This window comes from Pseudomonas paralactis (assembly GCF_001439735.1).
In the GTDB taxonomy this organism is placed as follows: domain Bacteria; phylum Pseudomonadota; class Gammaproteobacteria; order Pseudomonadales; family Pseudomonadaceae; genus Aquipseudomonas; species Aquipseudomonas paralactis.
This window is the reverse complement of sequence record NZ_JYLN01000011.1, coordinates 111,752-169,265: the sequence shown is the minus strand read 5'-3', so window position 1 is coordinate 169,265 and position 57,514 is coordinate 111,752. Positions and strand designations below refer to the sequence as shown.

Genomic DNA, 57,514 nt, shown 5'->3' with positions numbered 1-57,514 from the left:
GGTGGCAGCGCAAGAGGCCAACATGAAAGTCACTGACAGCCTGATCGCCCAGCAAAAAGCCGGCGTTGACCAGGCTCAGGCTCACGCCCGCAGTGTGGCCGCCGAACTGCGCCGCGCAAGCCTCGACCAGCGCCGCTACGAAGGCTTGGTGCGCGACCACGCCGCCAGCGCCCAGCGTCTGGAAACCGCCGCCGTCCGTTACAGTCAGGCCACTGCCGCGGTGGAAATCGCCAACGCGATGCAACGCCAACAGGACACCCGCTTGACCGTGGCCGTCACCCGACGCCAGTTGGCCCAAGCCTCGCTCCAGCAGCAGATAGCACGGCGCAGCCAGGCCGAGGCGCAGTTGAACCTGGCGACTCATGCCCTGGAGGACACCTTGATCCGCTCGCCCATCGACGGGGTGGTGGGGCAGCGCAAAGTGCGCACCCGTCAATACGTCGCGCCAGGTTTGCCGCTGCTGGCGGTGGTGCCCGTGCAACAGGCTTATGTGGTGGCCAACTACAAGGAAACCCAGCTGCGCGATATGCGTGTCGGCCAACCGGTGGCTATCAGCGTCGACAGCTATTCGGGGCGCAAGCTCAAAGGCCATGTGGTGAGTTTCTCGCCAGGTTCCGGGGCGGTGTTCGCACTGTTGCCGTCGGACAACGCTACCGGCAACTTCACCAAAATCGTGCAGCGCTTTCCCGTGAAGATCGTCATTGATGAGCATGACGAAGGCGGGCCTATTCTGCCGGGTATGTCGGTGATCACCACGGTGGACACCCGCCCAGCTAATCAGGGCGTTGCACATGACTGAAGCGGCTGAAAAGAGCGCGTCGTTCCGCGCCTGGGTGGCGGTGATCGGCGGGCTGTTCGGCTGTTTCATGGCCGGCATGAACGTACACGTGACCAGCGCCGCGCTGCCGGAGATCGAGGGTTCACTGGGGGCGACGTTCGAGGAAGGCTCATGGATTTCCACCGCTTACCTGGTCGCGGAGATCGTGATGATTCCGCTGACCGCATGGCTGGTGCAGGTGTTCTCCCTGCGTCGGGTGATGCTCGTCGGCTCGTTTGTATTTTTGGTGGCGTCGATTGCCTGCTCCTGGGCGCCCAACCTGGAAGTGATGATCATCATTCGGGTGATCCAGGGCGCTGCCGGCGCGGTGCTGATCCCGTTGTCATTCCAGTTGATCATCACCGAGCTGCCGCCCAGCAAGATCGCGATGGGCATGGCCTTGTTCGCGTTGTCCAACAGCGTCGCCCAGGCCGCCGGGCCGTCCATTGGCGGCTGGCTGACCGATGCCTATTCCTGGCGCTGGATCTTCTACCTGCAACTGGCTCCCGGCATTCTTTTGCTGTTGGCGGTGGCATGGTCCATCGATGCCAAGCCCATGCAGTTGAGCCTGCTCAAGCGCGGCGACTGGGGCGGGATCATCGCCATGATCGTCGGCCTGGGTGGCTTGCAGATCGTGCTGGAAGAAGGTGGCCGCAAGGACTGGTTCGGCTCCGATTTCATTGTGTGGATGTCACTGATTGCCGGCGTTGCCTTAGTGTACTTCGTGCTGTCGCAGTTGTATGGCAGCCGCGCCTTCATCAACTTGCGCCTGCTCAAGAGCTACAACTTCGGCGTGGCCAGCGCAGCGATGTTCATCTTTGGCGCGGCCACTTTCGGCCTGGTATTCCTGGTGCCCAATTACCTGTCCCAGTTGCAGGGTTACAACGCGCGGGAGATTGGCATCAGCCTGATCGCCTACGGCATGGTGCAGCTGGTACTGGCGCCGTTCATGCCGCGCCTGATGAAGTGGCTCAACCCGAAACTGATGGTCGCCAGTGGCTTTTTCATCATGGCCCTGGGGGGCTACCTCGGTGCGCACCTGGATGTCGACAGCGCCGCCAACGTGATTATTCCTTCCACTGTGGTGCGGGGCATCGGGCAGCCGCTGATCATGGTGGCGCTGTCGGTACTGGCGGTGTCTGGCCTGGCCAAAGACGAAGCCGGCTCTGCCTCGGCGTTGTTCTCCATGCTGCGTAACCTTGGCGGCGCCGTTGGCACGGCGGGCCTGACGCAGATCGTCGCCCTGCGCGAACGCTTTCATTCCGAGCGGGTAGGGGAGTCGATCACGCTGTTTTCCCCGTCCTTGCAGGAGCGCCTGCGCACCAGCATGGCTGACAGCGAGGACTTCGTATTCAATCAGTTGTTGCCCGCTCAACAGCAGGTTATCGAGGGGTTGCTCCACACCGTGCGTCGCGAGGCGTACCTGATGGCCTACAGCGATGCGTTCTATGTGTCCTGTGTCGCTTTGATCCTGTGTGGCGTGGCTGCCCTGGCATTACGGCAACCGGCAAAGAACTGAGCTCGAAACCGCCGACGCCGCGCCAATATTCCGCTATTGCCTACAGCACCACGTCGAGGTCGTCACGATTGGCAGAGGAGCGCAGTGCCACAATAGCCGCCTCGAACAATCGAGATCATCTGAACAAAGAAGGAGCTTTCTCGTGCAAGGTTTTGAACCCGATACCCTGGTGCGTAACCCGGTCGGTAACCCTGTGGTCGCCCGCGTCAGCGTGAATGGCGATGCGCGCAGCGTGTGGAGCATCGTCGGAGATTTCGCCGGTTTCGCGAAGTTTATTCCGGCGTTGTCCCATATCGAAATGACGGGCGAGGGCGTGCGTTCGGTCCGCAAGAAGCTGTTCAAGGATGGCAATGTGGTGGTTGAGCAACTCAACAGCTATGACGACCAAGCCATGACCATGACCTGGTCGCTGATTTACACCTCGCTGAACATTGGCAACCTGTGGGCGCTGATGGAAGTGGTGCCACAAGGCTCGAACCAGAGCCTGGCGACCTGGACCATCATTGGCCAGTCGTACACGGGCGGCAAGGAAGACGTACCGGCGTTCGAAGCCTTCCTGCAAGGCTTTGCCGATGACGCGATGAAGAACGTACAGGCACTCTTCAACTGATGTGTAGGAGCGAGCTTGCTCGCGAAAAACCTGAGGGCGCCGCGTACTCCAAACATGCCGGCGTCATCGTTTACGTTCTTCGCGAGCAAGCTCGCTCCTACAGTGGGGGGGCATTATCGTTAGTTGATGGCTTGATCAATCCCCGCCTGCAAGGTTTGGCTTTCACTGTGCCCGCCGGCTCGCAACAGGCCCAGGTTGAAGGCTTGATCCTTGCGCGTGGCGTAGTCGTGTTTCTGGGTCAGTTCGTCCTTGGCGCCCAGGGCCAGGTTGACCGGTGACTTCGAAACGTTCAGCCCGACATCGGCGCGGTAGTCGCTGCCGGCCAGTGTGGTTGCGGTGACCTTGGAGCCACCCAGCTCGACCTTGCCATTGGTTGCACTGATCCGCGCGCCCGTGAGCTGCGTATCACCCTTCACCAGCAGGTTGACGCCGTGGCTTGCGCGAATGCCTGACGCTTGGGTGACGCTGTCTTTGGCTACCTGGCTGACATCCAGATACAGGGTCGGGGTGTAGCTGGTGTTGCCGCTCTTGTCGCCGAACAACACGCTTTCGGCGGTATTGGCCACCTTGCTGCCGGTGGTGTCTTTGCCACTGACGGTGTAGCTGTCGCTGGTTTTTGGCCAGACCTTATCCTTGAAGCCAGACAAGCGCGTGCCCAGGGCATCGGTCTTGTCTGCCAGGTAAGCCTTGGCCTTGTCCACGCGAGTACCGAAGGCGCCACGGGGTTCCGGGTTCACGTCGTAGCTGCCACTGCGGGTGAGCTTTTCGCCCAGGCGCTCCTTGGCATTGACCACGCTGTTGACCACGCTGTCCTTGGCCGAAGCCAGGTGCCCGGTGCCTTTGTCGACGACGTTCTCCAGCTTGTCGCGATGCTTGTCGAACGCGGCTTCAGCCTTGGCTTGTACCTTGTCCTTCAGTGGGCCGCTGGCTTTGGCCAGCTTATCCACCACCCCCGGCTGGTTTTTTTCGACATCCAGCCTGGCGTCGACATTTACCTGGGTGCTGTTGACCTGATCCTTGCGGCTTTCGACGACGAGGTCGCCGCCCACCGTGCCGTGCACCTTGTCGGCGTCGATACGCGCTCCGGCCAGGTGGGTATCGCCAGCACTGTTGAGGGTGACGTCACCCGTCGTGATCACGCTGTTGTGCTGCGTGGTGCCTTGCAAGTGATCCACATCGACCTTGACCCGCCCATTGATGCCGCGCTGGGTCTTGGGTGTCTCGTGTTCACCTGCGTCGGCCAAGGTGGTTTTGCCGACGCTGCCCCCTGCCCCCAGGGTCACGCCCCAGTTGCCATGGGCCTGGGTCGATTGCGCAGACTCTTGCAGGATGCCGCCGTTTTGCGCATCGAGGCTAACGCTGGCTGCGCTGACCTGAGTGCCCTGCAAGTGGATGGCATCGGTTGCATCAGCGCCGCTGGCGAGGCTGACCTTGTCGTTGCTGTGCAGTTGCCCGACGGCCACGCTCTGATCATCTTCGGCCACCTTGCCGATGTTGAAATTGGCGCTGAGGTTACCGGTCTTGCTGCTGCTTTCGGCGCTGCTGGTCTTACCGGCGCCGAGTGTCAGGCCGCCGCCCAGGTTGCTGCCGCTGCTGACGTGGCGGTTGGTGGCGGCTTGCAGGTCCAACTTACCGCCGGCATTGAGGCTGATATCGCCGGTCTTGGCGGCGGCGCTGCCGATCTGCGTGCCTTGCAGGGTCATGTCGCCGCCGCTGCCGAGTTGGATCGGCCCGTTGCCCTGGAGCGTCGCGACGTGGGCCTGGCTGTCTTGGGTGTCCAGGCGCTGATTATCCAATTGCACACCGGCACCGAGGTTGATGTTGGTGCCATTGGCGCCGGGCGCGGTGCCCACGGTCAGTGACGCGTTACCGCGCAACGTGCTGCTGGTGTTGCTCTGGGTGTCGTTGGCCTGGTTGAGCGCCAACTCGCCGCCGGTCTTGAGGTTGACGCCTGCCTGGCCGCCGTTGAACTGGCTGCCTTCATAACTCGCATCGCCCTGGGTCTGGATGCTCACGCCCTGGGTGCCCGCGTAGCTGCCGACCACCGCCGTGCTGCCGGCTTGGCGTATATCACGGCTGCCGCCGCTGCCGCTGCCGCGTACATTCACATCCTCTCCGGTGGTGGTGTAGACCCGCACGCCGACCTTGGCGTCCACGCCTTGCTCGCTGCTGCTGTGGGTATTGGCCGCCGCCTTGGCCACATGCTCGCCCGCATTGATGGTCAGCCCGCCATCGGTGGCGCGGTATTGCGTGCCCTCATCCTGCAACTTGCCGGCGATATCGACCTGCACCGTGGCACCACTGAACTGGCTGACCACGGCGGTGCTGTCCTGTTGTGTGCGGGTGCTGTGGGTATGCCCCACTTCCACATCCAGCCCGACGTTGGGCTGTTCGAATGCGTCCAGCAAACCCGGCTGGTGGAACTTGGCCTGGGCCACGCCTTCGACGGCTTTTTCGATCGGGCGGGTAATGCCTTTGTATTCCACGTTGGCGCCGACATCGGCGCTCCAGCCGTTTTGCTTGTGGGTGCTGGTCTCGGTGGACTGGGCGGCCAGGTTGTCGATCCGGCCTGCGTTGACGCGCAACTCGGTGCCGGCCTTGGCTTGTGCGCCCTCGCTGGTGAAGGTGTTGCCAGCGTTGATGATCAGCTTGCCGGCCGCGGCTACGGTGCTGGTTTGCGCGGTGGTTTTTTCAGTGGTGTCGTGGCTGCTCTGGTGGCTGAACTGAGCGCCATTGCCTGCCCGATCAATGCCGCCGGTGTAGTAGAAACTGCCGCCGGTGGTGGTTTTGTCGACGGCTTCGCTGCGCTTGTCGTGGGCAGCCAACAGCTCGACGTTTTTGCCGCTCAGGCTCGCATCGCCTTCGGTGGCCTTGAGGTGGGATCCGGTGATGCTGACATCGCCACCGGCGCTAACCGCCACACTGGCGCCGTTGAGGCTGGACGTCTGCTGCCCGGTGGTGTCGGTCTGACGGGTTTGCTGCTGGTCTTCATAGCTCAGGCCCGCACGGTACTGGCGGCTGACACCTTCAGTTTGCTTGGCGTAGCCATCGAAGCCGCGGGTATGGGTGCTGGTGGTGTCGTGGGCAGTGTTCTGCGCCGCAACGACCTTGATATCGCCCTTGGCATCCGCTTGCAGTTCACCTGCGGCGGTCACCTGAGAGCCGCTTACGGTGATGTCCCTGGCGCTTTGCAGCTTGAGGTTGCTGTCTGAGCGCAGGTTGCTGGCAACCACGGTGCTGTCCTTGAGGTTTTTGCGGCTTTCATCCTTGGAGATGCCGAAGAATTTACTGTCGTTGCTGTAGCGGTTGTCGTGGGAGGTGTCTTGTACGCCGTCGATCACCAGCGAGCCTTTGTCGCTGATGACACTGGCCTGCTTGCCGCCTCGGGCCTGGCTGCCGCTGATGCGCACATCGTCGGCGCGAACGATCAGCTTGCCGTCGGCATTCACCTTGCTGGCGGTGTTCAAGGTCTTGCCCTGGTTGCCGTCGCCGTTCTTGCCGAAGAAGCTGCCGCCGGTAAGGTCGCCTGCGTAGGTGTTGTCGCTGCTGCTTTGGGTACGGCTGGCGCTGGCGATCTCCACCTTGCGGCCTGCCAACTGAATGTCCCCTGGGGTTTTCAGCTCGGCGCCCTGCAATTGCAGTGTCTGTTTACTGGTCAGCGCCAGCGTGTTGCCGGCCTTGAGGCTGCTGGTGATGCTGCGCTGTTCGCTGCTGGATTTGTCCCAGTTGGCTTTCCACAGGTGCTTGCGGTGGTTGCCCTGATCACGGGTCTCATGGGTTTCGGTAGCGGCGTTCACCTGAAGGTCGGCGCCGCTGTTGACGCGCAAGTTGTTGCCTGCTTCGACGTGGCTGGCTTTGATGTCGGCCTTGGCGCCGGAAGACAGCGCCGCGTCCTGTTGCGCGACGAGCGTGTTGCCGTGCTGGCGCGAATCCTTGTCGGTGGTGGTGCGGTCGTAGGTTTCGTAGGTGAACAGGAAGTTGCTGTTGTTCCACTGTTCGCGTTTTTCCTGCAGCTTGCGGCTTTCCAGGCTGCTGAGGGTGAGGTTGCGCCCGGCATCGAGTTTGACGTTGCGCCCGCTCACGTCGGTGGCGGCGAGGTTCAAGTCATTGGCGCTGTGCAAGTCGATATCGCCCTGGCGGCTCTGTACCCCGGCGCGGGTGGCGTCGAGGCTGTTGGCATGCACCTGGCCGCTGATGTCGAGGTCGCCCGCCGAACGGATTTTCACCCCGTCAGCGCCTTGCACCTGCACGCCACCCACACGCACCCCGGCCCCTTCGGCGGTGCTGATGATATTGATCCGCCCGGCCTGCATCGCCCCGAACAGGCGCGCGTCGATGCGTTGGTCCTGGGTCTTGCCGACCGGGTCGACCTGACGCACCTCGCCGCTGGCGAAATCCACCTGGTTGCGACCGACCGTGAGGTTCAATTGGTCACGAGCACTGAGGCGACCCTCGCTGTCGATGCGTGGCGCGATCAGGTTGATGGAACCCTCGCGGTTATGCAGGCCCTGGCCCTGAATCGTCAGTTGGCCATTGGCATCGCGGGTGCTCAAGGCTTGCAGCTTGCCGTCGTTGAGTTCCGGGCGGCCCACCACCAGGTTGGCATTCGGGGTGTTGATGAAACTGCCGCCATTGACCGAAATGCCGTTGGGGTTGGCCAGCACATAATCGGCAGCCTGGCCGAAAATCTCTTGGGCGCCGTTGAGGGCCGAGGCATTGCGGCTGATCACTTCGTTGAGGATCACGCTCGCCGCCTGGCCCTGGAACTGCGGGTTGGCCGCCAGTTGCCCGGCCAGTTGGGACTGGCCGGCCTGCAAGGCGTTGTTCAACACCAGGCCCTGGCGGTCGACGTTGTAGTCCAGAAACTGGTTATGGGACAGGCCGCCGGCATTCGGCGCGACGATGTTGACGATGGGTACACCGCCCTGGTCTTGCAGCTGCGGCGTGCCGCCGGGGCCTGTGACGACGGTCACGCCGCCAGCCAGTACCAGCTGTGGCAGCAGAAACAGGCTGGCAATGGCCCAGCGCAGTTTGCCCTGGGGGGAGAGGTGAAAGCTGTGTGAAGTAGTCGGCATAAATATTCTCGCTCTGTGTTGGCTGATCCGCGACGTGCGTTGTTCGTTGCAACGCTGCTGTGGTGGTCAGGTACGGCGGTTGTCTCAGGCTAAAAACAGCGGTGGTTCATATTTGCAGGCTCAGGCGTGTCAGCCAGACCTCCGGCTCCTGGCGAAAACCTGTGGGGGTGTTGAGGTTGCGTTGGTAATCGAAGTCCAGTTGCACGTTCTTCCAGCTCAGGTTGAGCCCCGCGCTGGCGCCGCTCAGGCGTTGGCTCCGAGCGCCGTATTCGTGCTTGACCCAAGCGTTGTCCAGGCCCAGGCGCGGGGTGATCTTCACTGGCAAGTTCGTGTTAAGCGGCAGGCGCAAGGTGTTGCGCCACACCGCGCCAATGGCGCCGGAGCTGCTGTTTTCGCGGTAGCCACGCACGGCCGAGTCATCGGTGATCAGCAGCTGTTCGATGGCAGGTAGTGCATCCGGGCTGTACTGCACCGACAGCTGGCTTTGCCACTGCCACGGCTGCGCTGACCATTGGCCGTTGCGCCATTGGGTGAGGTTGGCGCGGTACTTGTGGAACTGCGCCTTGGGGCGGTTTTTCTGTACCTGGTCGGCATCCCGATCGGCGCCGAACCAGGTCAGGCCCTGGGCGTAATTGACGTCCAGGTTCCACACCGCACTGTTGAGCCAGAACAGGTTCAGGCCCGCTTCGGCTACCGTCAGCGTCGGGCTCTGAATGTCCAGGCGAGCCTTTTGCAGGTAACTGTCGACGTCTTTGTACGCCAGTTGCAGGTTGGCGCTCAGTTGATGGCCCTGGTCGCGCCACAGCACGCGGTCGCTGCGCAGGCTGAGCTGATCGGTGCGGCCACTGTTGTAAAGCGTCGTACGGCTGAGCTTGAACGGTGAACGGTATTCGGCATGGCTGGCGAACAGGCTGTAGGTCCAGTAACCGTAAGGGACGGAGTAGAACAGGCTGTGGCTGCGGCTGTAGCGCGGCCCATGGTTGAGCGTGTCGCTGAAGCTCAGGTTGAGCGAATCGTTGATTTGCAACGGGCTGTCCAGGCTCAAGCTGATGGCGTTGCGATCACGCCCGGTGCCGGCGCTGCCGAGGTTATCCACCCCAAGCCCGAGCGCCCAGCGCGAGGCACTGCTGCGCGAGCGCAGGATGATGCGCGAGGCGCCCGCTGTGCTGCCGGGGGCGATGTCCGCGGTCAGGTCCACCGAGCGCAGGCGGTTGAGCTGGTCCAGCCCCTGCTCCAGGTCGCGCAGGTTCAGCGGCTTGCCGAGCATCCCGGGGAATGCCCCGCCCAGCGACACCGGCAGGCTTTGGTCGGCCAGCTCGATGGCCTCCAGGTAGCCTTCTTCGACATGAATATCCAAGGGTTGCCCGGCGGCCGGCGCACTGATCAGGTACGGCCGGCTGGCGATATAACCCGCGTCGACGTACAGCTGGGTGATCTGCGCCAGCAGGCGGTTGATCTGTGTGACGCCCATGCAAGCGGCCACGTAGGGCTCGATGTGTTTATCCAGCTCGCTGCGGGTGAACAGCGTAACGCCGGCCAGACGCGTACCGTTCAGGGGCCAGCAACGTTCATCCTGGGCAGCCTCTTTTGGCAAGGCCGGTGTGGCCGGTTGCGTGCCGAAACTGCCGCGCTGCATTTGACGCTGGCGTTGCTCCAGTTGTAATTGCTGCAAATCGCGCTGCTGTTGCTGCTGCAAGCGCAGCGCTTCCTGGCCGGGCTGCGGGCCATCGGCGGCAGCCACCGGCAGCGCCCACAGGCAGAGCAGGGCGAGGCCCAGTTTCCGGGTACAACACAGGTGTGCGGTTGAGAGCTGATGTGGCACTCGACTTCCTTAAACGTAGAAATACACGCGATGCATCCGCCCGAGCCAAACGGTGAACTCAGCGGGGCTTGCCACACTTGAGTGAGTGGTAGACGGTTTGTTACATCGTTGTAGGATTTATCACACAAAACGTAAGAAAGGTCGTGTAATTAAGTGTCTTTGTGCACATTTTTGGTGCGAGGCGAGTCGTTCAGGCCCGATATTCCTGAGTTTCGAGAAGCCTGAGTGGGGAAGGGGAAGCTTTGATTGTTGTTCAGAAGGCGCTTAATCGTCGCGGTGCGATCGAGGCACGGCAGCTTGCTTCGTTGCCAGATTAGGCTTTTGAATCCATTGGATATTCTGTAGCCTTGCGCAGCTTTAAGCTTTACCCGTGCTTGATGAACAAAAACACTTCGTCCGGCGGCGCCCGAAGGGCTCCCGAGCCGGTGGTACACTCGACTTTCGCGCTACTGCGCCTGCAGGTCTTGCGAACATGACGCACATTTCCGAACGCCTACTGGTTCAAGCCCACCTCGACGCCAAACAGCCCAAGGTGCTCAGCGCTGCTGAGGAGGCAAGCTTGCGCACTGCCATCGCCGCCGAGCTCAAGGCTCAGGACGCGGTGTTGGTCGCCCACTTCTATTGCGACCCGGTGATTCAGGCCCTGGCCGAAGAGACCGGCGGCTGTGTTTCCGACTCCCTGGAAATGGCCCGCTTCGGCGCTGCCCACCCAGCCAAGACCGTGCTGGTGGCCGGTGTGCGATTCATGGGGGAGACCGCCAAGATCCTCACCCCGGAAAAACGCATCCTGATGCCGACCCTGGAAGCGACCTGCTCCCTGGACCTGGGTTGCCCGGTGGATGAGTTTTCCGCATTTTGTGATCAACATCCCGAGCGCACCGTGGTGGTGTATGCCAACACCTCGGCCGCGGTCAAAGCCCGTGCCGATTGGGTGGTGACCTCCAGCTGCGCACTGGAAATCGTCGAGAGCCTGATGGACAACGGCGAGACCATTATCTGGGGCCCGGACAAACACCTGGGCACCTACATCCAGCGTCAGACCGGGGCCGACATGCTGCTGTGGGACGGCGCCTGCATCGTGCACGAAGAGTTCAAATCCAAGCAGCTGGAAGACATGAAGGCGCTGTACCCGGATGCGGCGATCCTGGTGCACCCGGAGTCACCGACTTCGGTGATCGAACTGGCGGACGCGGTGGGTTCCACCAGCCAACTGATCGCTGCGGCGCAGCGCTTGCCGAACAAGACCTTTATCGTTGCCACCGACCGCGGCATCTTCTACAAGATGCAGCAGCTGTGCCCGGACAAAGTCTTCGTCGAAGCGCCCACCGCCGGTAACGGCGCAGCCTGCCGCAGCTGCGCGCACTGCCCGTGGATGGCGATGAATACGCTGGAGCGTACGTTGCAATGTTTGCGTGAGGGCAGTAATGAGATCTTCGTCGAGCCGGCGGTGATTCCGCAGGCGGTGCGACCGCTCAAGCGTATGCTCGACTTCACCCAGGCTGCACGGTTGAAACTGGCCGGCAACGCCTGAACACAAATCAAAATGTGGGAGCAGGCTTGCGTGCGATAGCCATAGGTATCTACACAACTCTGTAGCGATCAACGGTAACCACGATGCGAAGCGAGCCGCTTTTGATCTTAAGCGCCCCGTCAAACCACGCTGGCCGGAATTCGACAGGGATTTGGGGGGTAAACCGGCAGGGATGCCGGTTTAGCCGCCCCGCGCCATGGATGGCGCGTGGCGGCGGCCCCCCAAATCACTGGCGGATTACGGGCACACCGAGCCTAAGCGAGGTGCCGAGTGGTGGGGCAAGAGCCCTTTGGTTACTTTGGGCTGGGCCGGCATTCCGGCTCTTTTCCAAAGTGACCCGCTGTAAAAGCGGAACCCTAAGTGGCCGTTACCGCAGGAATGGATATGTACCCCGACAAACCGCCTTCGCAGGCAAGCCAGCTCCCACATTGGATCGCGGGGCATCAGTTATATCAGGGGCGGCTGCCAGGCCGTCGCGGGAGCAAGCTCCCTCGCCACAGGTCCAGCGTCGTACCGAAATTGTGTAGATACCTATGGCTATCGCAGGCAAGCCAGCTCCCACACTTGAGTTACTTCTTTTGCTTCGGGATCCGCACCAGTTGGGTATCCGAATAGATGTCATGCCAGCTGCGTTTTTGTTTATCGAACAACGACCAGATAAACCCCAACCCCACACACAACCATGACGCAATCGATACCACAAAACGCAACAATGCCTGCCACAGGCTGATCCGCGAGCCGTCGGCGTTTTGCACGCGCACGCCCCACACCTGCATGCCCAGGGTTTGCCCGGAATGGGTCCAGAACTTGGCGAAGAACCCGAACAGCACAAACAACAGGATCGTCGACAGCAACGGGTCACCGTCCAGCGCGCCGGACTCGGTAAGGGTGCGCATCTTCGCTTCGCCGACGAAGGCGATCCACACCAGCTTGTAGATGAACGCCGTGACGATCAGCAGGGCGGTGCACAGCAGGAAATCGTAGAACATCGCTGCCAGGCGGCGGCCCAGGCCAACGGCGGGAAATTCGCCCTGGGGGCTCAACAGGGGTTTGGACATGGCAGGGCTCTCTGGAGAAAGCACGCAGTTTACGCAATGGCGCCCATAAAAAAGCCCCTGATGTCATATCAGGGGCTTTTTGTCGCAGGAAGGATCAGCCTTCTGCTTGTACTTCGTCAGCCTGCAGGCCTTTCTGGCCCTGAACTGAAACGAAGGTGACCTTCTGGCCTTCCTTCAGGCTTTTGAAGCCGTTGCCCTGAATAGCGCGGAAATGCACGAACAGATCCGGGCCGCTTTCAGGAGTGATAAAACCAAACCCTTTCTCGTCGTTGAACCACTTGACGGTACCGCTCTGACGCTCAGCCATTTTCTTCTTTCCTTTGACGCTAAAAATTAATGACAGCCTCTTTCACACGAAAGAGTACTGGGCTGGGTTGCAGGAAAGTAAGAGACGTCGAACGGGTTGTAGCAAACTACTTGAGCTACTGCCCAGGTCCAGGTTCCAAGCGACCCATGCAAACACAGTGGGCAAACTCTACGCCAACTAATATGAAAAAAACAAGCCCTACGCCAGGCCCCGGTTTTACTGGGGCGTATGACACTTTGTTGAATGCAGGGCTGCTGACTTATTCGATAGAGTAGTTCACTTGTTATAGGGGTTTTCCTATAAAAATGGCTATCGTACATGCACTGTTTTATGGCGGTTGCGTTACAGTTTAGTGCACGTTAACGCAACCGCGTTACTTATAGAAACAACCAATCAGCCGCGATAGTAACGTTGCGGTACAAATGGCATTTTACTTACACGTAGTGGCACCTTTTTCCCACGCACCAACGCAGACACTTCGGTATCCAGTGCAGTAAAGGCCGTGTCCAGATAACCCATGGCCAGCGGGCCGCCCAGGCTCGGGCCAAAACCGCCGCTGCACACGCTGCCGATTACGGTGCCCTGGGCATCGACAATTTCAGCGCCTTCACGCACCGGGGTACGCTCCTGCGGCAGCAGGCCCACGCGTTTGCGCGCCACACCGGTTTGCTGCTGGGTGAAGATGCGGTCGGCGCCAGGGAAGCCGCCGGCTCGTGCGCCATCGGCACGCCGAGCCTTGGAAATCGCCCACAACAGGCTGGCTTCGATTGGCGTGGTGTCGGTGTTCATGTCGTGGCCGTACAGGCACAGGCCGGCTTCCAGGCGCAGCGAATCGCGGGCGCCCAGGCCGATGGCCTGCACTTCGGTTTCGGCCAGCAGGCTGCGGGCCAGGCTCTCGGCATTGGCCGCCGGTACGGAGATTTCAAAACCGTCTTCACCGGTGTAGCCGGAGCGGCTGACGTAGCACTCCACGCCCAGCAAACGCAGGGTGGCAAATTGCATGAAGGTCATCTGGGTGACTTCAGGTGCCAGGCGCGCCAATACTTTCACGGCCGCCGGGCCTTGCAGGGCCAGCAGGGCGCGTTCTTCGAACAGCGGTTCGATGGTGCATTGGTCGCCGATATGTGCGCGCAGGTGCGCCAGGTCCTGGTCCTTGCAGGCGGCGTTGACCACCAGGAACAGTTCATCGTTGCCCAGGTTGGCGACCATCAGGTCGTCGAGAATGCCGCCTTGCTCGTTGGTGAACATCGCGTAGCGTTGCATACCCACCGGCAGGTCGATGATATCGACGGGCACCAGGGTTTCCAGGGCCTTGGCGGCATTCGCGCCAGTGAGGCGAATCTGGCCCATGTGGGAAACATCGAACAACCCGGCCTGTTCACGGGTATGCAGGTGTTCTTTCATCACGCCCAACGGGTACTGCACCGGCATGTCGTAGCCGGCGAAGGGCACCATGCGCGCGCCGAGTTCGAGGTGCAGGGCGTGCAAAGGGGTTTTCAACAGGGTTTCGGTGGACATATTCAGCTCCTGAAAAACGTGCCGACGCGCTTGTGGGCGTCAGCACTCGATAATGTTGACCGCCAAACCGCCACGGGCGGTTTCCTTGTATTTGCTTTTCATATCGGCGCCGGTCTGGCGCATGGTGCGGATGACCTTGTCGAGGGACACAAAATGCTGGCCGTCGCCGCGCAGGGCCATGCGCACGGCATTGATCGCCTTCACCGAGCCCATCGCATTGCGCTCGATGCAGGGCACCTGCACCAGGCCGCCAATCGGGTCGCAGGTCAGGCCGAGGTTGTGTTCCATGCCGATCTCGGCGGCGTTTTCCACTTGGGACACGCTGCCGCCCAGCACTTCACACAAGGCCCCGGCAGCCATGGAACAGGCCACGCCGACTTCGCCCTGGCAGCCGACTTCGGCGCCCGAGATCGAAGCGTTTTCCTTATAGAGGATGCCGATGGCGGCTGCGGTGAGCAAAAAGCGCACCACACCGTCTTCGTTCGCGCCGGGGATGAAGCGCATGTAGTAGTGCAGCACGGCGGGAATGATCCCAGCCGCGCCATTGGTGGGCGCAGTGACCACGCGCCCGCCATTGGCGTTTTCTTCGTTGACTGCCAGCGCATACAGGTTGACCCAATCGAGCACCGACAGCGGGTCGCGCAGCGCCGACTCCGGGTTCTTGCACAACTGCCGATGCAAGGCCGCCGCCCGGCGCTTGACCTTCAAGCCTCCGGGCAAGATACCTTCGTTGCGACAGCCGGCATCGACGCAGTCCTGCATGACCTGCCAAATCTTCAACAACCCGCTGCGGGTTTCGGCTTCCGGGCGCCAGGCACTTTCATTGGTCAGCATCACCTGGCTGATAGACAGGCCATAGGTGGCGCAATGGCCGAGCAAGTCCTTGGCGTGTTTGAACGGGAAGGTCAGGGGTGTGGCGTCTTCGACGATACGGTCGGCGCCCGCCGCGTCTTCATCCACCACAAACCCACCACCGACCGAGTAATACTCGCGGCTGCGAATCTGAATACCGGCGGCGTCAAAGGCGCGGAAGATCATGCCGTTGGGATGGTAGGCGAGGGGTTTGCGAATCATCGCCAGGTGTTCTTTCTCGTTGAACGCAATGCTGTGTTCGCCGAGCAGGTTGAGGCGTCCGTCACTGCGCATCTGCGCCAGGCGTGCAGCCACGGCTTCGGTATTGACGGTGTCCGGGTGTTCGCCTTCCAGGCCCAGCAGTACGGCCTTGTCGCTGCCGTGGCCTTTGCCGGTGGCGCCCAGCGAGCCATAGAGTTCCACCTTGATGCTGCAGGTGGCGTTGAGCAGGTTGTCACGCTTGAGCCCCTCGACGAATCGAGCGGCGGCACGCATCGGGCCGACGGTGTGGGAGCTGGAGGGGCCGATGCCAATCTTGAACAGGTCGAACACGCTAAGGGACATGGTTGTTCTCCGGTTTCTTATTATTTTCTGGGCTGGACTCGATCAATGTGGGAGCCGGGCTTGCCCGCGATAGCGGTGTGTCAGGCAACATCACTGTCGGCTGATACACCGCTATCGCAGGCAAGCCAGCTCCCACACTGGCCGCGTATCTCCCGTTAGATCAGGCGTAGCTCTCGATAGAAGGGCACGCACACACCAGGTTGCGATCACCAAACACGTTGTCGACCCGACCCACCGGCGGCCAGTACTTGCCTTCGATCAACGACGCCACCGGGTACACCGCTTGTTCACGGCTGTAAGGGTGGCTCCATTCGCCCACCAGTTCCGCTGCCGTGTGCGGCGCGTTTTTGAGTGGGTTGTCGTCTTTGTCGAGGGTGCCGTTTTCTACCGCGCGGATTTCTTCGCGGATGGCGATCATGGCGTCGCAGAAGCGGTCCAGTTCTTCCTTGGATTCACTTTCGGTCGGCTCGATCATCAAGGTGCCGGCCACCGGGAACGACATGGTCGGCGCATGGAAACCGAAGTCGATCAGGCGCTTGGCCACGTCGTCCACGCTGATGCCGCTGCTGTCTTTCAACGGGCGCAGGTCCAGGATGCATTCGTGGGCCACCAGGCCATTGCTGCCGGTGTACAGCACCGGGTAGTGCTCTTCCAGGCGACGGGAAATGTAGTTGGCATTCAGGATCGCCAACTGCGACGCACGCTTGAGGCCGGCGCCGCCCATCATGCTGATGTACATCCAGGTGATCGGCAAAATGCTCGCGCTGCCGAACGGCGCGGCGCACACCGCGCCCTCCTTGCGTTCCATGGCGGCGTGGCCGGGCAGGAACGGCGTGAGGTGCGACTTGACGCCAATCGGGCCAACGCCCGGGCCGCCACCGCCGTGGGGAATGCAGAAGGTCTTGTGCAGGTTCAGGTGGGACACGTCGCCGCCGAACTTGCCCGGTGCGCACAGGCCGACCATCGCGTTCATATTGGCGCCGTCGATGTACACCTGGCCGCCGTTGTCATGAATGATGCCGCAGATTTCGCGGATACCTTCCTCGAACACGCCGTGGGTGGACGGGTAGGTGATCATCAGCGCCGCGAGGTGCTCGCGGTGCTCGATGGCCTTGGCGCGCAGGTCTTCGATATCGACGTTGCCGCGCGCATCGCAAGCGGTCACCACCACACGCATACCGGCCATGTTGGCAGTGGCGGGGTTGGTGCCGTGGGCCGACGACGGGATCAGGCAGATGTCGCGACGTTCTTCGCCACGGCTCTGGTGATAGGCACGGATGGCCAAGAGGCCTGCGTACTCACCCTGGGAACCGGCGTTGGGTTGCAGGGAGATCGCGTCGTAACCGGTGGCCGCGCAGAGCATGGCTTCCAGTTCGGTGGTCAGTTGCAGGTAGCCGGCGCTTTGCGCGGCGGGGGCGAATGGGTGCAGGGCGCCGAACTCGGCCCAGGTTACCGGGATCATTTCGCTGGCGGCGTTGAGCTTCATGGTGCACGAGCCCAGCGGGATCATGGTGCGGTCCAGGGCCAGGTCCTTGTCGGCCAGCTTGCGCAGGTAGCGCATCAGCTCGGTTTCCGAGTGATAGCGGTTGAACACCGGGTGGCTGAGGATCGGCGACTGGCGCAGCAAGGCGCTCGGCAGGGTGCTTTCGGTTGCAGCAAAGGCTGGCAGGGTTTTGCCGTTGGCGAAGATGGCCCACAAGGCTTGGATATCGGCCTGGGTGGTGGTTTCGTCGACCGACAGGCCAACGCGCTCGCCATCCACCACACGCAGGTTGATGCGCTGGGCGCGGGCCTTGTCGTGCAGGGCTGCGGTGTGGGCGCCGGTGTGGATTGTCAGGGTGTCGAAGAAGTGTTGCTGCTCGACTTTCAAGCCCAGGGCCGTCAAGCCCTTGGCCAGGATCGCGGTCAGCTGGTGAATGCGCTGGGCGATCTGGGTCAGGCCCTTGGGGCCGTGGTACACGGCGTACATGCTGGCGATGTTGGCCAGCAGCACTTGAGCGGTGCAGATGTTGCTGGTGGCTTTCTCGCGGCGGATATGTTGCTCGCGGGTTTGCATGGCCAGGCGCAGGGCCGGCTTGCCGAAGCGGTCGACGGAAACACCGACCAGACGGCCTGGCATGTCGCGCTTGAACGCATCCTTGGTGGAGAAGTACGCCGCGTGCGGGCCACCGAAGCCCAGTGGCACGCCAAAGCGTTGTGCGCTGCCAATGGCGACGTCGGCGCCGAACTCACCGGGCGGAGTCAGCAGGGTCAGGGCCAGCAGGTCGGCGGCTACGGCGACCAGGGCGTTGGCAGCGTGGAAGCGCTCGGTCAGCTCGCGGTAATCGAATACATCGCCGTTGCTGGCCGGGTATTGCAGCAGGGCACCGAAGAACGCGCTGACGTCGGTCAGTTCACGCTCATCGCCGACCACCACATCGATGCCCAAGGGTTCGGCACGGGTGCGCAATACGTCGAGGGTTTGCGGGTGGCTGTGCACCGAAGCGAAGAATGCGTTGCTGCTCTTGTTCTTGCTCAGGCGCTTGCAGAAGGTCATGGCTTCGGCGGCGGCGGTGGCTTCGTCGAGCAGGGAGGCGTTGGCGATCGGCAGGCCGGTAAGGTCGCTGATCAGGGTCTGGAAATTGAGCAGCGCTTCCAGGCGGCCCTGGGAAATCTCGGGTTGATACGGCGTGTAAGCGGTGTACCAGGCCGGGTTTTCCAGCAGGTTGCGCAGGATCGGCGACGGCGTATGGCAGTTGTAGTAGCCCTGGCCGATGTAGGTTTTGAACAGTTGGTTCTGGCCGGCAATGGCCTTGATCTTGGCCAGGGCCTCGGCTTCACTCAAGCCGTCTTCCAGGCCGAGCACGCTGGTGCCCTTGATGCTTTCCGGAATCACGCTGGCGCTCAGCGCTTCGAGGGAATCAAAACCCAGGCTGGCGAGCATCTGCTGCTCATCTTCCTGGCGCGGGCCGATGTGGCGGGCGATGAATTCGTTGGCGGTGGTCAGATTAACGGTCATGGCGCGCTCCTCAAGCTTCAGCGTTGGCTTTGATCAGGCGGTCGTACGCATCCTTATCCAACAGCTTAGCCACTGCATCGGCGTCGGCGGGTTTAAAGCGGAAGAACCAGCCTTCGCCCATTGGGTCTTCGTTGACCAGTTCCGGGCTGCCATCGAGTTTGTCGTTCACTTCCAGCACTTCACCGTCCAGCGGCATGTAGACGCCACTGGCGGCTTTGACCGATTCCACGGTGGAGGCTTCGGCGCCTTTGTCGTAAGCCTGCAACTCCGGCAGTTGCACGAAAACCACATCACCCAGCGCATTCTGCGCAAAAGCGGTGATACCCACGGTGACGCTGCCATCGGCTTCGGCGCGCAGCCATTCGTGATCTTCAGTGAAACGCAACTCGCTCATGGAAACTCCTCAGGGCCAGAATCGTCTGGTGGACGGGATTGGAATAATGAGGAGTTGCTTAGCAATATTGCGGCCAAGGTTATTAAGTCGTTATAGATCAACAGGTTAATAAATTTCGCGAGAAGGTTGGCTGAGTACGCTGTAGCGATTTCGCTACAGTCCGGTGCGTGAAAAAAAGCCTATGTGGATCAAAGCCTTGCATGGCGCGCAAAAAACAGGGTTGTAGCGATATCGTTACGCTGTAGCGCTTTCAGTACACTGGATGTCGTTCTCAGACCAAATCTGTAATGCGGTCTCTGTGGGAGCTGGCTTGCCTGCGATAGCGGTCTACCTGTCACTAAGGAGTTGGATGACCCAACGCTATCGCAGGCAAGCCAGCTCCCACAGTTGAACCTCGTTTATTCCGTCAGGGCTTGTTGGGAATGCCGTACTTGCGCAGGCGGTGGGCGATAGCCGTGTGGGAGGTTTGCAGGCGGCTGGCGAGCTGGCGGGTTGAGGGGTAGCTGGTGTAGAGCTTTTCCAGCAGGTCGCGCTCGAAATCCTCCACCGCCTGTTCCAGGCTGTCGACTTCGCCATCGCTTTGGCGCGCCACCGACGTACCGGCGATGTCCAGGTCGCCGATGTCTACCAGGCTGCCTTCGCAGATGGCGGCGGCGCGGAAGATCACGTTTTGCAGCTGGCGCACATTGCCCGGCCAGCGGTTGCCCAGCAGCGCTGGGTAGGTGCCGGGCGCCAGGCGGCAGACCGGGCGCTGGATCTGCGCGCAGGCTTGCTGCATGAAATAGCGGGCCAGCAGCAGGATGTCCTGGCCGCGTTCGCGCAGCGGCGGCACTTCAACGTTAAGCACGTTGAGGCGGTAGAACAGGTCTTCGCGAAAGGTGCCCTCGCTGACCATTTTTTCCAGGTCGCGGTGGGTGGCGCTGAGGATGCGCACATTGACCTTCACCTCGCGGTCACCGCCCACCCGGCGAAAGCTGCCATCATTGAGAAAACGCAGCAACTTGGCTTGCAGGTACGGCGACATTTCACCGATCTCATCGAGAAACACCGTGCCCTGGTTGGCCAGTTCCATCAGCCCTGGCTTGCCACCGCGCTGGGCGCCGGTGAAGGCGCCCGGGGCGTAACCGAACAACTCGCTTTCGGCGAGGTTTTCCGGGAGTGCCGCGCAGTTCAACGCCAAAAACGGCGCACTGTGGCGCGTGCTGATGGCGTGGCAGGCGCGGGCCACCAGCTCCTTGCCGGTACCGGTTTCGCCCTGAATCAGCAGCGGTGCATCCAAGGCCGCCACCCGTTGCGCCCTCGCCTTGAGGGTGCGGATCGCCGGGGATTCACCCAGCAGCGCATCAAAACCTTCGGCATGGTCATGGTGCAGCGCCGAAAGCTGTTCGCCGATGCGATTGGGTTGGTAGAGGGTGAGCAGGGCGCCGGCGTCGGTGATCGGCGTGGCGTCCAGCAGCAGGGTCTGACCATTGACGCTGATCTCGCGCAACGGCAAGCGAAAGCCATGCTCCAGCAAGGTCTCCAGCAGCGCCGGGTCGTTGAACAGTTCGGCGATGCTTTCGCCGGCCGGTTCGCGCCCGTACAGCGCGATCAATGCCGGGTTGGCCAGCAGGATCTTGCCCGCGCTGTCCAGGGCCAGCACCGGGTCGGTCATGGCCGCCAGCAGGGCGTCGAGTTGCAAGTGGCGGCGCTGGCCCGGAAGGATGTCGACCACCTTTACCGCTTGCACGCCGTGCACGCTGAACAACGCGTCGCGCAATTCTTCAAGCACCTCGGCGCTCAGGGTGGGGGCGTCGATATAGACGTTGGGCGGCACCATCTCCACCGCATCCAGGTTGAGATTGCGCCCACCGAGCAAGGCCAGGACTTCCTGGGTGATGCCGACGCGGTCGATGAAGCTGACGTGGATACGCATGGGGCGGATCTTGATTCTGGAGTGCTGAGGGTGGCCAGTATGCCTTGGAGCCGGTGGAGATCAAAATGTGGGAGCAGGCAAGCCAGCTCCCACATTCGATTGGGGGGCAGGTTATTCCAGGTGTTCGGGTTTGACCGGGTCGCCGGATTTCATATCCAACTGCTTGCGCACATCCTCGAACATCAGATCGTAGTGCTTGTGCTGCGAGCCGACGCTGCTATGGGTTTTGGGAATGCCATGTTTTTCGACAATCTTGGTCACATTGCTGGCGAAGTTGTAGGCCTGGTCCTTGGGCAGGAAAAAGGTTTCCTTCATGGCCTTGCCCTGGATGCTGCCGTGCAGGGTGAACTGCATGCCTTTGCCTTCGCGCTCATGCGTGAAGACTTCGTAGTCCAGGCACAGGTCATAGCTGACATCGTCCTTGTTCAGCGCGTGTCGCTCGATATGCAGGTGACCGGGTTCAAAGATAGCCATAGGCGTTTCTCCTCAACTTCACAGGTAGGTGATGCCACGTTTTGCCGTGCTGATGCGGGTGCCGGCGCTGCCCTGGACGATGGCTTCGATGTCCGAGAGTGAACCGATCACGGCGGTTTTGCCAGTCTGGCGGGCGAACTCGCAGGCGGCCTGGACCTTGGGCCCCATGGAGCCGGCGGCGAAGCCGAGTTTTTCCATATCGTCGGGGTGGGCCTGGCCGATGGCCTTTTGGGTGGGCTTGCCGAAGTCGATAAAGGCGGCGTTGACGTCGGTGGCGATCACCAGCAAATCGGCCTCCAGTTGCGTGGCCAGCAAGGAGGAGCACAAGTCTTTGTCGATCACCGCTTCAATGCCGCGCAGCTTGCCGTCTTCGCCATACATCGTCGGGATGCCGCCGCCACCGGCGCAGATCACGATGGCTTTTTTCTCCAGCAGCCATTTGATCGGGCGAATTTCAAAGATGCGTTTGGGCCGCGGGCTGGCGACTACACGGCGGTATTTGTCGCCGTCGGGCGCGATGGCCCAACCTTTTTCGGCGGCGAGTTTCTCGGCTTCGGCTTTGGCATATACCGGGCCGATAGGCTTGGTGGGGTTCTGGAAGGCCGGGTCCTTGGCGTCGACTTCGACCTGGGTGAGCAGGGTGGCGAATGGCACTTCAAAATCCAGCAGGTTGCCCAGTTCCTGTTCGATGATATAGCCGATCATGCCTTCGGTTTCGGCACCCAACACATCCAGCGGGTAGGGCGAGACGCTGGTGTAGGCCGCCGCCTGCAACGACAGCAGGCCGACCTGCGGGCCGTTGCCGTGGGCGATCACCAGTTCGTTGCCGGCGTGGATTTTGGCGATCTGTTCGGTGGCGATGCGGATATTGGCGCGTTGGTTGTCTGCGGTCATGGGTTCACCACGACGCAGGAGGGCGTTGCCGCCCAGGGCTACGACGATGCGCATACAGAATGTCCTTTCAGGGAACGCATGAACACTTCGGTCAATGTGGGAGCTGGCTTGCCTGCGATGAGGGCCTGGCAGGCGACCTGCTGTTGCCAGACCCACCGCTATCGCAGGCAAGCCAGCTCCCACACTGACGGTGTTCACACCGTGGAAATTAAATGTCTGCCAACGCCGACACCAGAATCGCCTTGATGGTATGCATGCGGTTTTCCGCCTGCTCAAAGGCGATGTTGGCCGGCGACTCGAAGACTTCCTCGGTCACTTCCACACCGTTGGCCAGGTGCGGATAGCGCGCCGCGATGTCCTTGCCGACCTTGGTTTCGCTGTTGTGGAACGCCGGCAGGCAGTGCATGAATTTCACCCGAGGGTTGCCCGAGGCTTTCATCATCTTGGCGTTGACCTGGTACGGCAGCAGTTGCTCGATACGCTCGTCCCACGCTTCCACCGGCTCGCCCATGGACACCCAGATATCGGTGTGGATGAAGTCCACGCCTTTGACTGCCTCTTTCGGGTCTTCGGTGATGGTGATGCGTGCACCGCTTTCCTCGGCAAATGCCTGGCACTGCTTGATGAAGTCTTCATGGGGCCACAGCGCTTTCGGCGCGCCGATGCGCACGTCCATGCCCAGCTTGGCGCCGATCATCAGCAGCGAGTTGCCCATGTTGTAGCGGGCGTCCCCGAGGTAGGCGTAGCTGATGTCATGCAGCGGCTTGTCGCTGTGTTCGCGCATGGTCAGGGTGTCGGCGATCATTTGGGTCGGGTGGAATTCGGCGGTGAGGCCGTTGAACACCGGCACACCGGCGAACTTGGCCAGCTCTTCGACGATTTCCTGCTCAAAGCCACGGTACTCGATGGCATCGAACATCCGGCCCAGTACGCGGGCGGTGTCTTTCATGCTTTCTTTGTGGCCGATCTGCGACGACACCGGGTCGATGTAAGTGACGTGGGCACCCTGGTCATGGGCCGCGACTTCGAAGGCGCAGCGAGTGCGGGTCGAGGTTTTTTCGAAGATCAGTGCGATGTTCTTGCCTTGCAGGTGCGGACGCTCGGTGCCGGTGTATTTGGCGCGTTTGAGGTCGCGGGACAGGTCCAGCAGGTAATTCAGCTCGCGAGTGGTGTGGTGCATCAGCGACAGCAGGCTGCGGTTGCGCATATTGAAAGCCATGATGGAATCTCCTTAATAGTCGATAGGGTCGCGGATGATCGGGCAGGTCATGCAATGGCCGCCGCCACGGCCTCGGCCGAGCTCACCGGCGCTGATGGTGATCACTTCCACACCGGCCTTGCGCAGCAGGGTGTTGGTGTAGGTATTGCGGTCGTAACCGATCACCACGCCAGGTTCCACAGCCACCACGTTGTTGCCGTCATCCCATTGCTCGCGTTCGGCAGCGAAGCTGTTGCCGCCGGTCTCGACGACACGTAGCGCCTTGAGATTGAGCGCTGCGGCGACGGTTTCCAGGAAGTTGGTTTTCTCCCGTTGGATGTCGATGCCGTGTGGCTTGCTTTCGTCAGGGCGCAGGGTGAACGGCACGATCTGGTTGACCACTTCGGGGAAGACGGTGACCAGGTCGCGGTCGCAGAAGCTGAACACGGTATCCAGGTGCATTGCGGCGCGGGATTTGGGCAGGCCGGCCACAATGACTTTTTCCACGGCCTTGTTCTTGAACAGGTTGCGCGCCAGTTGGCCGATGGCCTGGTGGGACGAGCGCTCACCCATGCCGATCAACACCACGCCATTGCCAATTGGCATCACGTCGCCGCCTTCCAGCGTCGCGGCGCCATGTTCCTGGTCGGGGTCGCCGTACCAGATCTGGAAGTCCGCGTTGGTGAACTCCGGGTGGAATTTATAAATGGCGCTGGTCAGCAGGGTTTCCTGGCGTCGCGCCGGCCAGTACATCGGGTTGAGCGTCACGCCGCCGTAGATCCAGCAGGTGGTGTCGCGGGTGAATTGGGTGTTGGGCAGCGGCGGCAGAATGAAGCTGGCGTGGCCGAGGAAGTCGCGGAACATTTCGATGGTCTTGCCACCAAAGCTGCTCGGCAGGTCATCGGCCGATACGCCACCGATCAAAAACTCGCTTATCTTGCGCGGCTCCAGGCTGCGCAGCCACGAACCGACTTCATCGACCAGGCCCAGGCCCACGGTGTTGGCGGTGATCTTGCGTTGCAGAATCCAGTCCAACGCTTCAGGGATGGCGACGATGTCGGTGAGCAGGTTGTGCATTTCCAGCACATCAATATCCCGCTCGCGCATCTTGGTCACGAAGTCGAAATGGTCGCGCTTGGCCTGGGCCACCCACAGCACGTCATCGAACAGCAGCTCGTCGCAGTTGTTGGGGGTCAGCCGCTGGTGGGCCAAACCTGGGGAGCACACCATGACTTTGCGCAGTTTGCCGGCTTCGGAATGTACGCCGTACTTAACTTTTTCCGTGGTCATTACAGATCCTCCAGTGAACACACAATTACAGAGTCAGGAAGCCGTCGTAGAGCCCATAGGCCGCCACCAGGGCGCCAATGACTACTGCGGCGAAAATCAGCTTCTCGACGTTGGTGAAAATCGGTTTGCCCAGTTCACGCTTGGCCTTGGCGAACAGGATCGCGCCGGGGGCGTAGAGCAGGGCGGAGAGCAGCAGGTATTTGGTGCCGCCGGCATACAGCAGCCAGATCGCATAGATCAGGGCGATGGCGCCGATGAACAGGTCTTTCTTGCGCTCCTTGAGCGCGTTTTCGTAGGTCTCGCCGCGCACCGCCAGCAGCAGGGCGTAGGCCGCCGACCACAGGTAAGGCACCAGGATCATTGAGGTGGCGAGGTAGATCAGCGACAGGTAGGTGCTGGCGGAAAACAGCGTGATCACCAGGAATATCTGCACCATTGCGTTGGTCAGCCACAGCGCGTTGACCGGCACATGGTTGGCGTTCTCCTTGCGCAGGAACTCGGGCATGGTGTGGTCCTTGGCGGCGGCGAACATGATCTCCGCACACAGCAGCACCCACGACAGCAACGCGCCGAGCAACGAGATAATCAAGCCGACGCTGATCAGCACCGCACCCCAATGGCCCACCACATGCTCCAGCACGGCGGCCATCGACGGGTTCTGCAACTTGGCCAGTTCCGGTTGGGTCATGATCCCCAGGGACAGCACGTTCACCAGCATCAGGAACAGCAGCACGGTGATAAAGCCGATCACGGTGGCCTTGCCCACGTCACTGCGTTTTTCGGCACGGGACGAGAAGATGCTCGCGCCTTCGATGCCGATGAACACCCACACGGTGACCAGCATCATGTTGCGTACCTGGTTCATCACACTGCCCAGGTCGGGGTTTTTCACGCCCCAGATGTCAGCGGTGAAGATGTCCAGCTTGAACGCGAACAGGGCGATGAGCACGAACAGCAGCAGCGGCACCACCTTGGCGACGGTGGTCACCAGGTTGATGAACGCGGCTTCCTTGATCCCGCGCAGCACCAGAAAATGCACGGCCCACAACAGCACTGACGCCGCGATCACCGCTGTCGGGGTATTGCCCTCGCCAAAAACCGGGAAGAAGTAACCCAGGGTGCTGAATAGCAAGACGAAGTAGCCGACGTTACCCAGCCAGGCGCTGATCCAGTAACCCCAGGCAGATGAAAAACCCATGTAGTCGCCGAAACCGGCCTTGGCGTAGGCGTATACCCCGCCGTCGAGGTCGGGCTTGCGGTTGGCGAGGGTCTGGAACACGAAGGCGAGGGTCAACATGCCGATGGCGGTAATCACCCAGCCAATCAACACCGCACCGACATCGGCGCTGGCGGCCATGTTTTGCGGCAATGAAAAGATGCCGCCGCCAATCATCGAACCGACGACAAGTGCGACCAGGGCGCCTAATCGAAGTTTTCCGGGAGTTTCAGACATTGCATGACTCCAATGCAGGAGAAGAGAGACCACAGAATAATTCCGTGCGCTAATCAAACAGCTGACTCAGATCACTTCATTGGCACATTCCATTGTGAATTAACGACTTAGGGTGAGGTCTTTACGGGCGAACGAGTCCCGCAAAGGCGCTTGCTAGAGCGCTCTTTGCTTTGTGGTTAATCATTTGGTCGAGGGCATGGGTGTTGACGCTAGTTCTTATTTGCGGATGTGCAAATTTTTTGTACGTTGTTTGACGATCACTTCATAATTGACGTATTTAAATTCTAAATAAGCCTAAACTTCGTGTCTTTACATATCCTTATGTTATGACAACGTCATTAATCTGAATTACTTGTGTGCGCAGTTGTCGCCCGACCGTTTATTTCGAGGAACCTGCATGACCCAACCCGCCCAGAAACTTCGGCTCAGTGCCCTGATCGCCCTGGTGGTGGGCTCGATGATTGGCGGCGGCATCTTTTCATTGCCGCAGAACATGGCTGCCCGTGCCGAAGTGGGGGCCATATTGATCGGCTGGGCGATCACCGCCATCGGCATGTTGACCCTGGCCTTTGTGTTCCAGACGTTGGCGAACCGTAAGCCCGAGCTGGATTCCGGGGTGTATGCCTACGCCAAGGCGGGTTTCGGCGACTACATGGGTTTTTCGTCCGCTTGGGGTTACTGGATCAGTGCGTGGATGGGCAACGTCGGTTATTTCGTCTTGCTGTTCAGCACCCTCGGCTACTTTTTTCCGGCGTTCGGCCAGGGCAATACACCGCTCGCCATCGGCTGCGCGTCGCTGTTGCTGTGGGCCGTGCATTTTCTGGTGATGCGCGGGATCAAAGAGGCAGCGTTTATCAACCAAGTGACGACGGTGGCGAAGATCGTGCCGTTGCTGATGTTTATCGTGATCGCCGCCGCTGCGTTCAAGGCGGATATTTTCACTCGCGATATCTGGGGCCTGGGTAACCCACAGATGGGCAGCGTGGTCGAGCAGGTGCGCCACATGATGCTGGTCACGGTGTTTGTATTTATCGGGATCGAAGGCGCCAGTGTGTATTCGGCGCGGGCGCAGAAACGCTCGGACGTGGGGCGCGCCACGGTAATTGGTTTCGTGGGCGTGCTGGCCTTGCTGGTGCTGGTGAATGTGCTGTCCCTGGGCATCATGAGCCAGCCGGAGCTGGCGCAATTGCAGAACCCGTCCCTGGCCGGTGTGTTGGAGCATATCGTCGGGCCTTGGGGCGCGGTATTGATCAGTATCGGCCTGGCGGTTTCGCTGCTCGGCGCGTTGCTGTCCTGGGCGCTGCTGTGCGCGGAAATCCTCTATGCCACGGCCCATGACAAGACCATGCCGGCGTTCCTGAAGAAGGAAAACGCCAATCAGGTGCCGGTCAATGCCTTATGGCTGACCAATGTGATGATCCAGGCATTCCTGGTGATCACGCTGTTTTCAGCCAGCACCTACACCACCCTGATCTATCTGGCGTCCTCGATGATCCTGGTGCCTTATTTGTGGTCGGCGGCCTATGCGGTGCTGTTGAGCGCGCGCGGCGAAACCTATGCAGGCTGGCAGCGCCGGCGCATGAAAGATCTGCTGGTGGGGCTGGTTGCCCTCGGTTATGCGATCTGGCTGCTGTATGCGGGGGGCTTGAAGTACTTGCTGCTGTCGGCGTTGCTGTACGCCCCGGGTGTGATCCTGTTTGCCCTGGCCAAGCGCGAGCAGGGCCAACCCTTGTTTACCACCGTGGAAAAAGGCATTTTCAGCGGCGTGATCGCGGGCGCCGGGTTAGCCGCGTATGGGCTGTATAGCGGGGTATTGTCACTGTGAGATTGGCGTATCAACCGCCCTACGACTGGGCGGCGATGCTGGGGTTCCTATCGGCGCGGGCGATTACCGGGTTGGAAACCGTGGTCGCTGGGGTGTATCGGCGCAGTATCAGTGTGGCAGGGCGACATGGCTGGGTCAGCGTCGAACCGGGGGCGGGGGATTGGCTGGAGGTGACGGTCGACTTTCCCGAGCCTGCCGCTATGCCTGAGATCGAGCGGCGCTTGCGCAGGATGTTTGATCTGGATGCGGTGCCTGAGGTGATCAACGCGCAATTGGCGCAGGACCCCCTGATGGCGCAACTGGTTGCGGCCCGCCCTGGCCTGCGTTTGCCAGGCACCTGGGACGGGTTGGAACTGGCGATTCGTGCGGTGCTGGGCCAGCAGATCACCGTGGTGGCGGCGATTCGCCTGGCGGGCAAGCTGGTGGCGCAGTATGGCCAGACGCTTCCAAGCCCGCACGCCGGTATCACCCACCTGTTCCCGGCACCTGAAGTGTTGGCTGCGGCGGACCTGGCTACCCTGGGCATGCCCAAGGCGCGGGGCCGTACTTTGTCTGGTGTGGCTCAGGCGCTGTTGGATGATCCTCAGCTTTTCGAACCCAAGGCCAGCCTCCAGGACGGCGTTGCACGGTTGGTGGCATTGCCGGGGATTGGAGAGTGGACCGCGCAGTACATCGCCATGCGCCAGTTGCGCGAGGCGGATGCGTTCGCGCCGGGGGATATCGGGCTGATCAATGCTTTGGCAGCCTTGGAAGGTGGGCCGGTGTCGGCGCGGCAGTTACTGGCGCGGGCCGAGGCGTGGCGGCCGTTGAGGGCGTATGCGGCGCAGCATTTGTGGACGTCGTTAAACCGCGGGGATTGATGGCGACGGTGATGGCCCCATCGCGGGCAAGCCCGGCTCCCACAGTGGACCGTGTTGTTTGATCCTGTGGGAGCTGGCTTGCCTGCGATAGCGGTGCCCAGGTCACCACTGAGGTCGGTGTGACCCTAACTCCACCGCCGGCAAATCCCACTGCAACGGCGTGCCACTGATGCTCAGTGGCGCCAGTAGCCGATGGGCCTGGCCCCAGGCTGTCTGCTCCACGACCAGGCCTTGGTCATTGATGTCTTCCTCACGCAATGCCGCTTGCTGTGGCACTTGCCCGGCTTCCACCAGCAACTTCGCCGTGCGCGCCAACGACAAGCGCGCCGAACCGCCGCGTCCGGAGTTCAGGCGCTCGGCCAACGCCCGGATCGCACTGGCGGCCATCAAGTAGCCGGTGGCGTGATCCAGCGCCTGCACCGGCAGCGGCAGCGGTTTATCCGTCTGTTTCCAGGCCATGCCGGCCTCGGCAATCCCGCTGCTCATCTGCACCAGGCTGTCAAAGCCACGACGATTACGCCATGGGCCGCTCCAGCCGTAGGCGTTGAGGCTGACGTCGATCAGGCCGGGGGCGATGTGCTGCCGTTCGCCAAGGGTATAACCCAGTTGTTCCAGGGCATCGGCGCGGTAGCCGTGGAACAGGATGTCGGCGTCCTTGAGCAACGCTTCAAACACCTGCCTGTCGTCGAGGTTTGTTAGATCCAGGCGGGCGCAGCGTTTGCCCAGGGTCATTTCCGGGATCACGCCGGGTTCGTTCCAGGTGGGCGAGTCAATACGCAGTACGTCGGCACCCAAGCCGGCGAGGAAACGACTGGCCACCGGGCCGGCCAGCACCCGGGTCAAATCCAGCACTTTGATGCCGGCCAGTGGGCGAGCGGCTGAGCCGAGCCAGGGTTTGTCGGTGCCGGGTTCGAAGACCTGACGCTGGATCAACGCTTCGGCGTTTACCGCCAAGCCTTGGGGATGCTGCTGCCAGGCTTGCCAGCTACGCATTTGCGCTGCACAACCGCCCGCATCGACCACCGCCTGTTCCAGTTCGGGAGCTTTCCAGGTCGCGACTCTACTCGCCATTGCTGCGCGATCAGCGGCAGGCCCCAATACCCGCTCGGCTGCTGCGCGGTGATGGGGTGCGTTGGTGTGCAAACGAATCCAGCCATCGGCACTGGCGTAGTCACCGGCTACCGGGTCCCACAGCGGCGGCACTTGCCAACCCACCGGGCGAATCGACGAAGCGAACCAAAAGGAGGCCAGACGCCGATCCACGCTGACACTGGGCAGGCGCCCGGTCTGTTGCTGGATCAACTGGGCCACCGCCTGGCCGGCGGCGCCGATGCTGGCGACGGCCAGGTCGGTTACGGCGAAGGCCGAGGGCAGGGCGCCGACGCTGGTTTGGGACAGCGCGGTAGGGGGTAAATCGAGTGCGGCTTGGATGGGAGTCAGCAGGTCAGTCATCAAAGGCCCTCCGTAAGAGAAGGGCCACTATAGAAGATCATCCCACCGGTGTGGCAACCCCAGGGATCAAGGGCAGTTCGATGCTGGCGATAAAGCCGCCATCGGGATGGTTGGCCAGGATCAGTGTGCCGCCATGGCGCTCGGCGGCGCGACGGGCAATGGCCAGGCCCAGGCCATGGCCTTGTGCGGTCTGGCCCGGGGCCCGGTAGAACGGTTCGCCCAGTTGGCCCAGATGCTCGGGTTCAACGCCGGGGCCGTGGTCACGTACGCTGATCAGAATGCGCCCGTTTTGATGCTGGGCCTGCAATTGAATCGGTTGGCCGGTGGGGTTAAAGCGTTGGGCATTGCGCAGCAGGTTATCCACGGCGCGCTCGATCATGGTCGGCCAGCCCTTGAGGCGCAGGTCGGCGTCGGTGGTGAGGTGCACCACTTGCTCCGGCGCGCCGAGTTGGGCGTCCTTTTGCAGAGCCTTGAGCAACGGGTTGAGGTCGATATCTTCGGCGCTGGCATTGTCGGCGTCGACCCGCGCCAGTACGAGGATTTCGCTGATCAAGGCTTCCAGGCGATCGCATTCGCGGGTCAGGCGCGGCCAGAGTTTTTCCCGCTCTTCGGGGCTGGCGCGCTCGGCCAGGGCCAGGGCGATGCGCAAGCGCGCCAGCGGCGAGCGCAGTTCATGGGACACGTCACGCAGCAATTGGCGCTGGCTCCCGATCAGGCTTTGCAGGCGCGCGCCCATGCGGTTGAAGTCGTTAGCCAAGACACCGAATTCGTCGCGCCGGTTGGCCAGTTGCGCCAGGCTGTTTTGTTGATAGGTGGTTTGCCCCAGGTCATGCACCGCGCCGCGCAAACGACTGAGCGGGCGAGTAATGGACAAGGTCACCAGCAGGCTGAACAGGGTCAGCACCACCAGGGTAATCGCCAGGGCACTGAGCGGCCACAGCAGGCTGCTGCGGTGCCAGGCTTCCAGCTCCGGGTGGGGAATGCGGTAGATCAACAGGTAAGTGTCGCCGGTTTTGTCGCTGGTGTACTCGGCGGTCAGGCGTCGCCACGGCAGGTGGCCGTCCTGGCTGTCGTTCTGCCGGGCTTCAAAGGCCGCGGCGCGGCGCGGGAAGGTGCCGCGTACCACTGGGTCGCCGCTTTCGTTAAGCACTTGCACGTCGATGTGGTATTGGCGTTTGCGCTGCTGCAACAAGTCCTGGGCAGCGTCTTCACCCTGGGTTTCGTAGAGCTGCGTCCACTCTTGGGCCAGGTTGTTGAGGCCAGGGTGGCGGCTCAGAATCCAGGCGTCCTGGTTGAGCATATGCCCAAGCAAAATCGACAACCCGCCAACCAGGGCGATGGCCAGCCAGAAACTCGCCAGGATACGCCAGAACAATGAACGCACAGGAAACCCCCAAACAGGAAAAGCCCAGTGGTGCGAACCACTGGGCCGTAGGCATTACGCTCGTATTATTGCGCTTTTTGCGCTTGCTGGGCTTTCCATTCCTGGAATTGCTTCCACTCGGCGCGGCGCTCGGCCTGCTTTTTGACGATCTCGTCGTATTGCTTCTGCTGGTCGGGCTTGAGCACGGCACGGATACCCGCCTGGGTTTTCTGCTTGCCGGCGGCGATCTCGTCCTGCATGGCTTTCTGGTCAGCGGCCGGCAGTTTGTCCAGGTACTTTTGGGTCAGGTCTTTGCGAGCGTGCCATTGCTCACCCATCAGCTTGCGGATCTGCTCACGCTGTTCCTTGCTCAAGTCCAACTGGCTGAACGGGCCACCTTTACCACGCGGACCGTGTTCACCGTGGCCTGGGCCACCCATCATGTGGCCTTCGTGGCCGCCCATCGGGCCCGGGCCTTCGGGCATGGCCATGGCGACGGTAGGCAGTGCAGCGGCGAGCATCAAAGCGATAAGGGTCTTGCGCATGGTGATTCTCCTGTCTCTATTCCGGTGAGTCCGGATGTGAGTAGGTTACGCAGCGCAAGGTCAGCGGCGGTCAGGGGAGAGTAAAGCTTCGGTAAAGACAGGTTTGACAGGAACTGACAAAACCCTTGAAGGTGATGAAATCAATGGTGGGAGCTGGCAAGCCAGCTCCCACATTTAGAGGCTGTAGTAGTAGCCACGACTACGCAGCGCCACGATGCGTGGCCGCCCATCCGGGTGTGGGCCGATCTTCTTGCGCAGGTTGCTGACGTGCATGTCCAGGCTGCGGTCATATAGGGTCAGCTTGCGGCCCAGGGCGATCTGCGCCAGTTCCTGTTTATCCAGGGGCTCGCCGGGCTGACGCAGCAAGGCTTCAAGCAGGCGGCTTTCGGAAACGGTCAGGGTGAATTCCTGCTCATCAATGCTGACCACCCCGCGCACCGGGCTGAAGCACAGGTCGCCCAGCTCAAGCTGAGTCGACACGGCGGTAGGATGGCTGCGGCGCAATACGGCACGCAGGCGGGCGGTCAGCTCGCGTGGGTCGCAAGGCTTGGCGAGGTAGTCGTCGGCGCCCAGTTCCAGGCCGAGGATGCGGTCCAGAGGCTCGCCCCGCGCCGAGAGCATCAGCACCGGCAACTCCGGGTGGTCGTTGCGCAGTTGTTTGAGCAACTCCAGGCCGCTGCCGTCGGGCAGCATCACATCGAGCACCACCGCCGCCGGGGCGGCTTCGGTCAAGGCTTTGCGGGCGCTCAGGCCGTCGTGGCAGGCGCGCACCTGGAAGCCTTCCTGGCTCAACCAACTGGTCAGCAGCTCACAGAGCTCCTGGTCATCATCTATCAGTAACAGCTCGCTCATGACTCACTCGATTTAGCCATTGTCGACGGCGACGACCCCACCGGTGACGCCGTGAGCCATTAGGAGTGCGCCGAAACGATTAGGTTCGACGCAGCCGGGTTCAAGGCAGGACTTGCTTGAACGGCTTGATCACCACATCGGCATAGACGCCTGCTGCAACGTAAGGGTCTGCCTTGGCCCAGGCCTCGGCGTCGGCCAGGGAGGCAAACTCGGCCACGATCAGGCTGCCGGTGAAGCCGGCGTCGCCCGGGTCGTTGCTGTCGACGGCCGGGTGCGGGCCGGCCAGTACCATGCGGCCTTCGGCTTGCAGCTGTTTGAGGCGCTCGACGTGGGCCGGGCGTACGCTCAGGCGTTTTTCCAACGAGTTGGCAATGTCGGTGGCAATGATGGCGTAGAGCATGTCAGTCCTCGGTTTTCGGTGTGGTGTCATGCAGGTGGCGTGACAGGTAGATGCCCTGGCCGATCAAAAACAATACGGTCATGCCCAGGCTGCCGAACACTTTGAAGTCGACCCAGTAGTCCTGGAAGGTGAAGGCCACGAACAGGTTGGCGGCACCACAGAACAGGAAAAACACGATCCAGGCCACGTTCAGACGTACCCACACCGGCTCCGGCAAGGTCAGCGCGTGCCCCATGATCCGCTTGATCAGCAGGCGGTCACCAATGAAGTGGCTGCCGATAAAGACCAGGGCGAACAGCCAGTTGACCACCGGCGCTTTCCATTTAAGGAAGGTTTCGCTGTGGAAGGCCAGAGTCAGGCCGCCGAAGACCAGGCAGGCGATGAGGGTCAGCCATTGGCTTTTTTCCAGCTTGCGCTGGGAGATGAAGATGGCGCCGTAGACCACGATGGAGCTGATGATCAGTACGGCGGTGGCACTGTAGATGCCTCCGAACGACAGCTCGTGATCGCCGATTTCGATGACCCTGGGGTCGAGTTTGGTAACGATGAAAAACAGCAACAGCGGGATGAAGTCGATGAATTGTTTCACAGTAAGAGCCAGAAGCTGGATGTGGCGGCATAATAACAAACATCCTTGGTTGCGATAGCGCCAGCTGACTTGAGGTTACATACCCACGTGAATGTTGATTTGCACTGCCACAGCACGGCCTCCGACGGCGCCCTGGCGCCCGCGGTACTGGTTGCGCGTGCGTTTGAAAAAGGCGTGCAAGTGCTGGCGTTGACCGACCACGACACCCTTGAGGGCCTCGATGAAGCCCGCCAAGCGGCGCATTCTTTGGGCATGCAACTGGTCAACGGCGTGGAATTGTCCTGCACCTGGGGCGGCGCCACCATTCATGTACTGGGCTACGGTTTCGATCAAAATGCCCCGCCGTTAGTGGCGGCCATTGCCCAATTGCACGATGGCCGCTGGCTGCGGTCCGAAGAAATAAGCCGCAAACTGAGCCTTAAAGGTATGCCTGGCGCCCTCGACGGCGCCCGCGCCATCCAGCAAGAGCTGGGCGACAGCGGCAACGCACCGGCCCGTCCGCATTTTGCCGACTGGATGGTGCGCGAAGGCTATGTCAAGGATCGCGCCGAGGCCTTTCGCAAATGGCTGGGGGCCGGCAAGTTGGGCGATGTGAAGCTGCATTGGCCGACCCTGGAAGACACCGTCCAGACCCTGCGGGCTTCCGGGGCGTGGGTCAGCCTGGCGCATCCCTGGCATTACGATTTCACCCGCAGCAAGCGCCGCAAGCTGATCAGCGACTATATTGGTGCGGGTGGCCACGCGATCGAGGTGGTCAACGGGCATCAACCGGCGGAACAGGTCGGCAGCCTGGCGATCCTTGCCCGCGAATTTGGTCTGCTGGTCAGTGCCGGCAGTGACTTTCATGGCCCAGGCGGCTGGTCCGAGATTGGCGAGTATCGCCAGGTCCCGGAAGATCTGCCGCTGTTGTGGGGGCGATTCAAGCATGACCCCATTATTGCCACCGTCTGAACAGGTAGAGCACGTGAGTCAATTCTTCCAGATTCATCCGGAAAACCCTCAGGCGCGCCTGATCAAACAGGCCGTGGAGATCATCCGTGCCGGCGGCGTGGTGATCTATCCGACTGATTCGTCCTACGCTATCGGTTGCCAGATCGGCGACAAGGGCGCGGTCGAACGTGTAAGGCGCCTGCGCCAGCTGGACGACAAGCACAACTTCGCGCTGATTTGCAGCGACTTGTCCCAGCTCGGGCTGTTCGCCAAGGTCGACACCGGCACGTTCCGCCTGCTCAAGGCCCATACGCCGGGGCCTTATACCTTCATTCTCAATGCCACCCGCGAAGTACCGCGCCTGTTACTGCACCCGAAAAAGCGCACCATCGGTCTGCGCGTGCCGGAACACCCGATCGCCCTGGCGCTGTTGGCCGAGCTGGGTGAGCCGCTGATGAGCGTGTCGTTGATCCTGCCCGGTGAAACCGAACCCTTGTACGACCCTTACGAAATGCGCCGTTTGCTGGAAAAACACGTCGACCTGATCATCGACGGCGGCTACGGCGGCAACAAAGCCTCGACGGTGATCAACCTGGCCGACGGCGAGCCAGAGGTGGTACGTGTGGGCTGTGGCGATCCGGCGCCATTTATGGTCGAGGCCTGAATGTCGGCCGTGGAAACCGCTGATCCCCAGGCCGGCGCCCAGCAGGAACTGCCGTTTGCCATGGTGTATGGCCAGGCGGTCATGGAAATGCCCCTGGACCTGTACATCCCGCCGGACGCTCTGGAGGTGTTCCTTGAAGCCTTCGAAGGCCCGCTGGACTTGCTGCTGTACCTGATCCGCAAGCAGAACATCAACATCCTCGACATCCCGGTGGCGGAAATCACCCGTCAATACATGGGCTATGTCGAGCTGATGCAGTCGGTGCGCCTGGAGTTGGCCGCCGAGTACCTGGTGATGGCCGCCATGCTCGCCGAGATCAAGTCGCGCATGTTGTTGCCGCGTTCGGAGACGGTCGAAGCCGAGGAGGATGACCCACGCGCCGAGCTGATCCGCCGCCTGCAGGAGTACGAACGCTTCAAGGCTGCCGCCGAAGGCATCGACGGCTTGAGTCGCGTAGGCCGTGATGTAGTGGTGCCCAAGCTCGACGCCCCCGAGGCGCGCGCGCGCAAGTTGCTCCCGGACGTGAGCCTGGAAGAGTTGCTGATGTCCATGGCCGAGGTGCTGCGCCGTGGCGATATGTTTGAGAGCCACCAGGTCAGCCGTGAAGCGCTGTCCACCCGCGAGCGCATGAGCGACGTGCTGGAGCGCCTCAAGGGCGGTGGGTTTGTGCCGTTTGTCGAGCTGTTCACTGCCGAGGAAGGGCGACTGGGGGTGGTGGTGACCTTTATGGCGATCCTTGAGCTGGTCAAGGAATCCTTGGTCGAGCTGGTGCAGAATGAGCCTTTTGCGGCTATCCACGTGCGGGCGCGAGCCGAATAACGAGCTGAATCGATGAATCTGACTGAACCCCGCGAACTGGCACCCTTGCTGGAGGCCTTTCTCCTGGCCTCGGGTAAACCGCAATCTTTGGAGCGCCTGTTCGAACTCTTTGAAGAAGCCGAACGCCCGGAGCCGCCGGTGTTCAAGAAGGCGCTGGAGATCCTGCGCAAGTCCTGCGACGGCCGTGCCTTTGAGTTGCGCGAAGTGGCGTCGGGTTATCGTCTGCAGATCCGTGAAAAGTTTTCGCCCTGGGTGGGCCGCTTGTGGGAAGAGCGCCCGCAGCGTTATTCGCGGGCAATGCTGGAGACCATGGCGCTGATCGCCTATCGCCAGCCCATCACTCGGGGCGAAATCGAGGACGTACGTGGCGTGGCGGTCAACAGCCATATCGTCAAGACCCTGCTGGAGCGCGAGTGGATTCGCATCGTTGGCTACCGTGACGTGCCCGGCAAACCGGCGATGTTCGCCACCACCAAGGTGTTCCTCGATCATTTCAACCTGAAGAACCTCGACGACCTGCCGCCGCTGGCCGAACTGCGCGAAATGGAAGCCGAGCCGGTGCTCGATTTCGACGACGCGCCGGTGCCGCAGAGTCTGCAGGAACTGGCCGATGCCAGCGCTGAGCCGGAGGAGCCCAAGGACGAAACCAGCTTCCATACGCTGTTGTTGGAACTGGATGACATGGAGCAGGGCATCAAGACCGACTTTGACGACTTGCTGCGTGATGGCGCGGCTGAGCCGCAAACCCAGGTGAACGTTGAATCCGAGCCTGAGGTCGAAGCCGAAGACGATGTGCTTGGCGTGGCCCAGGCCCGGGAAAAGCTCCTGGCCGCCGTCGCCGCCCTCGAACAACCGCCGCTGAGCGACGAAGAAGACGAAGCCCGGGCGCTGGCCGAAGCCATCGAAAACGAACGCCGCCTACTCGAAGACTGACCGAACCCATGTGGGAGCTGGCTTGCCTGCGATGCAGACGCCTCGGTCTCTCAGATGCAAGGAGGTGATGCCATCGCAGGCAAGCCAGCTCCCACAGAGGATCGACCATGAGTGCCGTGAAAGACCCGTGCATCAGCATTTGCAAGTTCAGCGACGACATCTGCGTCGGCTGCGGCCGCAGCAAGCGCGAGATCCGCGCCTGGAAGAAACTCGACAAAACCGACAAGCGCACGGTTCTGGCCGAAGCCCAGCTTCGATTACTGGCCCTGGGCGCCACCGGTCGGCGGAAAAGCAAATGACTTGGGCGTTATCGACTAGTCTGTGATGCGCAACACGCGCCATGCGCGTATGATTCGCGACCCCTTGCCGACCTATTCGGCCAAGGCCCCGCTTTCAATACCCCTCAGGCCACGCCTGAATCGACCCACCGGGAGGTGCTTACGATGAATGACCAAGACCAGAAAGACCAGGAAATCGGCCCAGCAGGCGAAAAACTGCAAAAGGTGCTGGCGCGTATCGGCGTGGGCTCGCGCCGCGACGTGGAAGCCTGGATCACCCAGAAGCGCATCAAGGTCAACGGCGTCGAGGCTACCCTCGGCCAGCGCGTCGACCTGCACGATGCAATCACCATTGATGGCAAGGTCATCAAGCGTGAAGAGGCCGCCGAATCGGTGCGCCGCGTGATCATGTACAACAAGCCCGATGGCGAGATCTGCACCCGTGACGACCCGGAAGGCCGTCCGACCGTGTTCGACAAGATGCCCAAGCCCAAAGAAGGCCGCTGGATCAACATCGGCCGTCTGGACATCAACACCACCGGCTTGCTGATGTTCACCACCGACGGCGAACTGGCCAACCGCCTGATGCACCCGTCCTACGAGATGGACCGTGAATACGCCGTGCGTGTACGCGGTGAAGTCGATGACGAGATGATCGAACGCCTCAAGGCTGGTGTGGTGCTGGAAGACGGCCCGGCCAAGTTCACCGACATCAAGCAGGCGCCAGGCGGTGAAGGTTTCAACCACTGGTACCACTGCGTGGTGATGGAAGGCCGTAACCGTGAAGTGCGCCGCCTGTGGGAGTCCCAGGGCCTGGTGGTCAGCCGCCTCAAGCGCGTGCGTTTCGGCCCGGTGTTCCTGAACTCCGACCTGCCGATGGGCCGCTGGCGCGAAATGAGCCAGTACGAAGTCGACATCCTCAGCGCCGAAGTGGGCCTGACGCCGGTTGCCATGCCGCAGATGAACGCCAAGAGCAAAGACAAGCTTGAGCGTATGCAGCGCAAATCGTCGCGCCCGGTGCCACGTACCGAACGTGTTGCCCGCACCCTGCGCCCTGCGCTGGATGCACCGGCCACCGGCGGTCGTATCTCGCGTCAGCCGCACATTGAAGGCGAGCGCCGCCCCACCGCGCCATCGCGTCAGGAAGGTGAGCGTGCGCCACGTACGCCGCGTCCTGCCCCGGCGGGTGGTCGCAGCAACCGTGGTGAGGATCGCCCGGCCGATAACGCCAGCACCAAGCGTCCAGCCAAGCCAGCGGCGAACAAGCGCCCTGGCCCGAAACTGGTCGCCGATGAGCCGTCGGGCAAGCGCCGTGGCGCACCGGCTGGTTCCGGCCAGCGCCCTGGTTTTGGTCGCAAGAAGCCGCAGTGATGCGTTAAGCGCTGCACAAAAACGCCAACCCTAGGGTTGGCGTTTTTTTTGCGATCTACATTTGAAATGCAATCAACTGTGGGAGCCGGGCTTGCCCGCGATAGCGGTGGGTCAGTTAGTAAAAAGGTGACTGACACACCGCTATCGCAGGCAAGCCAGCTCCCACCGGGATCTCTACACGTCTATGATTTTTAAAAGGCAAAGGCGCCATCAAACACCGGCTTGTCATCCAGCGCCAGCACCCCACTGGCAAAGATCAAGTCCAGGTGATGACTGCCTTTCTGCCCGCCACCCAAACCCAGGTGCAAGCCGCAATGGCGCTCCTCGAACCCGGCATTGCGCGCGTACAGATCCTTGACCCCTTCATTGGTGCCGATCCCAAGTTCTTCCACCCGGCGATTGGACGGGTTGGCATTCAAATACTTGTTGAAGTCATCCGCCAGCCCCGGCACGTCGCTGGCTACGCTGCAAATGGTCGAGTTCTCTATCCACAGTTCCAGCGGAGATTGCAGCACGCCGTATTTGCGCGCAAACGGAATGGTGCTGAGGAAGGTGCCGACAAACCGCACCTGGCCGTTGATGGCTTCGCTGTGGGTGGCGATTTCGCCGGGCGCCAGGTCGTGGTTGCCGACGCCGTTGATATTGGTCCACTTCTTGATGCTGCTCATCGGCGCTTCCAGGCGCGAACCGTGCTTGTCGGTAAAGCTCAGCACGTTGGCCTGGGACATGCGCCGGATCAGCGTGGCGTTGAGGTCGGCAATGCGTTGCGGTGCGACGCTGAAGGTGTCGTAGAAGTAGTCGCCGTAATCCTTGAACAGCAGGGATTTCTTCCAGTGTTCTGCCATCACGCCTTGCAGGGCACGAATAAAGTCCGGGCCTTCGGCGCGCGGGTTGGGCAGGGTGGAGGAATCGTAGAGAAACAGATACAGATCGCAGGCTTCAATGGCTTGGGTCAGGGCGTCACTGGCGGCCACATCCAGGCGTTGTACCTGGAAGTTGAAACGTGCGGCGCTGCCGTGGGTGATGGCCTGGGCGATGGCATCGTAGCGCTCGGTATGGCCCAGCAGCACGGTGGGGCGACTCAGGCCCTGGAGGGCCGGGTGGTGAGCCAGGTAGTAGAGAAAGTGTTCGACGGCGCGGGCCTTGTCCATGACGGGTGTCCTTCTGTGCCTTGGGTAAGGGGGCAGGTGCCGTGCACAGCACCTGCCGGATGCCTGCCGGGTATTAGAAAGGCCACATCGCGGTGCCGAAAGGCACAACGGCATCGGCTTGCATCATTTCAACGGCGGCCTCATGGGTCGGCGCTTCAAACCAATCGTCGAGTTGCAGTTCGGTTTCCAGGTCTTTTTCCAGTGCTTGCATGGTGTATCTCCTAGAGGACGTTGATTGAGAACGGCTTGCCCCCGGGCTTCGCGGGCAAGTGGAAAGAACCTAGAAGAGAGTGTTTCAAAATGCAAAAAATTTATTGACACGGTTTCATTTGGATTTTTTCTTCTGTTTTTCGTGGGTTATTTTTTATTCAGAAAAAACAGCAAATTGGCTGAACCGATTATCCAGAATTTTCCTTCCGACAAATTTCCGTTGGCTGTCCGAAAAACCTGGCTGTAAAGCAGTGTTTCCGCCACGTAACGATAAGTTTACGCATCTGCCCCGATGCGCTTGACCCGTTTGTGGCTGTAAGGATTAGCTGACAGTTTGTCGCGTGCACTCTGTTGGGGCGTGCCGAAGCTGTCGAGCGGTGTACAATGCGCCGCGTTTTACTGTGACCCTCCTTGCGTACCCACGCAAAAGGCCAAGACCTCAGGGTTTGATCCCCCTGATCACTCCGCCTGGCCACGAGCCGGACGGGTTCGATTTCGTCACAGATAAAAACAAACAGGTGACGCATGACCGTTAGAAAAACGCTGTACTCCTGGTGCCTGCGCCGGGGTTTGAGCGGCGCTGCTTGAGTCGGTAATTCAAGCAGCAACCTGCATTCACCTTCTCAAACCTTGCGTGAGACCCTTTTCATGAGTGGAACCCATTCCTCCTCAGGCGAGCTGAAACGCGGCCTGAAAAATCGGCATATCCAGTTGATCGCCCTCGGTGGCGCTATCGGCACCGGCCTGTTCCTGGGCTCGGCCGGGGTGCTCAAATCCGCTGGCCCGTCGATGATCCTGGGCTATGCGATCTGCGGCTTTATCGCCTTCATGATCATGCGCCAGCTTGGCGAGATGATCGTCGAGGAGCCGGTCGCCGGCTCCTTCAGCCATTTTGCCCACAAGTACTGGGGCGGTTTCGCCGGTTTTCTGTCGGGCTGGAACTGCTGGATTCTCTACATTCTGGTGGGTATGTCGGAGCTGACCGCTGTCGGCAAATACGTGCACTACTGGTGGCCGGAGATTCCGACCTGGGTCTCTGCGGCGGCCTTCTTCGTGCTGATCAATGTGATCAACCTGGCTAACGTCAAGGTCTTCGGTGAAGCGGAGTTCTGGTTTGCCATCATCAAGGTGGTGGCGATCGTCGGCATGATTGCCCTGGGCAGCTACCTGCTGGTCAGCGGCAGTGGCGGCCCGCAAGCCTCGGTGAGCAACCTGTGGGACCACGGCGGGTTCTTCCCCCACGGCGTGGGCGGCTTGGTGATGGCCATGGCGATCATCATGTTCTCGTTCGGCGGCCTGGAAATGCTCGGTTTCACCGCCGCTGAAGCCGATCAGCCACGCACCGTGATCCCCAAGGCGATCAATCAGGTGATCTACCGCATCCTGATTTTCTACATCGGTGCCCTGGTGGTGCTGTTGTCGTTGACGCCGTGGGACAGCCTGCTGGCGACCCTCAACGCCTCCGGCGATGCCTACAGCGGCAGCCCGTTCGTGCAGGTGTTCTCGATGCTGGGCAGCAACACCGCCGCGCATATCCTCAACTTTGTGGTACTGACGGCGGCGCTGTCGGTGTACAACAGCGGCACCTACTGCAACAGCCGCATGTTGCTGGGCATGGCCGAGCAGGGCGACGCGCCCAAGGCCCTGGCCAAAATCGACAAGCGCGGCGTGCCAGTGCGTTCGATTCTGGCCTCGGCGGCGATCACCCTGGTGGCGGTGCTGATGAACTACCTGATGCCCCATAACGCGCTTGAACTGCTGATGTCGCTGGTGGTGGCTACGCTGGTGATCAACTGGGCAATGATCAGCTTCTCGCACTTCAAGTTCCGCCAGCACATGAACCGCACCGGCCAGGTGCCCTTGTTCAAGGCGCTGTGGTATCCGTATGGAAACTACATTTGCCTGGCGTTCGTAGTGTTTATCCTGGTGATCATGCTGATGATGCCGGGGATTCAGGTGTCGGTGTATGCGATCCCGGTGTGGGTGGCGTTCATGGCGGTGTGTTACTGGATCAAGAACAAACGCACGGCGCGGCCAGCTATTGGCACAGCGGGTCCGGTTCTGGAGTAGGACCTTTCCACATACAGAAAACCCGGCGCCGTGCCGGGTTTTTTGTGGGCATGGGCAGGTTAGAATCGCCCCCTCTTTTTTGCCAGTGTGCCCGGAGGCCCCATGCAACACACCGACATTGCCGATGGCGCGTTGCAGCGCGATGAGCTGGAAGACTTGATCGACCAGCACAGTGGCCCCTTGCGCTTGATCGGAGTGGATTTGAGCGGCGTCGATCTGTCGCGCATGGCACTGGATCACTGGATATTCGAGCGCTGTACCCTGGTCCAGACCTCGTTTCTCGGTTCTCGACTGGAAGGGACTCAGTGGAAAAACTGCCGCGCCAGCCTCGCAATTTTCGAAGCGGCCAACCTGCTGGAGGCGCAGTTCCACAGTTGCGACCTGAACAACACCCGCTGGCAGCGCAGCAAACTGTCCCAGGCCAATTTCACCCAATGCAAGCTGACGGGCGCCAATTTTACCCATTGTGCGTCACTGGGGCTGAGCTTCAGCGAAACCCTGCTCAATAGTGCCTTTTTATCCGGACTGTCGTTTGCCCGAACCGAGCTCAATAATCTGGACTTTTCCGACAGCGACTTGTCGGATACGGACTTTCGCAAGGCTGAACTGGTCAACTGCAGCCTCGCACATGCCCGCATCAACGGTGCCAATTTCGCGGGTGCCGACTTGCGCGGTGCAGATTTGAGCGGTTTTCGCCTCAATGATGCCAAACTGTTCAAAGGCGCCGTGATTTCCAAAGCCCAGGCGTCGATGTTGTTGTCCGAGTTGGGCTTGTCCGTTGCTTAAGGTTTTTGATTGATGCTGGTAATTTCCAACAATGTGCACCTGCCCGACGCTGAGATCGAGCTGACCGCTATCCGCGCCCAGGGCGCCGGTGGTCAGAACGTCAACAAGGTGTCGAGCGCAGTGCACCTGCGTTTTGACATTCCGGCATCGTCATTGCCGCAGTTCTACAAGGAGCGCCTGCTCGCGCTGCGCGACAGCCGTATTACCAGCGAAGGTGTGCTGGTGCTCAAGGCCCAGCAATACCGTACTCAGGAGCAGAACCGCGCCGATGCGTTGGAGCGCCTGGTGGAGTTGATCCAGAGCGCCACCAAGGTCGAGAAAAAGCGCCGCCCGACCAAGCCCACCCTGGGCTCGAAGAAGCGCCGCCTGGAATCCAAGACCAAGCGCGGCAGCATCAAGGCCGGGCGCGGCAAGGTCGACTTCTAGGCGTCGCGCGTTTCCCGCGCCTTGGGTGCCTGACGGTACAGGTACAGACTCAGCAGCAAGCCGGCGAGAGCTGCCAGGGCGGCGAACAGAAAGATCGAAGCAAAGCCGAAGCCTGCCGCCACCGCGCCCGCCAGCGGCCCGGTGATGCCCAGAGACAAGTCGATAAACAGCGAATAAGCGCCCACCGCCGAGCCACGGCTGGAGGCCGGGACCAGGTTGACCGCCTCTACCCCAAGCGCCGGGAATACCAGGGAAAAGCCGAAGCCGCTCAACGCCGCACCCGCCAGCGCCAGTTGGGCATCCGGCGCCAGCCACAGCAACAGCAGGCCGAGCACTTCCACCGACAGGCAGGCAATCGCGACGCGAAAGCCGCCAATGCGGTTGATCAAATTGCCAAACAGCAAACGTGCGCCGATAAAACTGGCGCCGAACAGGCTTAAGGCCCACACCGCGTTATCCCAGTGCTGGGTGGTGTAGTACAGGGTGATAAAGGTGGCGATAGTGCCAAAGCCGATGGAGCCCAGCGCCAGCGCGCAACCATGGGGCAACACACGGCCCAGCACATTCATGAACGGCAGACGTACACCGGGCACAATTGGCGCGGCTTGTTTTTTCCAGGCCAGCAGCACGCCCAGCACGGCGAGCAGAATGATACTTACGCCCATGCTCCACAACCCGAACCGGCTGACCAACAGCACCCCCAGCGGTGCGCCGACCGCCAGCGCGCCGTAGCTGGCGATACCGTTCCAGGAGATGACTTTGGCGGTGTTCGCCGCGCCGACACGGCCGATGCCCCAGCCGATTGCACCTGACCCCACCAGGCTTTCGGCGCTGCCCAGCACCAGTCGACCGATCAACAGGCTGCCCAGGCTCACAGCCGGCAGGCTGGAAAACCACGCCGCCAGCAACATGAATACGCCACTTAAACCGCAGCCCACCAGGCCGATCAGCACCGCGCGCTTGCTGCCCAGGTTGTCGATAATCTTGCCGGCATAGGGGCGGCTCAACAGGGTCGCCAGGTATTGCACGCTGATCACCAGCCCGGCGATCACGGCGCCATAGCCCAATTGGCTATGCACATAGCCCGGCAATACGGCCAGGGGGATGCCGATATTCAGGTAGCCGATAAAGGTAAACAGCACGATGGAAACGACTTGCAGCGTCACGGCCATGGGTCGTTGGGTATCAGGCATGGGAGAGGTCCACTGTCGCAGCAGGTAAAGATAGGCTGCTAATGATACCGGCGCACAGGCCGGGCAGGGCGGCAAAAATGTAAAACCTCAGATCAAAGGAGCATCAGGCTTGGGCAGGCGCCAGCAGTTGGGTCGTCACCAGGGCTGCCAGGGCGTTTTCCTGGGTGCCGAAGCGCTTGAGCAGTGTGGCTTGCTTGTCTGCACTGAGGCGGTTCCAGACTTCGACCATCTGCAAGGCAGCGTCGAGCACGGCGGCGTCCGGCGTATCGGGAAGGGTCGTGGTCATGATGAGTATCTCGAATGATTCAGGCAGTGTGGAAAGCGCTCAAAGGTGCGCTTTCCACACGGTCTGGTACGGCGTCAGTCTCGGCGTTTGCTGTCGACTGGTTTTGCGTCTTTGGTCTCAGGCTGCTTGTTGCTGGCCTGTTGCGGTGTTGGCTGCTCTGTTGGGTGCAGGCTTGGGAAGGGGAGATTAGGTATCTCGTGCATCGTCGTCGCTCCTCGCAAGGTCTGTTTTCAATCGCAGGTGATTGCGCGCTCTCAAAAAGCCTTGGCAGGATACAGCACCGTAAATGACAAAAAGACTTTTATCTGGACTGTCTTGCCCATTTTTATCCTCAAAGACTGTAGGAGCGAGCTTGCTCGCGAAAAGCGTCAACGATAACGCAGTGCGTCAGGTTGCCAGCGGTGTCTGTGAGAGCTTCGCGAGCTAGCTCGCTCCTACAGGGAGCAAGTTTGCAATAGGCGTTTATTTAGAACGGTACCTTGCCCAGGATCATGTCGCGGTACATCACAAAATCCCCCAGCAAGCTGTAGAACGGGTGCTGAAAGGTCGCCGGGCGGTTCTTTTCAAAAAAGAAATGGCCTATCCAGGCGAAGGTGTAGCCTGCAATCGGCAAGGCCAGCAACAGGAGCAGTGACCCCCGGCCGATGGCATATGCGAGGATACCGATCACCAGGGTGGTGCCGATAAAGTGCAAGCGCCGGCAGGTGCTGTTGCCGTGTTCGCTCAGGTAGTACGGGTAGAACTCGGCAAAGCTGTTGAATTTTCGGGTGTTTTCCACGGCGGCGGACCCTCTGGTTGTTGTGCCGCCCAACAGCTGTTCGGCGGGGAGCTTATTTGAGTCTAGAGTGATCAGTGGCAAGAGCCAGTGACAATAGATGCCACTTTAGTATCCTTGGCTTCCTGGCTGCCGTTTGAGCCTGCTTTCAATAAGAAGACGCCATGAGCGAACGAACAACTTCTGCAAGCTGGGCGATGGGGATAGTCAAGGCGTTGGAAATGGACGGCCTGGATTGCCGTGCCTTGTTCAAGCAACTGGGCCTGGACTATGCCGCCCTCAGTGACCCGGACGCGCGTTTTCCCCAGGACTCCATGACTCGCCTATGGCAGCGGGCGGTGGAGGTGTCAGGCAACCCGGCGATTGGCTTGAACATGGGCAAGGTGGTGCGTCCGGCCTCGTTCCATGTTGCCGGTTATGCGCTGATGTCCAGCAACACCCTGGCTGAAGGCTTTATGCGATTGGTGCGCTACCAGCGCATCATTGCCGAAAGCGCCGACTTGAGCTTCCGACTCTTGCCCGAAGGCTATGCGTTGATTCTGACAGTGCATGGCGATCACTTGCCGCCGACCCGGCAAAGCGCCGAAGCCTCGCTGGCCAGCGCGTTGGCGCTGTGCGGCTGGCTTACCGGGCGGACCCTGCAACCGCGCAAGGTGCTGCTGCAGGGCGATCAACCGGCGGACCTGGCACCGTACAAGCAGGCCTTCCATGCGCCGCTGCAATTCAATGCGCCCTATGACGCGCTGATCTTCGAGCAAGCCGATATGGATGCACCGCTGCCCACGGCCAACGAGGCCATGGCGCTATTGCATGACCGTTTTGCCGGTGAATACCTGGCGCGTTTCTCCGAAAGTCGCGTTACCCATAATGCGCGACAGGTGTTGTGCCGTCTGCTGCCCCAGGGGGAGCCCAAACGCGAAGTGGTGGCCCAGACACTGCATCTGTCCCAGCGTACCTTGCAAAGACGTTTGCAGGAGGAGGGCACCAGCTTCCAGGCCTTGCTCGATGACACCCGCCGTGAGCTGGCCGAACAATACCTGGCGCAGCCGAACATGACCTTGCTGGAAATTGCCTACCTGCTGGGGTTCGCCGACCCCAGCAACTTCTTCCGCGCGTTTCGCCGCTGGTTTAATGCAACGCCCGGTGAATACCGGGTGCGGCTTCAGGAAATGTCGTGCGTCAGTGGCGCCAGAATGCCGGAATACACAGCACAAATACGGTAATGATCTCCAGTCGACCCAGCAGCATTCCCAGCGACAGAATCCACTTGGCCGCATCCGGCAGGGTAGCGAAGTTGCCGGCCGGGCCGATGGTTTCGCCCAGGCCCGGGCCCACGCCGGATACGGTGCTGGCGGCACCGGTCAGTGCGGTCATCCAGTCCACGCCCAGCAGTGACAATGCCAGGGCGATAACGCAGATGGTGATCGCGAAGAAAAACGAAAAAGTCAGAATCGACCGCACGATTTCTTCATCCAGGCGATGACCGTTGTACTTCTGCTTGATCACCGCTCTGGGGTGGATCAGTTGGTTCAAGTTGGCCTTGAGCAGGATATAGGCCACCTGGAAACGGAAGATCTTGATGCCGCCTGCAGTGGAGCCCGAGCAGCCGCCGATAAAGCCCAGGTAGAAGAACAGCATCAGTGAAAAGTTGCCCCACAGGCTGTAGTCCCCCAGCGCAAAGCCGGTAGTGGTCACCACTGACGTTACGTTCAGCGCCACATGGCGCAAGGCATCGAGCCAATGCAGGTTGGTGGTCCACCAGTACCAGGTGCCGAGTACCAGCCAGGTCACGAGCAACAAGCCGAGCAAACCTTGCACTTGCTGGTCCTTGATCAACGCCCGCCGGTTGCCGCGCAACGTGGCCACATACAGGGCGAACGGCAAGCTGCCGAGGATCATCACTACCACTGCGACCCAGTGCACCGCCGGTTGTTTCCAGTGCGCCAGGGACTCATCCGAGGTGGAAAAACCACCCGTGGAAATCGCCGACATGGCGTGGTTGATCGCATCGAACACGCCCATCCCTGCCCACCAGAATGCCAGGCTGCCGAAGATGGTGATGCCCACATACGCGGCCACGATCAGCCGCGCCACCATATGCGAGCGGGGCATGACCTTTTCCGAGCGGTCCGAAGATTCGGTCTGGAACAGGCGCATGCCACCAATACGCAGCAGCGGCAGGATCGCCACCGCCATGCCGATAAAGCCGATACCCCCGAGCCAGTGCAGCAACGAGCGCCACATCAGAATGCCCGGTGACATGCTGTCCAGGCCGCTCAACACGGTAGAGCCGGTGGCGGTGATGCCGGACATGCTTTCAAAGAACGAGTCGGTGTAGCTGATGTGCTGGGTCAGCAAAAAGGGCAGGGCGGCGAAGATGCACACCACCACCCAACTGCTGACTGTCAGCAGGTACATGTCCCGGGGACGCAAGTGTACGTGCTCCGGGCGACCGGGGATGACCAGAGCCAACCCGGCGATAAAGGTGATCAGGCTGGCCCACAGGAACGAGGGCAGGTCGCTGGTGCGTTCGAAGATCACCAGGGTGGCCATTGGGATGACCATGGCGACCGCAAGAGTGATCAGGAAGATGCCGATGATGAAACCGATGATACGCAGGGTCGGCAACGCCATGAAGTTCGCTCGGGTGATTGGGCAGAGGCGCCATTCTACCTGCGGTGCAGGTCTTGTAAACCAAGGGCTGCGGTGGCTTGGTGTCTACACAACTTCGCAGCGGCGCTGAAGCTGTGGCGAGGGAGCTTGCTCCCGTGACGACCTACCAAGTGGCGCCTATCTACCTGACACATCACGATCCAAATGTGGGAGCTGGCTTGCCTGCGAAGGTATCGACTCGGTGTGCCTGAATCACCGAGTTGTCTGGATCGCAGGCAAGCCAGCTCCCACAGGGATAGGTGCAGCAGTTATTGCGCGCATGAAAAAGGCGACCCGCAGGTCGCCTTTTTCAACTGTGCTTGATCAGAACTCGTGATCAGCGCTGTCCGGGTTCAGGTCGCTGATGCCCAGTTTGCCGGCAGCGGCCTCGATCGAACCGGTCTGCTTGACCAGGGCGGCAATCGCGTCGCGCACGATCTGGTTGCCCTTGTCGTTGCCGGCGGCGATCAACTGGTCGTAGTGCTCGCCGTCATTGGCGCGGTCGACCATGACCTGGATCTTCGCTTCGGTTGCCGCCAGGTCCGCCTTGAGGGCGGCATCGGCTGCCGGGTCGGCCTTGGCCACCAGGGACGACAGGCTGGCGCCGGTCAGCTTGGTGCCGTCAACGCGAGTGTACTCACCCAGGTAGACGTTGCGGATACCCTTGGCGTCGTAGAACTGCGAGTTGTGGGTGTTATCGCTGAAGCAATCGTGTTCGTCTTCCGGTGAGTTGGCTTCCAGGGAGACCTTCATGCGCTCGCCGGCCAGCTCGCCCAACGACAGGCTGCCCATGCCGAACAGCATTTTACGCAGACCGTCGGTAGCCGGTTCCGACTCCAGGGTGGCGCGGTAGTTGTCTTCGACGTTGGGCTTCCAGTTACCCACCATTTCTTCCAGGTCGCTGACCAGTAGTTGAGTCACTGCACGCAGGTAAGTGCGGCGGCGCTCATTGTGACCGCCGGTAGCACCGTCGCCGGTCAGGTAGTCCGAGGCCGGACGGTTGCCCGCGCCTGGGCCGGTGCCGTTGAGGTCCTGGCCCCAGAGCAGGAATTCGATGGCGTGGTAGCCGGTGGCAACGTTCGCCTCGGAACCGCCCAGCTCATTGAGGCTGGCCAGTTTTTCCGGGGTGATTTCCTTGACGTCGATCTTGTCTTCGCCGACCTGGATCTCGTTGTTGGCAATGATGTTGGCGTTGGCGCCGGGGTTACCCAGAGCGTGCTCGTAGGACTTGTCGACATAGTCGATCAAGCCTTCGTCCAGGGGCCAGGCGTTCACTTGGCCTTCCCAGTCATCAATGATGGTGTTGCCGAAGCGGAACACTTCACTTTGCAGGTACGGGACGCGTGCGGCGATCCAGGCGGTACGGGCCGCTTTCAGGGTTTCGTCGTTCGGGTTGGCGAGGAAGGTGTCGACCGCGGTCTGCAGGGTTTTCGCAGTGGATTCGGCATCGCTGTATACCGCAAACACCATGTCTGCGTAGTGCGCAACAACCGCCTTGGCGGCTGCTTCGTCGACCTGGCCTGCCGGTGCGGCCGCCGGTGCGGTGGTGCTGGCGGCGGCGGGTGCTTGAGGCGCGGCGGCCTTGTCTTTACCTTCGCCGCAACCGGCGAGAGAAATGGCAATGGCCAGCAGACTGGCGGTGGCCAGGGGCATACGAATCATGGCGAACATCCTGCTTCGAGTGTGAATAGGGCGCGCGGGGAGCGCAAAAGCTGCGACATAATGCGAAAGATTTGCATTTTGTGTAAAGGCTTATACGCGGGAAATATTTGGTATTGGTTGGTTAATTCACAGACTCACCGCGTTATTACGCTCGGACTGCTTCAAGTAAGCCGCCAACTCCCGCGCCTGCAACGGTTTGCTGTAGTGATAGCCCTGACCCTCATGACAGCCTTCGGAGATGATGTACGCCTCTTGTTCGGCGGTCTCCACGCCTTCGGCAATCACCTGCATACCCAGGCTTTTGCCCAGTTGGATGATGGCGCGCACGATCGTCGCGTCATCGTCGTCATCCTGCAGGTCCTGGACGAAGCTCTTGTCGATCTTGATCTTGTCCAGCGGCAGGCTTTTGAGGTAACTCAGGGATGAATAACCGGTGCCGAAGTCATCAATGGCGATCAGCGCCCCGGAGCGACGCAGGCTCAGCAGGTGCTGGGCAGCGGTGCTGATGTCTTCCATCAGGCCGGTCTCGGTCACTTCCAGTTCCAGGCTGCGGGGCGGCAGGCGATAGATCTGCATCAGGTTGTTGACCACCCGCGGCAACTCGGTGTGGTGCAGTTGCACCGTAGACAGGTTGACGGCGATGCGCAGTGCGGTGAAGCCCAGGTCGTGCCATTCGCGCAGTTGCCGACATGCCTGGTCCAGCACCCATTCGCCAATCGGGATAATGGTGCCGTTCTGTTCTGCCAGCGGAATAAACAAATCCGGCGGGACCAGGCCGTGCTCCGGATGTTGCCAGCGCAACAGGGCCTCCACGCCGACCACGCGATGGTCGCGGTAGCTGATTTGCGGCTGGTACACCAGGTGGAACTGGTCGCGGCTCAGCGCATCGCGCAGGTCCTTTTCCAATTCGCGGCGCCGGCGCATTTCACTGTCCACGCTGGCGATATAAAACTGATAGCGGTTGCGCGAGCGGCTCTTGGCCAGCGTCATGGTCTGCTCGGCTTTTTGCAGCAACTTCTCGGTGCTGTCGCCATCTTCAGGGAACAGCGTGATACCGATGGTGGCACGCAGCCTGATCAGGTCATGCTCAAACGCGAACTCCGCCTCCAGATCATCCAAAATGCTTTGCGCCAGTTCGGCGGCTTCGTACGGCTGGTCGATATCGGCCTGCACCAGGGCGAACTGGTCGCCGCCCAGGCGGGCAAGCGTGCCGAGGCGCCCACTGTGGGCGCGCAGGCGATCGGCCAGGGCCAGCAGCAGTTTGTCGCCGGCCTGGTAGGTGAACTGTTCGTTAACGCTCTTGAAGTCATCCAGCCCGACGCACAACACCGCTACGCGTCGTTGCCTGCGGCCGGCGTCGGTGAGGATCTTGTCCAACTGTTCCTGCAACTTCTGGCGGTTGGGCAGGCCGGTCAGGAAGTCATATTGGGCCATGCGCAGCAGGCTGGATTCGGCCTCGTGGCGCAGGTGGGTATTGCGCTCGATGGATTCGAGTAACTGGTTGGCGGTGTTTATCCACTGCCCCAGTTCGTTGCGTTCGTGGCCCTTGAGTTGAGGGATCTTGTGTTCGCTGGGGCGGTCCGGATTGATCGAGGTCAGGTGCTGAATAATCCGTGACAGCGGTTTGGTCAGCATCCAGTGATACACCAGGTAAAGCACCAGCCCCATGGCCAGCGCGCGCAATACGCCGGAGATAAAGATGATGACCGAGCTGACCAGGAAACCTCTGCCATAGGTGGCGGTATCCAGGGTGATGCTGAGGTCGCCGTAGTATTCGCTATAGGGGCCTTTGCCCACCAGTGCGGTGGTAAAGGAGCGTTCCTGGCCAAGAATCAGATCGGTCAACCAGCGGGTGGGGGAGTGCTGCAATGCACGGCTTTTTTCCGCCAGCATGGTCTCGTTGGGATGACCGATGGAGGCCATGCGCACGGCGTCGTCCTGGAATAACCCTTCGATCACCTGCATACCCATCTCGCGGTCCAGGCTGTAGACGGCCTGGGTTGAGGGGTCGCGAAACATGTCGAGGATGCGTTGCGCATCGTCAGCCACAGCCTGACGGGTCTTGTAGGCGTCAAAAACGATCTGCGCCACGCTCAGCGCCACGCCCACGATCAAGGCCGACAGCAGCACAACCCGTAGCAACTTCACCGACAAGCTGTTTTTGAGTTCCAGCTTCAAAGGGGCATTCCTTGTCTCATGCGGGTGGCCGTCAATATGCCATGAGTATTGGCAATCTGAGGATGGCAGTCAAAGGGACATTGGGCTCGCAGCTTAATTGAGGTTTGGGCGGGATAAACGCAGGAAGGTCAGCGGGCTCGAAGCCCGGTAGCGGAGAAGGCGGAGGAAGTCCGCCTTCGAGTGGGCGACGATTTAAGAGAAATCGATTTTACCCTGGGGCTTTGGCGCTTCCCCAGCGATCTTGGCGCCTTCACTGGCCATGTCCAGGACTTTGCTTGCCATGTCCAGGACTTTGTTTCCTGCCTTCATGGCACCGTTTGCCAGATCCAGCCCTTTATCAACAATACCCGCAACCATTGGGATTGCACCTGCAACCCCAGTTGCCATCGAAATAGGATCCATCGTCATTCTCCACATTGAATTAGGAGGTTTATTCCTCCTGGCGTTTGTGTGGTGAATTGTTACTGTTGAGTTCCGCTGTTTCTGGGTGGTTTGCCTTGCGTGCACAAAAAAGCCCGGCAATCGCCGGGCTCTTTTTACTGAAGGTGCTGCTTAGGCAGTGAAGGTCTTGCCTTCGAACTGCTCAGCCACGAACTTCCAGTTGACCAGGTTCCAGAACGCTTCCACATACTTTGGACGCACGTTGCGGTAGTCGATGTAGTAGGCGTGTTCCCACACGTCGCAGGTCAGCAGCGGGGTGTCGCCGCTGGTCAGCGGGTTGCCTGCACCGATGGTGCTGGCCAGAGCCAGGGAACCGTCAGCCTTTTTCACCAGCCAGCCCCAACCGGAACCGAAGGTGCCAACCGAAGTCTTGGTGAACTCTTCCTTGAACTTGTCGAACGAACCGAACGCAGCGTTGATGGCTTCAGCCAGCGCGCCGGTTGGTTGGCCGCCGGCGTTTGGCGCCAGGCAGTTCCAGTAAAAGGTGTGGTTCCAGACTTGAGCGGCGTTGTTGAAGATACCGCCCGAGGAAGACTTGACGATTTCTTCCAGGGTCTTGCCTTCGAACTCGGTGCCAGGCACCAGGTTGTTCAGGTTCACGACATAGGTGTTGTGGTGCTTGTCGTGGTGGTATTCCAAGGTTTCCTTGGAGATGTGCGGCTGCAGGGCATCGTGTGCGTAGGGCAGCGGCGGCAATTCGAAAGCCATGATGATTCTCCTAATCAGGTCAGTTGCGGTGAGCGCAAGGCCGATCACGGGCGGCCAAACATGCGCCGGGGAGTTTGTACTCTTTGCGGCGCAGGGGCCTGATCATAGCACCGGGGGTGCGGCATAACCACGCAACAACTGTGTGGGATAGAGGTTCCAGCGGGTTTTCAACTATTGCTCAGGCGCTGATCAATTGGTAGGCCACCGAGAACATCATCACCGCCACCAGCAAGTCCAGCAGGCGCCAGGTGGCCGGGCGTGCCAGCCAGGGTGCCAGCCATGCCGCGCCGAGCGCCAGGGTGGTGAACCACAGGAACGAAGCGCTGGCCGCACCGGCCACGTAGGCCCCCGGTTCGGTTTGTTGCGCGCCCAGGGAGCCGATCAACAGCACGGTGTCCAGGTACACGTGTGGGTTTAGCAGGGTCACCGCCAGTGCGCTCAACAGCACGGCACGCAATGAGCGGGTCTTGAGGCTGGCACCCTGATCCAGGCTTTGTTTTGAACAGGCCCTGCGCAGCGCACACGCGCCATACCACAACAGGAACGCCGCGCCGCCCCAGCGTGCCACCGCAAGCAGGATCGGGCTCTGGGCCAGCACGGTGGCCAGGCCGAACACCCCGGCGGCCACCAACAGCGCATCGCAGATCACGCACAAGGCCGCGACGGGCAAGTGATGCTCGCGGCGCAGGCTTTGTGCGAGGACGAACGCGTTCTGTGTGCCGATTGCCATGATCAGCCCGAGGGCCACCAGCAAGCCGTTCATATAGCTCTGCCACATAGAGAGGAATCCTTGTTGATGCTTAAACGATGCTGGCTATGGTGCGGGTCGGGCCTGTATAAGAAAAACCAATATTGCTGATCGCTCATTAGGAAAACTGATGTTCGACTATAAATTGCTTTCCGCCCTGGCGGCGGTGGTGGAACAAGCTGGCTTCGAGCGCGGTGCTCAGGTGCTGGGGCTGTCGCAGTCGGCGATCTCCCAGCGCATCAAATTACTGGAGGCGCGTATCGGGCAACCGGTGCTGGTACGGGCTTCGCCCCCGACCCCGACCGACATCGGCCGGCGCCTGCTCAACCATGTGCAACAGGTGCGCTTACTGGAGCGTGACCTGCAAAGCCAGGTGCCGGCGCTGGATGAGGAGGGGATGCCCGAGCGCCTGCGCATCGCGCTGAATGCCGACAGCCTGGCCACATGGTGGGCCGAAGCCATCAGCGACTTCTGCGCCGAACAGCACTTGCTGCTGGACCTGGTGGTCGAAGACCAGACCGTGGGCCTTAAGCGTATGCGCGCCGGTGAGGTCGCGGCTTGCATTTGCGCCAGCGAGCGCCCGGTGGCTGGCGCTCGTAGCCTGTTGTTGGGGGCCATGCGTTATCGGGCGTTGGCCAGCCCGGCGTTTATTGCTCGGCATTTCCCGCAGGGCGTGCAGGCCGATCAATTGGCGCGCACGCCGGCGCTGGTGTTCGGTCCGGATGATTTCCTGCAACACCGTTATCTGGCCTCCCTCGGGGTGAACGGAGGTTTCGAACACCATCTATGCCCGTCGTCCGAAGGTTTTATTCGCCTGACGGAAGCCGGCCTTGGGTGGGGCCTGGTGCCCGAATTGCAGGTGCGCGACCAGATGGACACCGGCGTATTGGTCGAGTTATTGCCAGATAAGCCCATCGATGTGCCGCTGTACTGGCATCATTGGCGCAGTGGCGGGCAACTGTTGGGCTTGTTGACCGACCATCTGGCCCAGGTTTGTGGCCACTGGTTGGTGCCGTTGAAGTGACGGCGGGCGTCAAGGCCACAGCGATGAAAAACGAAAGAACACGGAGTACTACATGAAAATTCTGGTCACCGGCGCAAGCGGCTTCATCGGCGGGCGCTTTGCGCGTTTTGCCCTTGAGCAGGGCCTGGATGTGCGGGTCAACGGGCGACGCGCCGAGGGTGTCGAGCACCTGGTCCGGCGCGGTGCCGAGTTTATCCAGGGTGACTTGAATGATGCCGACCTGGTGCGTGACCTGTGCCGCGACGTTGAAGCGGTGGTGCATTGCGCAGGTGCCGTCGGGCTGTGGGGCAAGTACCAGGACTTTCACCAGGGCAATGTGCTGGTCACCGAAAACGTGGTCGAAGCCTGCCTCAAGCAGCGCGTCACACGCCTGGTGCATCTGTCGTCGCCGTCGATCTACTTCGATGGCCGCGACCACACAGGGCTCACCGAAGAGCAGGTGCCCAAGCGTTTCAAGCATCCCTATGCCGCCACCAAATACCTGGCCGAGCAGAAGGTCTTCGGGGCCCAGGAGTTCGGTCTTGAAGTACTGGCGCTGCGCCCGCGTTTTGTCACCGGTGCCGGCGACATGAGCATCTTCCCGCGGCTGTTGAAGATGCAGCGCAAGAACCGCCTGGCCATTGTCGGCGATGGCCTGAACAAGGTCGACTTCACCAGCGTGCACAACCTCAATGAAGCGCTGCTCAGCAGCCTGCTCGCCCCCGGCTCGGCATTGGGCAAGGCCTACAACATCAGTAACGGCGCACCGGTGCCTATATGGGATGTGGTCAATTATGTGATGCGGCAAATGGAGCTGCCCCAAGTGACCCGTTATCGCTCCTACGGTTTGTCCTACAGCGTGGCGGCCTTGAATGAGGCGTTCTGCGCGATGTGGCCGGGGCGGCCGGAGCCTTCGCTATCGCGCTTGGGCATGCAGGTAATGAACAAGGATTTCACCCTCGACATCAGCCGTGCCAGGCATTATCTGGACTACGAGCCCAAGGTCAGCTTGTGGGCCGCACTCGATGAGTTCTGCAGTTGGTGGAAAGCTCAGGATCCGGGCCTCAAGTAAGCTCATAACCAGCGACACATCGGGAACCGAATTCGCCGCACCGTGTCGACCTATGCGTCTGGAGCACGGTTTATACTTGCGCCGCTCGGCCTCTGGGCAGCCACCTCATTGATTCAAGGTAGATTCATGCGTAACGATGCAAAAGACGACTTCGACAACGTGCCCAGCCTGCGCGCAGACCTCGGGGACGACGATGATTTCGTGCCGACTGCCGCCACCTCGGTGCGCTCGCGAACCACGCCGGTGGTCAAGGTCAAGAGTGCCAGCACCGGCCCGTTGTGGGCGTTGGTCGGCGCACTGCTGATTGCCTTCGCTGGCCTCGCCTGGTGGAGCTTCCAGCAGATTTCCCTGATGGGCCAGCAGTTGGTCGCCACCCAGGAAAGCTTCGCCCGTATCAGCGAGGAAGCGGCGGGGCGCCTGCAGGATATTTCCGGCAAGGTCGTGGCCAGCGAAGCCAGCGTGAACAACGGCAGCGAGGCGTTGAAACTGCAGATCAAGCAGTTGGAAGCCCAGTTGCAGGAACAGGGCAAGCAACAGTTGGGTGTCGCCGGCCAAGCCACCGAGCTGGACAGTCGCCTGGCTCAGATGAGCGCCGGCACCACCGAACTCACGGCCGCCAATGCCAGGCTGCAAGGCCAGGTGCAAGCCCTGACCGATGCGGTCGCCAGCCTCAAGGCGGCTCAGGGCGAGATCAAGGACTTGTCCAACGACGTGGCTGCCTTGAAGAAGCAGGGCAATCCAGGCGCCGCCATCGCCCGTATCGAGCAGGATTTGCTGGTGCTCAAGAGTGCCCAGGAAAACCAGCCTGCCAACGTCGATGCGCCGACCAACAAGGAGTTTGATGTGTTCCGCATCCAGACCACGCGCAATATCACCACCTTGCAGAGCCAGGTGCAGAATCTGAACCAGCGCCTCAATGCGCCTGCTGCGGCCACACCGCTGGGTCAATGAACGAAGTTGTGGCCTTTGAATGAGATCTAAAT

Annotated in this window: 50 protein-coding genes (1 of these 50 only partly in view); 19 read left to right on the top strand and 31 right to left on the bottom strand. The window is 61.0% G+C overall.

The window, feature by feature from the left end:
- The 3 genes from TX23_RS23705 to TX23_RS23695 all read left to right on the top strand — a co-directional run.
- Positions 1 to 799: the 3' portion of an HlyD family secretion protein gene (locus tag TX23_RS23705; RefSeq protein WP_057704288.1), read on the top strand. 353 nt of this gene lie to the left of the window's left edge; the window shows 799 of its 1,152 coding nt (coding positions 354–1,152); its start codon lies off the left edge, out of view; it ends in the stop codon at positions 797 to 799.
- Positions 792 to 2,336: an MDR family MFS transporter gene (locus TX23_RS23700; protein ID WP_057704287.1), complete on the top strand. Its 1,545-nt coding sequence runs from the start codon at positions 792 to 794 to the stop codon at positions 2,334 to 2,336. The genes TX23_RS23705 and TX23_RS23700 overlap by 8 nt, the downstream gene beginning before the upstream one ends.
- Before the next feature lie 142 nt (positions 2,337 to 2,478).
- Positions 2,479 to 2,946: an SRPBCC family protein gene (locus TX23_RS23695; protein ID WP_057704286.1), complete on the top strand. Its 468-nt coding sequence runs from the start codon at positions 2,479 to 2,481 to the stop codon at positions 2,944 to 2,946.
- Between the two features lie 119 nt (positions 2,947 to 3,065).
- On the opposite strand, the gene TX23_RS23690 is transcribed toward TX23_RS23695, so the two are convergent.
- Together TX23_RS23690 and TX23_RS23685 are read right to left on the bottom strand one after the other, a co-directional pair.
- Positions 3,066 to 8,021, bottom strand: a complete 4,956-nt coding sequence (locus TX23_RS23690; RefSeq protein ID WP_057704285.1) for a hemagglutinin repeat-containing protein — start codon at positions 8,019 to 8,021, stop codon at positions 3,066 to 3,068.
- A 106-nt stretch (positions 8,022 to 8,127) separates the two neighbouring features.
- Complete coding sequence (locus tag TX23_RS23685; protein WP_057704284.1) at positions 8,128 to 9,843, bottom strand: ShlB/FhaC/HecB family hemolysin secretion/activation protein; 1,716 nt, start codon at positions 9,841 to 9,843, stop codon at positions 8,128 to 8,130.
- A gap of 472 nt (positions 9,844 to 10,315) precedes the next feature.
- Here TX23_RS23685 and nadA point away from each other — a divergent pair, with 472 nt between their 5' ends.
- Entirely contained in the window at positions 10,316 to 11,374 is a 1,059-nt protein-coding gene (gene nadA / locus TX23_RS23680) for a quinolinate synthase NadA (protein ID WP_003193840.1), read from the top strand.
- Between the two features lie 569 nt (positions 11,375 to 11,943).
- On the opposite strand, the gene TX23_RS23675 is transcribed toward nadA, so the two are convergent.
- From TX23_RS23675 to arcD (TX23_RS23620), 12 genes are all read right to left on the bottom strand, one after another.
- On the bottom strand, positions 11,944 to 12,432 hold the full coding sequence (locus TX23_RS23675) for an RDD family protein (protein ID WP_057704283.1): 489 nt from the start codon (positions 12,430 to 12,432) through the stop codon (positions 11,944 to 11,946).
- Positions 12,433 to 12,526: 94 nt separating this feature from the next.
- Positions 12,527 to 12,739, bottom strand: a complete 213-nt coding sequence (locus TX23_RS23670; protein WP_007253000.1) for a cold-shock protein — start codon at positions 12,737 to 12,739, stop codon at positions 12,527 to 12,529.
- 393 nt (positions 12,740 to 13,132) lie between these two features.
- Positions 13,133 to 14,257 carry a glycine cleavage system aminomethyltransferase GcvT gene (gcvT, locus tag TX23_RS23665; protein WP_057704282.1) on the bottom strand — a complete coding sequence of 375 codons (1,125 nt, stop codon included), beginning with the start codon at positions 14,255 to 14,257 and terminating at the stop codon, positions 13,133 to 13,135.
- A 39-nt stretch (positions 14,258 to 14,296) separates the two neighbouring features.
- Positions 14,297 to 15,673: an L-serine ammonia-lyase gene (locus TX23_RS23660; RefSeq protein WP_057704281.1), complete on the bottom strand. Its 1,377-nt coding sequence runs from the start codon at positions 15,671 to 15,673 to the stop codon at positions 14,297 to 14,299.
- Between the two features lie 160 nt (positions 15,674 to 15,833).
- Positions 15,834 to 18,671, bottom strand: coding sequence for an aminomethyl-transferring glycine dehydrogenase (gene gcvP / locus TX23_RS23655; RefSeq protein WP_057704280.1), 2,838 nt, complete (start codon positions 18,669 to 18,671; stop codon positions 15,834 to 15,836).
- Between the two features lie 10 nt (positions 18,672 to 18,681).
- Entirely contained in the window at positions 18,682 to 19,065 is a 384-nt protein-coding gene (gene gcvH / locus TX23_RS23650) for a glycine cleavage system protein GcvH (protein ID WP_057704279.1), read from the bottom strand.
- A 406-nt stretch (positions 19,066 to 19,471) separates the two neighbouring features.
- Positions 19,472 to 20,980 (bottom strand): sigma-54-dependent transcriptional regulator, encoded by a 1,509-nt coding sequence (locus tag TX23_RS23645; RefSeq protein WP_057704278.1) that lies wholly within the window; start codon positions 20,978 to 20,980, stop codon positions 19,472 to 19,474.
- Between the two features lie 111 nt (positions 20,981 to 21,091).
- Entirely contained in the window at positions 21,092 to 21,454 is a 363-nt protein-coding gene (locus tag TX23_RS23640; RefSeq protein ID WP_057704277.1) for a DUF5064 family protein, read from the bottom strand.
- Positions 21,455 to 21,472: 18 nt separating this feature from the next.
- Positions 21,473 to 22,402, bottom strand: a complete 930-nt coding sequence (gene arcC / locus TX23_RS23635) for a carbamate kinase (RefSeq protein ID WP_057704276.1) — start codon at positions 22,400 to 22,402, stop codon at positions 21,473 to 21,475.
- 154 nt (positions 22,403 to 22,556) lie between these two features.
- Entirely contained in the window at positions 22,557 to 23,567 is a 1,011-nt protein-coding gene (locus TX23_RS23630; protein ID WP_005790837.1) for an ornithine carbamoyltransferase, read from the bottom strand.
- Positions 23,568 to 23,579: 12 nt separating this feature from the next.
- A complete protein-coding gene (arcA, locus tag TX23_RS23625; protein WP_057704275.1) occupies positions 23,580 to 24,836 on the bottom strand; it encodes an arginine deiminase in 1,257 nt (418 codons plus the stop codon).
- 25 nt (positions 24,837 to 24,861) lie between these two features.
- On the bottom strand, positions 24,862 to 26,289 hold the full coding sequence (gene arcD / locus TX23_RS23620; protein ID WP_057704274.1) for an arginine-ornithine antiporter: 1,428 nt from the start codon (positions 26,287 to 26,289) through the stop codon (positions 24,862 to 24,864).
- Between the two features lie 397 nt (positions 26,290 to 26,686).
- Between arcD (TX23_RS23620) and arcD (TX23_RS23615) the strand changes: the two genes are divergently transcribed.
- Together arcD (TX23_RS23615) and TX23_RS23610 are read left to right on the top strand one after the other, a co-directional pair.
- Positions 26,687 to 28,114, top strand: coding sequence for an arginine-ornithine antiporter (gene arcD / locus TX23_RS23615; RefSeq protein WP_057704273.1), 1,428 nt, complete (start codon positions 26,687 to 26,689; stop codon positions 28,112 to 28,114).
- Positions 28,111 to 28,974: a DNA-3-methyladenine glycosylase family protein gene (locus TX23_RS23610; protein ID WP_057704272.1), complete on the top strand. Its 864-nt coding sequence runs from the start codon at positions 28,111 to 28,113 to the stop codon at positions 28,972 to 28,974. The genes arcD (TX23_RS23615) and TX23_RS23610 overlap by 4 nt, the downstream gene beginning before the upstream one ends.
- Positions 28,975 to 29,076: 102 nt before the next feature.
- Here TX23_RS23610 and TX23_RS23605 read toward each other — a convergent pair whose 3' ends face one another.
- From TX23_RS23605 to TX23_RS23580, 6 genes are all read right to left on the bottom strand, one after another.
- Positions 29,077 to 30,426: a CoA transferase gene (locus TX23_RS23605; protein ID WP_057704271.1), complete on the bottom strand. Its 1,350-nt coding sequence runs from the start codon at positions 30,424 to 30,426 to the stop codon at positions 29,077 to 29,079.
- A gap of 37 nt (positions 30,427 to 30,463) precedes the next feature.
- Positions 30,464 to 31,810, bottom strand: coding sequence for a sensor histidine kinase (locus TX23_RS23600; RefSeq protein WP_057704270.1), 1,347 nt, complete (start codon positions 31,808 to 31,810; stop codon positions 30,464 to 30,466).
- A 65-nt stretch (positions 31,811 to 31,875) separates the two neighbouring features.
- Positions 31,876 to 32,334, bottom strand: a complete 459-nt coding sequence (locus TX23_RS23595; RefSeq protein WP_057704269.1) for an LTXXQ domain protein — start codon at positions 32,332 to 32,334, stop codon at positions 31,876 to 31,878.
- Positions 32,335 to 32,508: 174 nt separating this feature from the next.
- Positions 32,509 to 33,186 (bottom strand): response regulator transcription factor, encoded by a 678-nt coding sequence (locus TX23_RS23590; protein WP_057704268.1) that lies wholly within the window; start codon positions 33,184 to 33,186, stop codon positions 32,509 to 32,511.
- 100 nt (positions 33,187 to 33,286) lie between these two features.
- Positions 33,287 to 33,586 (bottom strand): YciI family protein, encoded by a 300-nt coding sequence (locus TX23_RS23585; protein WP_057704267.1) that lies wholly within the window; start codon positions 33,584 to 33,586, stop codon positions 33,287 to 33,289.
- Position 33,587: 1 nt separating this feature from the next.
- On the bottom strand, positions 33,588 to 34,175 hold the full coding sequence (locus TX23_RS23580) for a septation protein A (RefSeq protein WP_057704266.1): 588 nt from the start codon (positions 34,173 to 34,175) through the stop codon (positions 33,588 to 33,590).
- A gap of 87 nt (positions 34,176 to 34,262) precedes the next feature.
- On the opposite strand from TX23_RS23580, the gene TX23_RS23575 reads away from it, so the two are divergent.
- The 6 genes from TX23_RS23575 to rluB all read left to right on the top strand — a co-directional run bounded on the left by TX23_RS23575 (position 34,263) and on the right by rluB (position 39,170).
- Entirely contained in the window at positions 34,263 to 35,126 is an 864-nt protein-coding gene (locus TX23_RS23575) for a PHP domain-containing protein (RefSeq protein WP_057704265.1), read from the top strand.
- A 13-nt stretch (positions 35,127 to 35,139) separates the two neighbouring features.
- Positions 35,140 to 35,769 (top strand): L-threonylcarbamoyladenylate synthase, encoded by a 630-nt coding sequence (locus TX23_RS23570; RefSeq protein WP_003193796.1) that lies wholly within the window; start codon positions 35,140 to 35,142, stop codon positions 35,767 to 35,769.
- A 120-nt stretch (positions 35,770 to 35,889) separates the two neighbouring features.
- A complete protein-coding gene (locus TX23_RS23565) occupies positions 35,890 to 36,588 on the top strand; it encodes a segregation and condensation protein A (RefSeq protein WP_164365898.1) in 699 nt (232 codons plus the stop codon).
- Positions 36,589 to 36,600: 12 nt separating this feature from the next.
- Positions 36,601 to 37,521 (top strand): SMC-Scp complex subunit ScpB, encoded by a 921-nt coding sequence (scpB, locus tag TX23_RS23560; RefSeq protein ID WP_057704264.1) that lies wholly within the window; start codon positions 36,601 to 36,603, stop codon positions 37,519 to 37,521.
- Between the two features lie 107 nt (positions 37,522 to 37,628).
- Complete coding sequence (locus TX23_RS23555) at positions 37,629 to 37,820, top strand: DUF1289 domain-containing protein (RefSeq protein ID WP_057704263.1); 192 nt, start codon at positions 37,629 to 37,631, stop codon at positions 37,818 to 37,820.
- A gap of 144 nt (positions 37,821 to 37,964) precedes the next feature.
- Positions 37,965 to 39,170, top strand: a complete 1,206-nt coding sequence (gene rluB, locus TX23_RS23550; protein ID WP_038451308.1) for a 23S rRNA pseudouridine(2605) synthase RluB — start codon at positions 37,965 to 37,967, stop codon at positions 39,168 to 39,170.
- Between the two features lie 191 nt (positions 39,171 to 39,361).
- Here the strand turns inward: rluB and TX23_RS23545 are convergent, their stop codons facing one another.
- Positions 39,362 to 40,321, bottom strand: coding sequence for a M29 family metallopeptidase (locus TX23_RS23545; protein ID WP_057704262.1), 960 nt, complete (start codon positions 40,319 to 40,321; stop codon positions 39,362 to 39,364).
- A gap of 73 nt (positions 40,322 to 40,394) precedes the next feature.
- Entirely contained in the window at positions 40,395 to 40,532 is a 138-nt protein-coding gene (locus tag TX23_RS28225) for a hypothetical protein (protein ID WP_003237751.1), read from the bottom strand.
- Positions 40,533 to 41,179: 647 nt separating this feature from the next.
- Here TX23_RS28225 and TX23_RS23535 point away from each other — a divergent pair.
- The 3 genes from TX23_RS23535 (at position 41,180) to arfB (ending at position 43,813) form a co-directional block, all read left to right on the top strand.
- Entirely contained in the window at positions 41,180 to 42,601 is a 1,422-nt protein-coding gene (locus tag TX23_RS23535) for an amino acid permease (protein WP_057704261.1), read from the top strand.
- A gap of 102 nt (positions 42,602 to 42,703) precedes the next feature.
- Positions 42,704 to 43,387, top strand: a complete 684-nt coding sequence (locus tag TX23_RS23530; RefSeq protein WP_057704260.1) for a pentapeptide repeat-containing protein — start codon at positions 42,704 to 42,706, stop codon at positions 43,385 to 43,387.
- 12 nt (positions 43,388 to 43,399) lie between these two features.
- Positions 43,400 to 43,813: an alternative ribosome rescue aminoacyl-tRNA hydrolase ArfB gene (gene arfB, locus TX23_RS23525; RefSeq protein WP_057704259.1), complete on the top strand. Its 414-nt coding sequence runs from the start codon at positions 43,400 to 43,402 to the stop codon at positions 43,811 to 43,813.
- Here arfB and TX23_RS23520 read toward each other — a convergent pair.
- From TX23_RS23520 to TX23_RS23510, 3 genes are all read right to left on the bottom strand, one after another.
- The gene (locus tag TX23_RS23520) at positions 43,810 to 45,006 is read right to left on the bottom strand and encodes an MFS transporter (RefSeq protein WP_057704258.1); all 1,197 of its coding nucleotides are present in this window, start codon (positions 45,004 to 45,006) and stop codon (positions 43,810 to 43,812) included. The two genes, arfB and TX23_RS23520, sit on opposite strands and share 4 nt — an antisense overlap.
- Before the next feature lie 103 nt (positions 45,007 to 45,109).
- Positions 45,110 to 45,292: a hypothetical protein gene (locus TX23_RS23515; RefSeq protein WP_057704257.1), complete on the bottom strand. Its 183-nt coding sequence runs from the start codon at positions 45,290 to 45,292 to the stop codon at positions 45,110 to 45,112.
- A 466-nt stretch (positions 45,293 to 45,758) separates the two neighbouring features.
- Complete coding sequence (locus tag TX23_RS23510) at positions 45,759 to 46,070, bottom strand: DUF962 domain-containing protein (protein WP_005790802.1); 312 nt, start codon at positions 46,068 to 46,070, stop codon at positions 45,759 to 45,761.
- A 161-nt stretch (positions 46,071 to 46,231) separates the two neighbouring features.
- Between TX23_RS23510 and TX23_RS23505 the strand changes: the two genes are divergently transcribed.
- Positions 46,232 to 47,290 (top strand): AraC family transcriptional regulator, encoded by a 1,059-nt coding sequence (locus tag TX23_RS23505; protein ID WP_057704256.1) that lies wholly within the window; start codon positions 46,232 to 46,234, stop codon positions 47,288 to 47,290.
- Here TX23_RS23505 and TX23_RS23500 read toward each other — a convergent pair.
- The 6 genes from TX23_RS23500 to TX23_RS23475 form a co-directional block, all read right to left on the bottom strand.
- The gene (locus TX23_RS23500; RefSeq protein ID WP_057704255.1) at positions 47,247 to 48,701 is read right to left on the bottom strand and encodes a TrkH family potassium uptake protein; all 1,455 of its coding nucleotides are present in this window, start codon (positions 48,699 to 48,701) and stop codon (positions 47,247 to 47,249) included. The genes TX23_RS23505 and TX23_RS23500 overlap by 44 nt on opposite strands.
- Before the next feature lie 342 nt (positions 48,702 to 49,043).
- Positions 49,044 to 50,381: an imelysin family protein gene (locus TX23_RS23495; RefSeq protein WP_057704254.1), complete on the bottom strand. Its 1,338-nt coding sequence runs from the start codon at positions 50,379 to 50,381 to the stop codon at positions 49,044 to 49,046.
- A 126-nt stretch (positions 50,382 to 50,507) separates the two neighbouring features.
- Positions 50,508 to 52,559, bottom strand: a complete 2,052-nt coding sequence (locus TX23_RS23490) for a putative bifunctional diguanylate cyclase/phosphodiesterase (RefSeq protein ID WP_057704253.1) — start codon at positions 52,557 to 52,559, stop codon at positions 50,508 to 50,510.
- Between the two features lie 192 nt (positions 52,560 to 52,751).
- Positions 52,752 to 52,961 carry a hypothetical protein gene (locus tag TX23_RS23485; protein WP_157243947.1) on the bottom strand — a complete coding sequence of 70 codons (210 nt, stop codon included), beginning with the start codon at positions 52,959 to 52,961 and terminating at the stop codon, positions 52,752 to 52,754.
- A gap of 150 nt (positions 52,962 to 53,111) precedes the next feature.
- Positions 53,112 to 53,708, bottom strand: a complete 597-nt coding sequence (locus TX23_RS23480) for a superoxide dismutase (RefSeq protein WP_003212997.1) — start codon at positions 53,706 to 53,708, stop codon at positions 53,112 to 53,114.
- 178 nt (positions 53,709 to 53,886) lie between these two features.
- The gene (locus tag TX23_RS23475; protein ID WP_057704251.1) at positions 53,887 to 54,486 is read right to left on the bottom strand and encodes a LysE/ArgO family amino acid transporter; all 600 of its coding nucleotides are present in this window, start codon (positions 54,484 to 54,486) and stop codon (positions 53,887 to 53,889) included.
- A gap of 100 nt (positions 54,487 to 54,586) precedes the next feature.
- Here TX23_RS23475 and TX23_RS23470 point away from each other — a divergent pair, with 100 nt between their 5' ends.
- From TX23_RS23470 to TX23_RS23460, 3 genes are all read left to right on the top strand, one after another.
- Positions 54,587 to 55,480: a LysR family transcriptional regulator ArgP gene (locus TX23_RS23470; RefSeq protein ID WP_057704250.1), complete on the top strand. Its 894-nt coding sequence runs from the start codon at positions 54,587 to 54,589 to the stop codon at positions 55,478 to 55,480.
- Positions 55,481 to 55,532: 52 nt separating this feature from the next.
- Complete coding sequence (locus tag TX23_RS23465) at positions 55,533 to 56,531, top strand: NAD-dependent epimerase/dehydratase family protein (RefSeq protein ID WP_057704249.1); 999 nt, start codon at positions 55,533 to 55,535, stop codon at positions 56,529 to 56,531.
- Between the two features lie 126 nt (positions 56,532 to 56,657).
- Positions 56,658 to 57,482: a coiled-coil domain-containing protein gene (locus TX23_RS23460; RefSeq protein WP_057704248.1), complete on the top strand. Its 825-nt coding sequence runs from the start codon at positions 56,658 to 56,660 to the stop codon at positions 57,480 to 57,482.
- The last annotated feature ends 32 nt before the right edge of the window (positions 57,483 to 57,514 follow it).

What these genes read in the sequence shown, in the direction of transcription:
- nadA (WP_003193840.1), top strand. Translation starts at nt 10,316, where the DNA reads ATGACGCACATTTCCGAACGCCTACTGGTTCAAGCCCACCTCGACGCC.
- arfB (WP_057704259.1), top strand. Translation starts at nt 43,400, where the DNA reads ATGCTGGTAATTTCCAACAATGTGCACCTGCCCGACGCTGAGATCGAG.
- TX23_RS23700 (WP_057704287.1), top strand. Translation starts at nt 792, where the DNA reads ATGACTGAAGCGGCTGAAAAGAGCGCGTCGTTCCGCGCCTGGGTGGCG.
- TX23_RS23645 (WP_057704278.1), bottom strand. Translation starts at nt 20,980, where the DNA reads ATGCGTATCCACGTCAGCTTCATCGACCGCGTCGGCATCACCCAGGAA.
- arcA (WP_057704275.1), bottom strand. Translation starts at nt 24,836, where the DNA reads ATGACCACGGAAAAAGTTAAGTACGGCGTACATTCCGAAGCCGGCAAA.
- TX23_RS23480 (WP_003212997.1), bottom strand. Translation starts at nt 53,708, where the DNA reads ATGGCTTTCGAATTGCCGCCGCTGCCCTACGCACACGATGCCCTGCAG.
- TX23_RS23585 (WP_057704267.1), bottom strand. Translation starts at nt 33,586, where the DNA reads ATGCTCTACGCCATCATTGCCACCGACATTGCCAACTCGTTGGAAAAA.
- TX23_RS23500 (WP_057704255.1), bottom strand. Translation starts at nt 48,701, where the DNA reads ATGGCGTTGCCGACCCTGCGTATCATCGGTTTCATCATCGGCATCTTC.
- TX23_RS28225 (WP_003237751.1), bottom strand. Translation starts at nt 40,532, where the DNA reads ATGCAAGCACTGGAAAAAGACCTGGAAACCGAACTGCAACTCGACGAT.
- arcD (WP_057704274.1), bottom strand. Translation starts at nt 26,289, where the DNA reads ATGTCTGAAACTCCCGGAAAACTTCGATTAGGCGCCCTGGTCGCACTT.
- TX23_RS23675 (WP_057704283.1), bottom strand. Translation starts at nt 12,432, where the DNA reads ATGTCCAAACCCCTGTTGAGCCCCCAGGGCGAATTTCCCGCCGTTGGC.
- TX23_RS23460 (WP_057704248.1), top strand. Translation starts at nt 56,658, where the DNA reads ATGCGTAACGATGCAAAAGACGACTTCGACAACGTGCCCAGCCTGCGC.
- TX23_RS23660 (WP_057704281.1), bottom strand. Translation starts at nt 15,673, where the DNA reads ATGTCCCTTAGCGTGTTCGACCTGTTCAAGATTGGCATCGGCCCCTCC.
- TX23_RS23535 (WP_057704261.1), top strand. Translation starts at nt 41,180, where the DNA reads ATGAGTGGAACCCATTCCTCCTCAGGCGAGCTGAAACGCGGCCTGAAA.
- gcvH (WP_057704279.1), bottom strand. Translation starts at nt 19,065, where the DNA reads ATGAGCGAGTTGCGTTTCACTGAAGATCACGAATGGCTGCGCGCCGAA.
- arcC (WP_057704276.1), bottom strand. Translation starts at nt 22,402, where the DNA reads ATGCGCATCGTCGTAGCCCTGGGCGGCAACGCCCTCCTGCGTCGTGGT.
- rluB (WP_038451308.1), top strand. Translation starts at nt 37,965, where the DNA reads ATGAATGACCAAGACCAGAAAGACCAGGAAATCGGCCCAGCAGGCGAA.
- TX23_RS23690 (WP_057704285.1), bottom strand. Translation starts at nt 8,021, where the DNA reads ATGCCGACTACTTCACACAGCTTTCACCTCTCCCCCCAGGGCAAACTG.
- TX23_RS23545 (WP_057704262.1), bottom strand. Translation starts at nt 40,321, where the DNA reads ATGGACAAGGCCCGCGCCGTCGAACACTTTCTCTACTACCTGGCTCAC.
- TX23_RS23520 (WP_057704258.1), bottom strand. Translation starts at nt 45,006, where the DNA reads ATGCCTGATACCCAACGACCCATGGCCGTGACGCTGCAAGTCGTTTCC.
- TX23_RS23530 (WP_057704260.1), top strand. Translation starts at nt 42,704, where the DNA reads ATGCAACACACCGACATTGCCGATGGCGCGTTGCAGCGCGATGAGCTG.
- TX23_RS23505 (WP_057704256.1), top strand. Translation starts at nt 46,232, where the DNA reads ATGAGCGAACGAACAACTTCTGCAAGCTGGGCGATGGGGATAGTCAAG.
- TX23_RS23640 (WP_057704277.1), bottom strand. Translation starts at nt 21,454, where the DNA reads ATGGCTATCTTTGAACCCGGTCACCTGCATATCGAGCGACACGCGCTG.
- TX23_RS23465 (WP_057704249.1), top strand. Translation starts at nt 55,533, where the DNA reads ATGAAAATTCTGGTCACCGGCGCAAGCGGCTTCATCGGCGGGCGCTTT.
- TX23_RS23485 (WP_157243947.1), bottom strand. Translation starts at nt 52,961, where the DNA reads ATGGATCCTATTTCGATGGCAACTGGGGTTGCAGGTGCAATCCCAATG.
- TX23_RS23670 (WP_007253000.1), bottom strand. Translation starts at nt 12,739, where the DNA reads ATGGCTGAGCGTCAGAGCGGTACCGTCAAGTGGTTCAACGACGAGAAA.
- gcvP (WP_057704280.1), bottom strand. Translation starts at nt 18,671, where the DNA reads ATGACCGTTAATCTGACCACCGCCAACGAATTCATCGCCCGCCACATC.
- TX23_RS23475 (WP_057704251.1), bottom strand. Translation starts at nt 54,486, where the DNA reads ATGTGGCAGAGCTATATGAACGGCTTGCTGGTGGCCCTCGGGCTGATC.
- TX23_RS23555 (WP_057704263.1), top strand. Translation starts at nt 37,629, where the DNA reads ATGAGTGCCGTGAAAGACCCGTGCATCAGCATTTGCAAGTTCAGCGAC.
- TX23_RS23515 (WP_057704257.1), bottom strand. Translation starts at nt 45,292, where the DNA reads ATGACCACGACCCTTCCCGATACGCCGGACGCCGCCGTGCTCGACGCT.
- scpB (WP_057704264.1), top strand. Translation starts at nt 36,601, where the DNA reads ATGAATCTGACTGAACCCCGCGAACTGGCACCCTTGCTGGAGGCCTTT.
- TX23_RS23495 (WP_057704254.1), bottom strand. Translation starts at nt 50,381, where the DNA reads ATGATTCGTATGCCCCTGGCCACCGCCAGTCTGCTGGCCATTGCCATT.
- TX23_RS23630 (WP_005790837.1), bottom strand. Translation starts at nt 23,567, where the DNA reads ATGGCTTTCAATATGCGCAACCGCAGCCTGCTGTCGCTGATGCACCAC.
- arcD (WP_057704273.1), top strand. Translation starts at nt 26,687, where the DNA reads ATGACCCAACCCGCCCAGAAACTTCGGCTCAGTGCCCTGATCGCCCTG.
- TX23_RS23605 (WP_057704271.1), bottom strand. Translation starts at nt 30,426, where the DNA reads ATGACTGACCTGCTGACTCCCATCCAAGCCGCACTCGATTTACCCCCT.
- gcvT (WP_057704282.1), bottom strand. Translation starts at nt 14,257, where the DNA reads ATGTCCACCGAAACCCTGTTGAAAACCCCTTTGCACGCCCTGCACCTC.
- TX23_RS23470 (WP_057704250.1), top strand. Translation starts at nt 54,587, where the DNA reads ATGTTCGACTATAAATTGCTTTCCGCCCTGGCGGCGGTGGTGGAACAA.
- TX23_RS23590 (WP_057704268.1), bottom strand. Translation starts at nt 33,186, where the DNA reads ATGAGCGAGCTGTTACTGATAGATGATGACCAGGAGCTCTGTGAGCTG.
- TX23_RS23595 (WP_057704269.1), bottom strand. Translation starts at nt 32,334, where the DNA reads ATGCGCAAGACCCTTATCGCTTTGATGCTCGCCGCTGCACTGCCTACC.